Source organism: Amycolatopsis circi (assembly GCF_003385235.1).
In the GTDB taxonomy this organism is placed as follows: domain Bacteria; phylum Actinomycetota; class Actinomycetes; order Mycobacteriales; family Pseudonocardiaceae; genus Amycolatopsis; species Amycolatopsis circi.
Map to the genome: position 1 here is coordinate 1 of NZ_PQIA01000005.1, position 57,671 is coordinate 57,671.

Here is a 57,671-nt window from a genome sequence, read left to right on the forward strand (position 1 = left end):
GGTGCATTCTCAACTTATTCAACAAGTGATGAAAACAGGGGAGATGGGAAAGATGACCGAGCACACGGGGTGCGTCATCGTCGGCGGCCGACCGGCAGGCATGGTGGCGGGTTTGCTCCTGGCCCGAGCGGGCGTAGAAGTCACGGTGCTGGAGAAGCACGCAGATTTCCTGCGCGATTTCCGCGGCGACACCGTCCACCCGTCCACCCTCACGCTCCTGGACGAGCTGGGCCTTGGCGAGAAGTTCGAGGCGCTGCCGCAGAGCAAGATGACCACAGTCGGCCTCCCGACGCCCGACGGCGACCAGTTGACCATCGCCGACATGTCGCTGCTGAAGGTCCCCCGCCCCTACGTCGCGATGGTCCCCCAATGGGATTTCCTAGACCTTCTCGCCGAAACAGCGCAGAAAGAACCGACTTTCACCCTGCGCCTGGAAACCGAAATGACCGGCCTCCTCCGCTCCGGCCGCCAGGTCACCGGCGTCCGCTACCGCACCGCCGACGGCACCGAAGGCGAGCTAACGGCCAACCTCGTAATAGCCGCCGACGGCCGCTGGTCCCTGGCTCGCCGCTCCGCCGGCCTCACCCCGCGCGAGTACTACACCCCGTTCGACGCCTGGTGGTTCCGGCTTTCCCGCAAGCCCGAAGAGCGGGAAGCCAGCTTGACGGCGCGGATGAGCAAGGGACACCTCGCAGTGCCGTTGCCGCGCAAGGGCTACTACCAGATCGCCTACCTGGCGCCGAAGGGCAAAGACCTGAACGAGGCAGGCATCGAAAGCTTCCGCCGAGACATCGCCGAGGTCTGCCCGGAATTCGCCGACCGGGTGCACGAGCTGACCTCCATGGACGACGTCAAGTTCCTCGACGTCCGCCTCAACCGCCTGAACCGCTGGCACGTCGACGGCCTGCTCTGCATCGGCGACGCCGCCCACGCGATGTCACCGGTAGGCGGCGTCGGAATCAACCTGGCAGTACAAGACGCCGTCGCCGCCGCGAGGCTACTGGCCGACCCACTCCTCCGAGGCAGGCCGACCGAGCAGAACCTCACCGCTGTCCGCCGCCGTCGCCTCCTGCCGACCGTCGCCGTCCAGGGACTGCAACGCGTTCTCCACCGCCGCGTGATAGGCCCCGTAATGACCGGCCGCGCCGACGGACCCCCGTCCCAGTTGATCGCACTGTTCAGGCGCTTCCCGCAACTCTCCCGCGTCCCGGCACTCCTCATCGGCGTAGGCATCCGCCGGGAATCCGCACCAGCCTTCGCCCGCCGCCCAGCAGAACCGGCCAGCCGCTAACCCCGCGACCAGCGAGTCGCCGCCAAACGGCAACGGCTCTTACCCGCGGCAAGTACCGCCCGCCACCCACCGGCAAGTCCGCCGGTGGGCCATGGCCGGACAACGGCAACTCGTTTCACCATCACCCGGCGACAACGTCGCCACCCACCCGGCAACAGATGCCTCGCCATCAAACGGCAACCCCGCACGCCACTCGCCAGCGGCAGACCTACCTCGCCACTGAACGGCTAACACTCCCCACCGCTCAGCAGCCGAGCACCCCAGACGCTCTCGCCGCTCACCGGCAACAGCACCGGCCACTCGCCGATAGCCTTCGAAGAACCGAGCCACCGATCCTCGAAGCATCGACTCGCAACTGAACGCCAGCCACCCTTTCGCCGCTCACCGGCAACGGCCCCCGCTGGTCAACACCGCGACCGCCAACTGCCTCTCGCCACCCAGTGGCGACAAGATCGCCCACTCGCCAACCGAGTACCACTCGTCTTTCGCCACTCAGCGGCAAAAGCGCCGACCACTCCCCGACCGGGGCACCAGGCACCATTCGCCATTCAGCGGCAACGGCCCCGCATGCCCGCCAACCCGGCACCAGCAACCCGCTCGCCGCTCAACGGCGACAGCCCAAGCCACCGCCGCGACCCCACCCCGTCGACCGGAAAACCAGCCCCGACCAGGGATTCGCCACTAAACGGCAACACCCGAAACCACCCACCGAACCCCTGTCGCCAAAAAACGGCGACAGGCAGCTCAGAGGTCCTGCACCGGGTTCGTCAGAGTGCCGATGCCGTCGATCGTGATGGAGACTGACTGCCCGTCGACGATCGGACCGACGCCTTCCGGCGTGCCGGTGAGGATCACGTCGCCGGGAAGAAGCGTCATCACCCGCGACACGAACTCGACCAGCTCGGGCACCTTGTGCACGAGATCGGAAGTCCGGCCGTCCTGCTTCAGTTCGCCGTCGACCTCGCTGCGGAGCGCCAGGTCGGACGGGTCGATCGACGTGTCGATCCACGGGCCGAGCGGGCAGAAGGTGTCGAACCCCTTCGCCCGGCCCCACTGGCCGTCGGACTTCTGCAGGTCGCGCGCGCTCACGTCGTTCGCGACCGTGTAGCCGAGGATCGCACTGGCCGCGCGGGCCGCGGGCACGTTCTTGACCGGCTGCCCGATGACGACCGCGAGTTCACCCTCGAAGTCGACGCGACCGACATCCGCCGGCCGACGGATCGGAGCGTTCGGCCCGATCACCGTCGTCGACGGCTTGATGAACAGCATCGGCGCGGACGGCACCTCGTTGCCGAACTCCGCCGCGTGCTTCGCGTAGTTCCGGCCGACAGCGATCACCTTCGACGGCAGGATCGGCGCGAGCAGCCGGACGTCAGCCAGCGGCCAGCGCTTGCCGGTGAAGTTCGGCTGGCCGAACGGATGTTCCGCGATCTCCAGGACCTGGGCATCGTCACCGTCCCCCTCGATCGAAGCGAACGCGACACCACTGGGATGAGCAATACGAGCTAGACGCACAACACCAGTCTACGTATACGCACCGACTGTCGCGCACCCCGAGCACGTGCGACAGTCCCCCTCGCTCCGTTAGCCGCGAAAAGACCTCTGACACCAGCCGACCAGCCGTCACCTCACTGGCGCGAATGGACCCTTCACGCCATCAGGAAGCGACCAATCTCAGCACAGCACCAACGCGAACAGCTGCCAACGGACCCGCTCACGAGCCGCAATACCCGCGACACGAAGGCCACGGCGCACAAACGTCCCAACGCGACTCACCCGCACGGCCCGACTCACCCGCCCACAGCCGCCACCCCCAGCTCAGGCACCGACTGCTCCAGCTCCGACGCGACCGTCAGGCTCTTGTGGACCAGCGCATCACACAACGCCAGCCAACTCGCCTCGACGATGCTGCCGTGCACTCCCACAGTCGTCCATTCGTGTTCGCCGTCACTAGTTTCAAGAAGCACCCGCGTGACGGCATCCGTCCCCGGGTTCGACGGCAGGATCCGCACCTTGTAATCAGCCAGCTCCATGCTGTCCAACCAGGACAGATACGGCAGCAACGCCTGGCGCAGCGCCGCGTCGAGGGCGTGCACCGGGCCGTTCCCCTCCGCGGTGGCGATGACCCTCTCGCCCGCGACATGCACCTTCACCGTCGCTTCAGACACAACCTCGCCATCCGGACGGTGGTCCAGCACCACCCGATACGACTCGAGTTCGAACGGCGGCGGATCCGACTTCTCGCCGGAAACCTCCTCGACCTCGCGGCGCAGCAACAGGCCCAGCGAGGCGTCGGCCGCCTCGAACGACCAGCCTTCCGATTCGAGTTCCTTCACCTTCCGCACCGCGTTCGTGAGTGCGTCAGGCCGGCCGGCAAGGTCGACCCCGAGCTCACGTCCCTTGAGCTCGAGACTGGCCCTGCCGGCCATCTCCGTGACCAGTACCCGCATGCCGTTGCCGACAGAAGACGGATCGATGTGGTTGTACAACAACGGATCCACCTTGATCGCGCTCGCGTGCAGCCCCGCCTTGTGGGCGAAAGCGGACGACCCGACGTAAGCCTGGTGGGTGTCGGGTGCGAGGTTGGCGATTTCGGCCAAAGCATGGGAGACGCGAGTGAGCTCGGCGGTGCCTCCGGTCGGGAGGACCTCCATTCCGAGCTTGGTCACGAGGTTTCCCGCCACGGCGAACAGGTCGGCGTTGCCTGCCCGCTCCCCGTAGCCGTTCGCGGTGCACTGCACGTGCGTCGCGCCGGCCTGTACCGCGGCGACAGAATTCGCCACAGCACAGGAAGTATCATCCTGGCAATGGATTCCGAGCCGGAATCCGGTCTTTTCCTTGATCTCGCCTACGGTTTCAGCAAGCCCAAGCGGCAGTTGTCCCCCATTGGTGTCGCACAGCACGAGCACGTCCGCACCGGCGTGCGCCGCCGCGTCGAGCACTCGCAGCGAGGTCTCGGGCGAGAAAGCGTAGCCGTCGAAAAAGTGTTCTGCGTCAAGGAAAACGCGGCGTCCTTCGCCGACAAGGAACTCGACCGTGTCACGCACCATCGCGCACGCCTCGTCGACGTCGACCCGCAGTGCCCGTTCGATGTGCCGAAGGTCCGATTTGGCCACCAATGTGATGATCGGTGCCTCCGAATCCAAGAGTGCACGGACCTGCGGATCTTTCTCGGCCGCGGCCCCCGCCTTGCGCGTGGATCCGAACGCGACGAGCGCAGCGTGCTTGAGCGGTAATTCTCCTTTTGCCGCACGGGAAAAGAACTCCGTGTCCTTCGGCAACGCACCCGGCCAGCCGCCCTCGATGAACCCGACACCCAGCTCGTCCAACAGCCGCGCGACGGCCAGTTTGTCCGTGACGGAGTAGGTGATTCCTTCGCGCTGAGCACCGTCGCGCAAAGTGGTGTCATAGAGGTGGAAGGCATCGCCGAGCGGCGTGCCAGCGGGTTCCGTGCGGGTCACGGTGTTCTCCTTGTGGCGGGGAAGAACCTGGTCCAGGCAACAAAAAAACCTCCCGCATGGGTGCGAGAGGTTGCGCGCCGGTAGCTCTTGTGGAGCGTCTATCCGGCGCGCAAGGCAATAATGATGGAGATGGCGGTCATGCCGGACATCATGCCACAGCCTCGCCCGGCTTCCAAACGCCGGGCGAAGCTTCCCACCTTCTGAGAGCCGTCAGCCGGGCAGATTGGCCAGGTAGCGACCGAATTCCTCGACCGCGGCAGCATTTCGCGGCCCCTCCACCAAAGCCGCGTACGGCAGCGCGAAGAAGCGTCCTTCCTTCACTGCCGGGATGTCGCGCAGGCCGGGACGCGAGCGGAGGAAGTTCTCCTTGTCGGCCACGCTGCCGACCTCGCCGCCGTAGTCGTTGATGAGAATGACGTCCGGTGCCCGCTGGATCACGGCTTCCCAGCTGACACTGGTCCAGCTGTCGTTGAGGTCCGCGAAGATGTTGGCACCACCCGATTTGGTGATGATTTCGTCCGGGCCCGCGTTGCGTCCGGAGGTGAATGGCTGGTCACGGCCGTCGTCGTAGAGGAAGACCTTGGGCTTCGGCCGTCCGGCCGGCACCGCGTTCGTGACAGCGGCGACCCGTGCGCGGTACTCTTCGATCAAACGTTCTGCACGATCACTGATTCCGAACATTTTCCCCAAATTGCGCACATCTGTGTACAGCGCGTCGAGCGGTCGCATGATGCCTCGCTGCTTGCCATTGCCGTTGCGGCACGCCTCGGTCAACAAGTAGCTGGAGATGCCCAGCTTCCCGAGGGAATCCGGGGTGAACCCGGTCGCCTCCGAGAAGCCGTAGTTCCAGCCCGCGAACACGAGGTCTGCTCCCGCGCCCTGCACCACCTCGCGGTTGATCTTCTCGGCGAGCTTGGGCACCTTGGCGAAATCGGCTTTCCAGGGCGACGATGCCACCCCGCTGGACTGTCCTTTGTCGACCACGTAACCGGCCATCCGGTCGCCCAAGCCGAGCGCGAACATCAGCTCGGTGATGCCGATGTCATTCGTCACGACCCGGGAAGGAGGGCGAGACACGGTCAACGACGAACCGCAGTTGGCCACCGTCACGGGAAACCCGGCCGGGGCCGCTCCGCTGTCCCCTTCGGACATTTGAGCGCCGCATCCGGTGGCAACGAGGGCGACCGTCACGATCAACGCGACTGTCCTACGCATGACTGTCCTCCTGGGACTCGAGCCGGTCGAACAACAACTGCGGACGCCCCGTAGCGGGATGCGGCACCACGTGCCCGCGCACCCCGAACACATCGGCGAGCAAGGCAGGCGTGAGCACCTCGGCCGGGGTTCCGCTCGCGACGAGGCGACCGTGATCGAGCACGTGCACCATGTCGCACACGGCTGCGGCCAGGTTCAAATCGTGGAGCGCGGCCAGCACCGTCGGCCCGCTGGCACGAGCGAGCGCGAGGACTTCGAGCTGGTGCCGGATGTCGAGATGGTTGGTCGGCTCGTCGAGCACCAGGAGCCGTGGCTGCTGAGCGAGTGCACGCGCGATCAGCACGCGTTGCCGTTCGCCGCCGGACAAGGTGAGCACGCCTCGGTCCGTCAGGTGCGCCAAGCCGACTTGGTCCAGCGCGGCGGCACACAGCTGATGGTCGGCTGCGCTCATGCGGTCGAGCAGGCCGTGGTGCGGCATTCGCCCCATCGCCACCACTTCGGCGACGGTGAAGTCGAACTCCGCATGCGATTCCTGCGCGACCGCGGCGATCGCGCGCGCCCGCTTCCGTGGTGCCATGCCGTCCACCGGCTGGCCGTCGACCAGCACAGCTCCGGCGGACGGTTTGAGCACCTGGTAGACGGCACGCAGCGTCGTCGACTTTCCGCTGCCGTTCGGACCGAGCAGTCCGACGAATTGGCCTTGCCGGGCTTCGAGGGTCACGTCGTCAACCAGCTTGCGACCGGCCGCGGTCACGCTGACGCCGTTGAGCGAGAGGTCCATTCACGCCCCTCCGAACACATACGAGCGACGGCGCATCAACAGAAGGAAGGCTGGTACCCCGACTGCCGCGGTAAGCACCCCGATCGGCAACTCCTCGGGTGCGGCGAGCACCCGCGCCGCGACGTCCACCCATACCAAGAAAACCGCGCCGGCAAGCGGCGCGACCGCAAGCACCCGGCGATGATCAGCGCCGACGACCAACCGCACCAGATGCGGAAGGATCAGGCCGACGAATCCGATCGCTCCGCTCACCGCGACCAAAACGCCAGTCATAGCAGCGCAAACGATGAACAGGAGAATCCTCAGCTTCCCGACGTCAACGCCGAGAGTCGTCGCCGCTTCGTCGCCCATGGCGAGCGCGTTGAGCCGGCCGGCCAGCGCCAGCAACAACAGAACCCCGCCGACCACCACGATCGCGGCGATCGGCAATGTGCCCCAGTTCGCGCCGGCGAGACTTCCAAGAAGCCAAAACAGCGCCGACCGCGCGGCCTCGCCGTTCGGTGCTTGGAAGACGATCACCGTGGTGATCGCGAAAAACCCGTAAGACAACGTCGTCCCAGTGAGCACTAGCCGCAGCTGCGTAAGGCCTTGCCGCGTACGGGCGACGAGATAAACGATCAAAGTCGCGGCGAGCGCAGCCACGAACGCTCCGACCGACAAGGCATAGATTCCGAGCGACGCGAAGACGCCGAACAATGTCACCGCCGTCGCCCCGACGGATGCGCCGGAGGAAATCCCCAGCACGTACGGCTCGGCGAGCGCGTTGCGCACCATCGCTTGAATCGCGACACCGACAGTCGACAACCCAGCACCGACGACCACCGCGAGCAGAACGCGAGGAAGCCGAAGGTCCCAGATGATCCGGTACTGCCCGACCTCGTCCGGGCCGATCGTCCCGCCGAACAACCCAGCGCGGAGAAAGGCCCACGTGTGAGTGACCGGCACAGCCACTGTCCCGATCCCGACGGCGATGACAATCGACCCGAGCAACGCCACCCCCAGCCCGAGAAGCAGCGGCGTCAACGGCCGTCGCCGCTGAACGGCAACCGCCCCGACCTGGGATTCGCCACTCAACGGCGACGCACCCGGCTGGCTCCGGGATTTGCCGCTCAACGGCGACGCACCCCGCCGGCTTCGGGATTTGCCGCTCAGCGGCGAAACGTTCCCCTCCCCGGGAGATTGGCCATCCAACGGCGAGACGACGCGAGCGCTGAAGCCGGTCGGGTCACGGCTGACCGAGTCGTCGGCCAGCGGCTCGTCGATCGGTGGCTCGCCACGGCGCAGCTCGTTGCCGTGGAATGGCGAATCCTCCGCCGCCGTGCCCGGTCGACTCAGGTCGGGCGCATCGCGATTGCCGATGGACTGTGAAGCGACTGAACCGTCTTCGCCACCCAGCGGCGAAACGGTTGATGGACTGCCATCGCACGAACCCGGACCGTCCGAGGCGCAGTCGCCGCCCAGTGGCGAAACATCCGAAGCGTCGCGGTCAGCGGGACGGGAACCAGCCGACACACCCTCGCCGTCAGACGGCGAACCATCGGAGTCGCCACCGGTTGAACTCGAACCATCCGCGTCACCGGCGCGTGTACCCAGACCGTCCGAGGCGCTGTCGCCCGGCGGCGAAACGCCCAAGCCACCACCAGCGCGCGAACTCGAACGAGCCGACCAGCCGTCGCCGCCAGATAGCAAATGATCCGCGGCACCGCCACCACGCGGACTCGAACGAGCCGATACGCCGTCGCCGCTCAGCGGCGAAAGAGCCGGATCAGAGTCGCCGCTAGATGGCGAACGGTCAGAAGCGTCCTCGCCATCAAGGGGCGATGGGCCTGAACCACCAGACCCATCCGCCAGCGAACCACCACCGGACGGCCCCGAAGCACTGTCGCCGCCCAACGGCGAAAACGAGCGGCCCCCGCGAACTGCCGAAGAACCCCCAGCACGAGCAGGTGGCGAAACCCCACCAGAACCACCGTCGCCAAAACCCGGCGAATCCCCAGCCCCGCCGACCACAGGCCCAAGACAAGCAGAACGTTCTTCAGACGAAGGCGAAGACGAAAACGAAGACACCACCGGCGACGACCCAATCGAGACATTGGGCCCGCAAAAGACGGCAGCCGCCAACGGCGGGAGTGTCGTCTCCCGCAGACCACGACGGGAGGGGACGAGGTTCGAGGAACCTCCGCCGGTATCGGGCTCGCCTTCGGCTCCAGAGAAAAGGAGCCGAAGGCCTACCGTTGCGGGTCAGCGCCGGATTTCGACCGGCTTCCGCGGCGGGGGTCCGAAAAACTCAGGACGGGGTCAGCCGGCCTGACGGGCGTTCGACGAGACCAGCGCGGCGAGGCGGTCGCCGATGGCCTGGGTAGCGCCCGGCGACGACTGGTCGCGCGTGGCGAGATCGAAGGCCACCGAGGCCTCGATCCGCCGCGCCGCTTCCTTCTGGCCCAGGTGGTCCAGCAGGAGCGACACCGACAGCACCGCGGCGGTCGGGTCGGCGAGACCCTGGCCGGCGATGTCCGGCGCGCTGCCGTGCACCGGCTCGAACATGCTCGGGTTCCGGCGCGTGATGTCGAGGTTGCCGCTGGCCGCGAGGCCGATGCCGCCGGTCACCGCGGCCGCGAGGTCGGTGATGATGTCCCCGAACAGGTTGTCGGTGACCATCACGTCGAACCGCGACGGGTCGGTGACCAGGTGGATCGTGGCGGCGTCCACGTGCGAGTACGCGACGGTGACGTCCGGGTGCTCCAGCGAAACCTCTTCGACGATCCGCGACCACAACGAACCGGCGTGCTCGAGCACGTTGGTCTTGTGGACGAGCGTCAGGTGCTTGCGCGGACGCTCTTCGGCACGGTTGAACGCGTCCACGACCACGCGCCGCACGCCGAAGGCCGTGTTGACGCTGACCTCGGTGGCGATCTCGTGCTCGGTGTCCTTGCGCAGCAGACCGCCGTTGCCCGCGTACGGGCCTTCGGTGCCTTCGCGCACCACGACCATGTCGACGTCCCCGGCGTCGGCCAGCGGGCCGCGCACCCCGGGATACAGCCGCGCCGGGCGCAGGTTCACGTGGTGGTCCAGTTCGAACCGCAGCCGCAGCAGCAGGCCGCGCTCGAGGATCCCGCTGGGCACTGTCGGGTCGCCGACCGCGCCGAGCAGGATCGCGTCGTGCTGGCGCAGTTCGCCGAGCACCGACTCCGGGAGCAGCTCCCCGGTGGCGTGCCACCGCGAGGCGCCGAGGTCGTAGTTCGTGATCTCCGCCGCCGGTGCTACCTCACCGAGCACCTTGAGCGCTTCGGAGACCACCTCGGGCCCGATCCCGTCCCCTGGGATCACCGCGAGCCGCATCCACACACCTCCGTAGCCCAGGCCACCGGGCGCACCGATGGCCCATTCGCACAAAAACGCCAGCAGCGGAAGGTTACCGGCCGTAGACAAGGTGCCGTAGCCGCACCACCCTTATGCCGCATCCTCCCACAGGGTGAGACACCCGTTCGGGCGAACGGAAACGGGGGCTTGCCCAGGCCGGACAGCCTTGGCAAGCCCCCGCGTCCCGCGATGCGGCCGCTTCCGCAGCTCACCTCAAGTTCCCCTCAAAGGGTGAACCAGGTCAGCCGCGCGGTACCTCCGATTCGATCCGCACGACCGAGGCGCGCTGCCCGGTCGCGTTGTGGTGCTCGATCGCCAGCAGGCCCTTCGCCTTGTCCCCGGCGACGGCGGCCTTGTTGCGGTTGACCACCAAAGCCGTGCCCGGCTTGGCGACGTAACCCAGCGCCGCGTCGCCGCCGCCCTGGACCGAGTACGCCGGCGCGAGCGCGTCGAACGACAGCGGAGTGCTGACCTGGTCGATCAACCCGTTCGAAGTACCCGGCGCGACGTAGTACCCGGCGGTGCCCACCGTGTAGCTGATCCGGTGCGACGCCTCCTTCGGGTCGATGCCGAGCGCGGCGATGCTGACCGGCAGCACCATCACGTTCGAGTCGAACACGTTGGTGTCGACGTCGCCGAGCTGTCCGTTGATCGCCTGCAGGTCCACCGACGGGTTGCCCGGCTTGGTCAGCGACACCGTGTTGACGAGCAGCACGTCCGATCCCGTCGCCTTCGTCACGAAGGTTTCGAAGTCCGGCTTGCCGTCGCCGTTGGTGTCGATGTCCACGAACGGCACGGTGTTGCTGCCGAGGTTCGCGAAATCGCTCCAGGTCGTGATCCCGAACGCCAGCGTCGCGTTCTCCGGCTCACCCTGCGCCTTGGCGAGCGGGGCCGTCGACGCCGCGCCGATGTAGCGCAGGTCGCCGCCCTTCGCGGTGCGGTTGAGGGTGCAGTCGGACGAGACGTGCGAGTCGCATTCCGGCAGCTGCGGCGATTCGGCCTGCAGTTCGAGCACGCTGATCAGCGAGCGGTACCGCTGGGAACCGCTGCCCTGGTCGATGCCCTTGCCCGCGAGGTTCAGCACGGCCTGGTCGGCGTTCGCGCCGAAGCGCACGCCGCCCGGGGTGGTGATCGCCGAAACCGGCTTCGGCGACGAGTACACGGCCACCCGCAGCGGAACGGTCCCGCCGTTCTTCGGGGTGAACGCGACCCGGCCCGAAGCGTCGGCCACGAACTGCCGGGCGAGCCCGGCCTGCGAAGCCGCCATGGTCGGGTCGAGAACCTTGCGCAGCGCCTTCGGGTCGGTGATCTTCAGCGTCACCTTGACCGTCGCGACCCCGCGCGGGTTCAGCTTCACCGAACTCTTGTCCACTGTGTACTCGACACCAGGCAGGTTGTTGACCGCCTCGTAGCCCACCGAGTACTCAGCCGCCTTGACGCCCTTGTTGACCACCTTGATCGTCTTGCTCAAGGTGACCGGACCAGCCGCCTCGACAGTGCCGAACGTGACGCTCACCGCGCCCGGGTCGTCCTGCACGTACGCGAGAACCTGGTTGTCCAGCGCGGCTTTCGCGTCGATCCGGCCGGCACCGACGCGCTGCGGGCCGTAGGTGTGGCCAGCGCCGTCGGTGATGTCGTGCACCGCGGTGCCCACGACGTCGGCCTTGACCTCCTCGACGCTCCAGTCCGGATGCGCCTGGCGGACCAGCGCCGTGATGCCCGACGTGTGCGGCGCGGCCATCGACGTGCCCGAGATGACCAGCCGCTCGTTGCCGCTGCCGCGGAACGCCGACGTGATCGTGTCGCCAGGAGCGGCGACGTCCGGCTTCACCGACGGACCGCGTCCGCCGCGCGAGGTGAACGAGCTGGGAGTGTCCACGATGGACTGGTCGTAGGTCTGCAGCGTCGTCCGGCCGGCTCCGTACAGCCGCACGGTCAGCGTGCCCGCGGTCAAGCCCGCCCGCACGGCCTGGGTGGCCTTGCCGGTGAGCTGGAACATCGGAACCGCCGCGTTGCCCGCGATACCCGCGCCGAAATGCTCCACAGTGGACGAAAGCAGCACGCCCTTCGCGCCCGCGGCCTGCGCGTTGTTGGCCCGGGCGGCGGAACCGCACGGCCGGGTGGCGTCGTTGTCGTCCCACTCCAGCCACGCGATCTTGCCCGCGACCTTTGCCTTGTCCTCAGCCGAATAGGCGGCGCAACCGGCGTTGTTGCCGGCCGAAATCGGCACCACCGGTGCGGTGAGGTCGAGGGTGTCGTAGCCGGTGTACTCCTGGCTGTACTGGCCCGGCTGCTGCCCCGCGGTCGGCGTCTTGATCTCGACCGCGTCCCGCAGTTCGCCCGCGTCGCGGCTGCTGGCCACGGTGAGCGCTTCCGGCGTGTTGCCCGGCGAACCGGCGATGTCGTTGAGGTCGCCGCCGTTGCCCGCCGAGATCACCGGCAGCACGTTGTTCTGCGCGAGCTTGCGCACGAACAGCGAGTCCGGGTCGTCCGGCGCGCCGAAGTCGCTGCCCAGCGAGAGGTTCACGACGTCGAGGTGGTCGGTGAAGTCGCCGTCGCCGTCCGGGTCGAGCGCCCAGTCAAGAGCCTGCGACGTGACGTTCGTGGAACCCTTGCAGCCGAACACCTTGATCGCGTACAGCAGCGACTTCGGCGCGGTGCCCGGCCCGATCCGCATGGCGTCGAGCTTCTTCTTGTTCAGCTTCTTGTAATCGCCGTTAAACGTGCTGCCGTCGGCGTTGACGCCGTAGCCGCCGATCGTGCCCGCGACGTGCGTGCCGTGCTCGCCGCACGCGATCGGGTTGGGGTCCGGTTTCGGCGTCGGCGATCCGGTCTTGCCCGCCGAGTCGTAGTCGTCGCCGACGAGGTCGGTGCCGCCGACCACCTTGGCGCTCGGGAACAACGGCGACGGCTTCGTCCGGTCGACCGCCTTGTACGCCTCGGGCGTGCCGGGACCGCCGAAGTCGGCGTGGGTGTAGTCGATGCCGTCGTCGATCACGCCGACGCGGATGTTGTCGCCGAACTTGCCGGTTTTCTGCCAGCTGGCAAGCGTGTTGGTGAGCTGTTCGGCACTCGCGTTGGTGCGGTTCTTCGGCACGACAGTACGCACCGAGACGACGTCCGGCCGTTCCGCGAGCTGCCGGATCTTGGCCGCGTCTGCGGTGACGACAGCGCCGGGCACCGCGTTGGCCGTCTGCGTCACCAGCTTCGTGCCCGCATCCGCGGAACGCAGCTGTCCGACGACGGAGTCGACCGCCGCGGCGACGTCGGCCTTGGCCGCCTTCGCCGCCTGCTTGGCCTTCTCCTTGCCCTTGCCCTGCTCCTCCTTGAACGCGTCCACCGCAGGTTTCTTGGCCAGCTCGACGAACGCGGTGATCTGCCCCTGCGCCGCGCTCAGCCGGGGCGAAAGCTTGCCCTGCACCTTGCTCGCGTCGACTTTCGCCGGAGCGACCGGCTCGGCCAGCGGCGCGCTCTGCGCGGACGCCGCGGGAATGGCGACGGCAGCCGCCAGCACCACCGCGGAACCCACGACCACCGAGCGGGCAGCCCACCCGGGCAACCGGGTTCTGCTCATGAGTAACCCCTTCTCGAGGCCCGGATCACGAACCTGCCCGCGCTCCCCACTCGCACCCCCGACGGTGAGCACCGGCGCCGCACCGTGCTCTCACGGCGCGTGGTTCAGCCTCGAGGCAAGAACCTAACTGTCCGAAACCCCTACTTTCGTGCGGAAAAAGCTCCGTTACCCGAATGTTGCCGGTACGGGCGAACGACAGAACGGCCCCTCTCCCGGAGTCCGGGAAAGGGGCCGTTGAGCGGAATCGGGACTAGCTGAAGTCGACGGCGCGGATGGTGTGCGCCCCGATGGTGGCACCGATCGGCTCGAGCACGTTGGCGTCCACGTGCCGGTCGACGCGCAGCAGCATGATCGAATCGGAACCGTCGGTGCTCTGGCTGATCTGCGCGGCCTCGATGTTGATGCCCGCCTCGCCGAGCAGCGTGCCGACGCGGCCCATCACGCCCGGGCGGTCCGGGTACTCGATGACCAGCACGTCGCCCTCGGCGCGGAGGTCGAAGTGCCTGCCCTTGACCTCGACGATCTTCTCGACCTCGTCCTTGCCGGTGACCGAACCGGAGACGGTGAGCGTCGCGCCGTCGCCGTGCACCGCGCGAAGGGTGACCAGGCTGCGGAACTTCGGGCTCTCCGACTCGGAAACCAGTTCGGCCTGCACGCCGAGTTCCTCGGCCAGGCGCGGCGCGTTCACGAAGGTGACCTGGTCCTCGACCACGCCCGCGAACAGCCCGCGCAGCGCCGCCAGCTTCAGCACCGCGGTGTCTTCGCTGGAGATCTCGCCCTTGACCTCGACGGTCAGCGACGTCGGGGCCTTCGGGTTCAGCGCGGTCAGCACCTGGCCGAGCTTCTGGGTGAGCGACAGGTACGGCCGGACGTGCTCGCCGACCGCGCCGCCACCGGACACGTTCACCGCGTCCGGCACGAAGTCGCCGCGCAGCGCCAGCAGCACCGAACGCGCCACGTCCGTGCCCGCGCGGTCCTGCGCCTCGGCGGTGGACGCGCCGAGGTGCGGCGTGACGACGACGTTCGGCAGGTTGAACAGCGGGCTCTCGGTGGTCGGCTCGGTGACGAACACGTCGATGCCCGCGCCGCCGACGTGGCCGCTGCGCACCGAATCGGCCAGCGCCTCCTCGACGATGAGACCGCCGCGGGCGGCATTGACGATGATCACGCCGGGCTTGGTCTTCTTGAGCGCCTCGGCGTCGATGAGGCCCTTGGTCTCCGGCGTCTTCGGCAGGTGGATGGAGATCGCGTCGGCGCGTTCCAGCAGCTCGTCGAGGGTGACCAGCTCGATGCCCAGCTGGGCGGCGCGCGCGGCCGAGACGTAGGGGTCGTACGCGATGAGCTTGGCCCCGAAGGCAGCGAGCCGCTGGGCGAACAGCTGGCCGATCTTGCCGAGGCCGACGACGCCGACCGTCTTGCCGTTGATCTCGACGCCGGAGAACGAGCTGCGCTTCCACTCGCCGCCGCGCAGGCTCTGGTCGGCGGCAGGAACGCGGCGGGCGACCGCGAGCAGCAGCGCGACCGCGTGCTCGGCTGCGGAGACGATGTTCGACGTCGGCGCGTTCACCACGAGCACGCCGCGCTCGGTGGCGGCCGGGACCTCGACGTTGTCCAGCCCGACGCCCGCGCGGGCGACGACCTTCAGCTGAGTGGTCGCCCCGAGCACCTCGGCGTCGACCTTGGTGGCGGATCGGACCAAGAGCGCGTCGGCGCTCTTCACCGCCTCGAGCAGAGCGGGACGGTCGGTGCCGTCCACGTGCCGGACCTCTACCTCTTCACCGAACACACTCAGCACGGAGGGCGCGAGCTTCTCCGCGATGAGGACTACGGGTTTGCTGGGCTTGGTCACGATGCGGCTCCCACTATCTGGTCACGAAATCGAGGACGCTCTCTCGCGGCGCACGTCGTTGTGCCCGGACTCGCGGGAGTTTAACGCGGTGCGCTGACAGCCCGCTGCCCCCGCTGTTCACTTGTTCGTAATCCGGTGAAGACAAGCGCCATCAGGCGCTCTGTGCCACCTTCGCCCGGCAGGTGGGATCCGGCCCAGGAAGCGCCGTGCAGCAGCAAAAGCAGCTCCTGGACGGTCACGTCAGCACGGAAAACGCCGGCCGCCTGCGCCCTGTCCACTAGGTGGGACGCGGCGACCCGCATCGCTTCACAGGAAGCGTGCAGCCGCGACTCCGGATCGTCGAAGGCGTCGGCCAGCATTTCGGTAAGCCCACGGTAAACGGCGGAGGTCTCGCCGAAGCCGATGAGCCAGGTGTAGAGCCCGTCGAGCGGATCATCCGCGAGGAGCAGCTCGCGCGCCTTTTCCGCCTGGGTGTCGAACCGGTCCCGCAGCAGCTTCTCGATCAGGTCTTCCCTGGTCGGGAAGTGCCGGTAGAGGGTGCCGATCCCGACGCCGGCGCTGCGGGCGACTTCCTCGAGCGAGGCGTCGACGCCGCGCTCGGCGAAGGCGCGCCTCGCTTCGGTCAGCAGGCGTTCGTAGTTGCGGCGGGCGTCCGCGCGCATCGGCTTGGCGTCGGTCATCTCGGGATCGAGCTTATCCCTTGGCAAATCGGAGGATACCTCCGTATATTAACCGGAGGCAGCCTCTGGTTATGCGGTGCGTCCTCAGTGGACCTACCAGCCGGCTGCGCCGGGATCGACGCCGCGCTTCCGCGGCCTGGGAATTTCTTGGAGTCTGTTGTGGATGTGTTCGCAATGCTGACCGTCAGCGCGGGAGAGGTGGCGCCATGACGGTCGGAATTTGGACGTTTGCCTTTGACGGCAAGGAAATCGGCGAAGTACGGGCGGCTGCCCGCGAGGTCGAGTCGCTGGGTTTCGCTGCGCTGTGGTTCGGCGAATACCGAGGTCGGGAGGCGTTCACTCAGGCCGCGTTGCTGCTCGAAGCGACCACGAAGTTGACTGTGGCGACTGGGATCGCCCGCTTTTCCGAACGAACGGCAGCGTCCGCCGAAGCTGCCGGACGCACGTTGACCGAGGCGTATCCAGGCCGGTTCACGCTCGGGCTAGGCGGGCACCGGCCTGGCGGCGGAGGCAGTGCGATGCAGGACTATCTAGACGCCATGGATGCGGCAGACCTGGACTCCCCCGCTGGTGGCGCTTCTAGTGCTCGGCCACGTCGGCTGCTAGCCGCCCTCGGACCGAAGATGCTGAAACTAGCGGCGACCCGAACCGGCGGCGCCCACACGTATTTCGTCCCGCCGGAACACACAGCGTTCGCCCGGGAAACGATGGGACCCGACGCTTACCTCGCCGCCGAACAAGCCGTCGTCCTCGACGCGGATCCCTTGCGGGCACGACAAATCGCCCGCGAACACGTCGCCGGATACGTCCGCATGGCCGCACACCAACGGGCGAATCTGCGCCGCCTCGGCTACTCCGAGGAAGATCTGGCCGACGGCGGCAGCGACCGTCTCGTCGACGCGATCGTGGCCCATCGCGGCGAGAAGGAAGTCGCCGACCGAGTCCGCGCACACCTAGACGCCGGCGCGGACCACGTCTGCGTCCAGGTCCTCGGCGCCGGCCCGGAGATTCCGGTGGACGGCTGGCGTCGCCTCGCGTCGCTGGTGCTCTGATCCCGGTGGGGCTTTCGGCGCTTCTCACCGAAAGCCCCACGCCGACTCGTTCCCGGCGTCTCGCCAAAATCCGGTTACTGGCCGATCTCCGGTTGCCGACGCCGCCCCGCCGACTGTGGGAAACCCCAGCTCACCACCGATTCGCCAGTGAGCGGCGAAACCGCCCCCTGCCGCGTACCGCCACCTCCACCTTTACCGGAGACATCCCCCGCGAACACGGAACTTCCCCTGAACAGGCGACCCCGCCCGAACTGTTTCGCCGCCCAGCGGCGACAACCCCGCTGTTATCTTCGCGAGACGCCTCGCCCGCGTTCGCCCCCGGAGCCGCCGGTGTTCACGAAACTCGCCATCGCCGCGTCCCGGATGGTCGAACTCGTCCTGCTGGCGCTGGGGATCGTCACCCTCGTCAAGGACGACACCGTCCTCGTCCTTCTCTGCTGGGATCTGCTCGCGCTGGTCTATCTAGGCATCCGGGTCGCCCGCGTGTCCCGTAGCCGAAAAATCGACCACACCGACGCCCGCTGGCTGAAAGGCGTTCTCGGCCGTCGGCTCGGACTGCTCTTCACCCTGTTGACCAGCCTCGTCGGCATCACCGGCGGACTGGCGATCGTGCTGCCGGAAACGACCGGCATCGACCCGACCGAGGCGAAAGTCGTCGGCGTACCCGCAGTCCTGCTGGCCTGGGCGATCCTGCACTTCGGCTACGCGGAACGCTACGCCCAGATGTACTACGACAGCCTCCCGACGCAACACTTCCGCTTCCCCGAAACCGAACGCCCCACGCTGGCCGATTTCACCTATTTCGCGTTCACCATCGGAACGAGCTTCGCGGTCTCGGACGTCGAAACGCGGACGACGTCGATCCGTTCCCTGGTACTCGCGCACAGCGTCCTGTCGTTCATGTACAACACAGCCACGCTCGGCATCGCTGTCGGCGTCATCACCGGCGGACATTGACCCTTTTGAGTTACAGTGTTTCTCGCGCGGCAGGGGCCGCGTCCTGTCCGCGGAAAGGGCTGAGCCCACCCCCGTTACCACGAGTTGCCGAGCTTTCCTTCTTCCCTGCCCGGTGCCGGCGGACCACGGGGCGCGCAAGGGAAGGAAGGACTCCCTGATGACGGCCTTGCCCGCCAACCCCGACCTCGGTCAGCTCCGCAAACAGGCGAAGGAACTCGCCCGCGCCGACTCGGTACCGCTGACGGAAGCGCAGTTCCGACTCGCTCGCCGCTACGGATTCCCTAGCTGGCCACAGCTTCAGGCGTACGTCCGCCGAATCGCCGAGCACGGCCCGGACGTCCAGCACGCCTACCACCAGGACGTCGAGTACTACCGCGGCCGCGCCATCGGCCTCCTCGCTTCAGCCGAAGACGACACCCCAGCCGCGCGCACCGCCTTCGACCGCCACGAACAACCGCTCACCCGCACCGGCGCATTAACCGTCGTCGCCCGGGAGCATGGCTTCCCGACTTGGCGAGCATTGAAGGCCCATGTCGAGGATTTGCCGAAAAACGGCGAACCGTTCGCCCGGGCGTATCAGCTGGTAGAAGCCCGAGATGTGGACGGCCTGTCAACATTGCTTGCCGAAGCCCCGCACCTGGCCCACGCCCGGGGCACCAACGGGAACGATCTGCTCGGCATGGCCTCCGCGACCCATGACGAACACCTCGTCCGCATCCTGCTCGCCCACGGTGCCGATCCCGCGCGAGCCAACGCACACGGTTGGACTGCCTTACATCAAGCCGCCTACAGCAACTTACCACTGATCGCCGACATCTTGATCAACGCTGGCGCGCCCTTAACGGTCTCAGGCCGCGGCGACGGCGGAACCCCGCTCGTTGTGGCCTTATTTTGGGGAAATCGCGCTGTTGCCGAAAAACTGGCAACGCACGAACGGTCCCCTCACAACCTCCGCGTCGCAGCCGGTCTCGGCGACGAAGCACTGCTGGATGAACTCGTCAGTCCAAAGGGGACTCTTTCGCCCGCGGCCGGCGCACACCGTGAGTTCTACCGTCCACACAGCGGTTTCCCCTTCTGGCAACCAACAAATGACGCCACAGAAATCCTCGACGAAGCGCTGTCCTGGGCCGCGCGCAACAACCACGCCGCCGCACTCCGCACCCTGACCTCACGCGGCGCAAACCCAGACGCCGACGTCTACCGCGGCACCGCCCTCACCTGGGCAGCGACGTGTGGCCACTTAGCGGCAACAGAGACCCTGCTGGCACTGGGCGCGAACGTCAACCAGGTCGGCACCTTCGGCGGCCCGCGCCACGGCGTCGGCGTCACGGCTCTGCACCTGGCCGCCCAATGCAACCGATTGGACGTCATCGAAATCCTCGTAGCCGCCGGCGCAGACCTCACCGCGCGCGATGCCCTCTGGGACAGCACCCCCGAAGGCTGGGCCGAAGCGTGCGACAGCCCAGCCGCTCAAGAACTACTGCACCGCCTCAGTCGCCACTAATCGGCAACTCTCCGCCCACTGGACAACCGGAGTCTGTAGTCCGTATCGTAACGGACTACAGACTCCGGTTACTCCAACCTCCTGCGGAGACCCTCATGCCCACCCCACGCGACCTGTTCGACCAACTCTCCACCGGAATCACCGACGGCCGCTTCGCCGACCTGGCACAGCTCTACGCCGAAGACACCGTCGTGGAACACCCCACCGCAGTACCGAGGCCCGGCCGTTTGGAAGGCCGCGCCGCGCTGCACGACCGTTTCGTCAGCGGTCTGGGCCAAACCCTTCGCCTCAAACGCCACGACGTGACCGTCCACGAAACCGCCGACCCCGAGGTCATCGTCGCCGAATACCAGTACACAGCGGAGTCGCGGAAAACCGGCCGGACGACCGAAACGGCCAACATCCAAGTCCTTCGCGCACGCGACGGACTCCTCGCTCACACCCGCGACTATCACGACTACCTGCGCCTGGCCGCCATCCAAAACGCAACCGCCGGCCTAGTCGAGGCATACGCACAAGCCCCCGCATACGAACCTCGCCCCACTGCACCACGCCCAGCTGAGCTTTTCTCCGCGGACAGCCGTGAAGGCGTATTCCAACGAGTCGTCTTCGGCGTCGCCGACGGACGCTGGTCCGAACTCCCGGACCTCTATGCGGCAAAAACCGATGTCCGACACCCGTTCCTGCCCGGCGCCCCGATCCTCCGCACCCGAGACGACCTGCGCGCCCACTTCACCGCAGGTGCCGCCGCAGGCTTCCGCATCGAGGTGACCGACCTGGTACTCCACCTGAGCAAAGACCCAGAAGTCATCATCGGCGAGTCGACCTACGTCGGCGAAACCAGCGTCGGGACGGCGTTCGAGCTGAACAACATCTTCGCAATGCGCATCCGCAACGGAGAGATCGTCGAATCCCGCGACTACGGCGACCACCTCGCTCTGGCCGCAGCCACCGGCCGCCTACCGGAACTGATCACCCGCGTCGCCGAATAGTGGCAACTCCTCCACGGTGTCGCCACTAAACGGCAACACCTCGGCCGACGCTCAACCGCCCTCGCCGCCGAACGGCAAATCTCACCGCTGCCGGACGTCCTGACCGCTCAACAGCAGCCCAACACCTCGTCGCCACTCAATGGCAACATCCCCATCAACGCTGGACCACGTCACCACACAGCGGCGGTCCAGCACAGCGTCGCCGCTTAACGGCGACCCGGCATCACGTCGCCGAGCGCCAACCGACCGGCCGTCGAAACCACTGTCGCCATTCAACGGCAACATCCACCACCACGTCCCGGCTACAGCGCAGCAAGTACTCAGCCAAACCGTCGCCACTCAGCGGCAAACCTCACGGCCAAGCTCGTCGCCGCTAGGCGGCAACGACTGCCACCGCGACCCTCGCCACTCAACGACAAAACGTCCGCAGCCGCAGCCGCAGCCGTCGCCGTCCGACGGCAAAACTCGCCGTCACGCTCGTCGTCGCGCCGCGGCAACGACTCCCCTTGCGGCCCCGCCATTCAGTGGCAAACGTCCCGCAGTCTCAGCTCTCGCCGCTCAGTGGCAACACCCTCCCGTCTCCGTCCCTGTCCGTCTCGCCACCCAACGGCGACCCCCCTCGCCTGGCCGCCAGCCGTTCCGACGGCTTTCGCCAACCAACGGCAATTCCTCCCGGAAGCCGCTCCCCAACCAGGCTCGGCTGTCGCCGCTGAACGGCAACGCGCCCCACCGCAACTTTTCGCCATTAATTGGCAAATGCCTCTGACCAGCACTGATCCCCCAGAATCTCCGCCAGCCAACCGCGCACGGCCTAGGTGCTTTCAGAGACCTCATCAGCGCCACCACGCTCTTCAACAACCTTCGCGAGAGCCGAAGCCACCAACGCCACAGCCCGGTCCTCATCCCCGGCCAACCGACGCAACGCCTCCCGAGCAAGCGTCCCTGGCATCTCCGCAAGCGCCTGCGTCAATCGGATCCGCACCGCGGAATCCGAAGGATGCGCCGCCGACGCATCGACCAAGGCGTCGACAATTCCCTCCACACCCCCATCCGCCAACGCGCCCAGAACCTCAGCCGCCTCGACGTCGTTTCGCCCCTCGACGACCATTCCGACAAGCGTCGGCACCGCCTCCTCAGCACCGCGCGCGCCCAAAGCAAGCGCCGCATGCCGACGGACCGCAGCATCTGAACCAGTTAGCGCATCCATCAACGCGGCAGTCGCCTCGTCGCCGGGCAACTCGATAAGCGCCAGGACCGCGCGACGACGGATGTCGGCGTTCTCCGAACGGAGACCGGACGCCACATTCGCCACCCCGTCGCCATCGGTCCGGGCTAGTGCCCATCGCAAGGCCCCGGCGACGTTCGGATCGGATTCAGCGAGAACTGCTTTGGCCAGTACTTCAGCAGGGACAGGCACATCGTCGACGGGAGCCAGGACGGTCTGCTGCCGACGGGCGGCACCAGGTGAACTGAGTCCGCGCAGCAGCTCGACGATGCGCAAGGCACCCTCCCATCCGGAGGGTGCCGAGGCATCGACCGCACGGAGCCGGTCTAGCAGCTCCTGCTCCCGCTTCAACCGGTCTTCAGTCCGCCGGATGAGGTCGCCTACCAGCTCGGACGGCACGAAGGCCGGATCTTCCAGCGCCCGGCCGATCTGCCGCAGAGACATCCCGAGCGACCGGAGGCTCTCCACGTGGAAGATCCGGCGGATGTCGTCGGCGGAGTACTCGCGATAGCCGCCCACGGTGCGACCGGTCGGCCGCACCAGCCCGAGGGCGTCGTAGTGCCGGAGCATCCGGGTACTCACCCCCGAGCGGCGGGCGACCTCGCCGATCAGCACGCGGTTTCCTGAGCCCGTTCCGGACCGAGCGCGACTATCCGTTTCGCCTCGTCCACAGCCTGGTCGAAACCGGCGTCCGGGTCGCGAAGCAGCCGCTCAGTGGCGACGGCGTGTGCCCGAACGGCCGGGTCGGCGCTCGTCAGCGAGGCCTCCAACGTCGGCTCGATCACGGGACCGAGGGCGACCAACGCACGGCTGAGGCTGAGCTGGACGGTCCGGTCACCGCGACCGAGTTGCGTCGCCAGTTCCGCGGCCAGTTCGGCCTTGTCCTCGTCTGGCACGAGGACGACAGCCGCCCGCCATGCGCTTCTCGCGACGTCGTCGTCGGCGTCGCGCAGCAGCGATCGGGTGATCGCTGGCCACACGTTCCGGTCGCCGATTTTGGACAACGTGTGCAGCGACTGGCTCCTGGCCTGCGCCACCGGGGACCGCAGCTCCGCGAGAAGCCGCGGCACCGTGTCCTCCGCCGGGAAGCGGGTCAACGCCCAAGTGAGCATGTCGCGCACGAAAAAGTCCGGCTCGATCGCGCACCTCGCGACGAGCGCTTCGACGAGACCAGGGCCGTCCGGGTGCGTTCCGATCGTCAGCGCGACCTGCAGCCGCGTCGACGAGTCCCCGGAGCCCAACGCCTCGATCAGCCGCGTGAGCTGGGAATTCATCTGTGTCGAGTTCATCGGGATCACCTCCGCCGACCAGTGAAGACCTTGTCACAATGTCAATGTCAAACCCGGCGGGCAAAAGATCAGCGAAGGAGCCGTCGCCGCTCAGTGGCGAAAGCCTGGTCTAAGCCCGATCCGCGCCGACAGCGACGCCGACGATCGTGCACGGTTCGATGCCGTGGTTTCGCCAGGCGTGCCGCGTGCCGTTCTGGATGACGACATCGCCTGCTCGCAAAACCGTCCGCTCGCCGTCGTCCAACTCCAAGGTGACCTCACCCGAGACGACCAGGACGTAATCGAGGCTGTCCGTGGTGTGCATGCCTGGCGCGTCGGGCTCCATCGCGGCGGCCGCGCCCGGTGCCTGCCGCTCCAGTTCTTCCCAGGCTGCCGTCAGATCGAGATCCGACGACGGCGTCAGCTCACCGGGTGCGATCGTGTTGATCATGAACCGCGAGCCGTCCCGCGGCGGGTAGTACGACTCGGCGCGACGCGGCGAGCCGTCGTCCGGGAACACCGCTCGCTCGTCCCGGCCCCACAGCCGGTAGATCGCGGAACCAGGCATCAGACCGGAAGTGATCGGCTCGACGGTGCCGTCGGCGACCACGCGGGCCTTGCCGTCGGAGTCATGTCCGGTGACTACTCGGCGAACCTTCGTGGGTGCCATTTTCCTCGCCCCTCAGTACGGCAGAGTATGGATACGGAAGCGTATTGATACGCCACCGTATCCATCGTGAACTGGGCCGTCAATACGGTGGCGTATCCTCCGCGCATGGTGAACCATTCGCCCCGGCTGTCGGCCCAGGACTGGACGCGAGCCGCGCTGAAGGCGATCGCGGACGGCGGGCTGGCCGCGGTCGGAGTCGAACCGCTCGCGCGGACGCTCGGCGTGACCAAAGGCAGTTTCTACGCGCACTTCCGCAACCGGGACGAGCTGATCACCGCGGCTCTCGCCGATTGGTGGCGAAACCACGGCGAGGCGGGGCTCGCCGAATACGCCGCGATCGCCGATCCGGGGCAACGGCTGCGCGAACTGCTCACCGCTGTGGTGCGCGCCGTCCAGCCGCTGGCGCCGTCGGTACACCTCAGCTTGCTCGGCGACCGCAACGACCCGCGGGTCAAGGAGGCGGTCAGCCGCGTCAACCAAGCCCGGCTGAACCTTCTGACCAGCACCTATCGCGAACTCGGCCTCCCGCCGGACCAGGCGGCGCACCGGGCGCGAGTCGTTTACGCAGCCATTCTGGGGCTGCAGCACCTGGCCCAAACCGAGCCGGATTCGCCGAATCCCGACGCACTCGCCGACGCGGCGGCCGCGATCTTCCTGCCGTCCTGACGGAGCAGCCCGCGCACACCGACCGCAGGCTCAGTTGCCTCCTGGCGGCGAATCCGACGGGACACCGTGTGGACCGGCAAAGGCAGATTCGCCGTAAATCGGCAAAACCCTGGTCGACGAAGCTTCAACCGACCTGAGGACCCACGCGCGCGAAACAAGCCGGTCGCCACTGGATCGCTCGATAAGGTGGTATTTCTGGCCGGGTGTCGCCGAGGAAGGTGTGATGGAGATGCGGGTGCTCGTCTCGGTCGACATGGAGGGAATCGCCGGGGTGGTCCACGGCGACGAGGTCATTCCCGGACGCAGCGAATACGAGCGCAACCGCAAGCTCCTCACCGCGGAAGCTAACGCCGCGGTCCGCGGGATATACACCTACGACGCGGCCGCACAGGTACAGGTCACCGAGGCCCACGCGAGCTTCCGGAACCTTCTGCCCGAACAGTTGGACCGACGTGCCGAGTTGCTCCGCGGCACCCCCAAGCCCGACGGGATGATGGCGGGATTGGCCGAAGATACGGACGCGGTGCTGTTCATCGGCTATCACGGCAAGGCGGGCACACCCCGCTCGGTCATGGCGCATACCATCTCCGGCGGGACTATCGCGGACGTGCGCTGCGATGGCCGTTCCTTGGGCGAACTCGGTCTGAACACCGCACTCGCCGCGCACTACGGCGCGCCGCCGGTGCTGGTAAGCGGCGATGACACTGTGGCAACAGAGGCGGCCGAGGTAGCGCCGGGCATCCGCTCGGTAGTGGTGAAACGTGCGCTGGGTGCTCTCGCGGCGGCGATGCTGCATCCCGACGAGGCCTGCGACCGAATCGAGCAAGCGGTACCGGAAGCACTGGCCGGTCGAGAGGACGTCCGCCCGCTGCGCTTCGACGGCCCGGTCCAACTCGAGGTCCAGGTACACCGCCCCCGAATGACCGAACACGCTCTGCTGATTCCGGGAATGGAACTCGCCGACGGCTGCACCCTGCGCTACCCGGCACCGGACTTCCCGACGGCCTACCAGGTCATCGAACTCATCGCGACGCTCGGAGCCGTCTGACCAGCCCAGAGCCCCACCCAGCCACCAGGCCCGCCTAGCCCACGAGGAACGCCACCCGTGGGCTGCCCTCGACACCGGACCTCAGGCTTGTCGTGAAGAAGGCTCACATTCGCCACTGAGCGGCAACTGCCGTCCAGAGGCCAAGCATCCCGGCCCGCGCCACACTCTCAGGCACGAAGCGAGCCATGAAAACGAAGACCTACGACTCCCCCGGCAACTCGAACTCGCCGTCCCGCACCCCGCGAGTGAACGCGTCCCACTCCGACGGCGTGAACACCAGCACCGCCCCGTCCGGATCCGTCGGCTGCCGGATGGCCACGTAGGTGACCCCGTCCGAGTGCGGGACGAACGCGTACTCCGCGCAATGCTCCAGCGTCACGCCCGCCGGTTCGGCGCGGGTCCAGGTCGCGCCGGTCAGGTCGAGTTCGTGCCGGATGTGCGCCTTGTCGTCGATCGGGCGGCTCATCGGCACAGCGTATCCGCCGTTCGGCGGTGCCGCCTTGGAACGAAAAGGAGGCCTTGCCGTCCGGCGAACGGACGACAGGGCCTCCTCCGAAAGGAAACCGGTCAGGCGGTCTCGGTGATCGGCCGGTCCACCCACGACATCAGGTCGCGCAGCTTCTTGCCGGTCTTCTCGATCGGGTGCTGGTTGCCCTCTTCCTCGAGCTTCGTGAACTTCGGCCGTCCGGCCTCGTCCTCGGCGACCCACTCGCGGGCAAAGGTGCCGTCCTGGATCTCGCCCAGGATCTTCTTCATCTCCTCCTTGACGGCCGGCGAGATGACGCGCGGGCCGCGGGTGAGGTCGCCGTACTCGGCGGTGTCGGAGATGGAGTAGCGCTGGCGCGCGATGCCGCCCTCGTACATGAGGTCGACGATCAGCTTCAGCTCGTGCAGCACCTCGAAGTAGGCGATCTCCGGGGCGTAACCGGCCTCGGTGAGCACCTCGAAACCGGTCTGCACCAGCGCGGACGCGCCGCCGCACAGCACGGCCTGCTCGCCGAAGAGGTCGGTCTCGGTCTCCTCGGTGAAGGTCGTCTTGATGACGCCGGCCCGCGCGCCGCCGATCGCCGCGGCGTAGGACAGCGCGAGCGCCTGGGCGTTGCCCGAGGCGTCCTGCTCGACCGCGATCAGGCAGGGCACGCCCTTGCCGTCCACGAACTGGCGGCGGACCAGGTGGCCCGGGCCCTTCGGGGCGACCATCGCGACGTCGACTCCTGCCGGCGGCTTGATCAGGTCGTACCGGATGTTGAAGCCGTGGCCGAAGAAGAGCGCGTCGCCGTCCTTGAGGTTCGGCGCGATGTGCTCGTCGTAGATGAAGCGCTGCTTCGTGTCCGGCGCGAGGATCATGATCACGTCGGCCTCGGCGGCCGCCTCGGCGACCGACAGCACGCGCAGGCCCTGTTCCTCGGCCTTCGCCCGGGACTTGGACCCCTCCTGCAGGCCGATGCGGACGTCGACGCCCGAGTCGCGCAGGCTCAGCGAGTGCGCGTGGCCCTGGCTGCCGTAGCCGATCACGGCGACCTTGCGACCCTGGATGATCGACAGGTCGGCGTCGTCGTCGTAGAAGATTTCCACTGCCATGGGGGGTACTACTTCCTTCCGTACTTACACGAAATCTTTGGTTCAGCGGGGAGAAGCGGCGGTGATCGAGCGGGCCCCGCGGCCCACCGCGACCATGCCGGACTGGACGAGTTCGCGGATGCCGTACGGCTCCAGCATCCGCAGCAGCGCGCCGATCTTGTCCGACGTCCCGGTCGCCTCGACGGTGAGCGCCTCGGGCGAGACGTCCACCACCTTGGCGCGGAAGAGCTGGACGGTCTCGAGGACCTGGCTGCGCACGGTGGCGTCGGCCCTGACCTTGACGAGGAGCAGTTCGCGCTGCACCGCGCTGCCTGCTTCCAGCTCGACGATCTTGATCACGTTCACCAGCTTGTTGAGCTGTTTGGTCACCTGTTCGAGCGGTAGCTCTTCAACGGCGACCACGATCGTCATCCGGGACACCTCGGGGTTCTCCGTGGGCCCGACAGCAAGGGACTCGATGTTGAAGCCGCGGCGGGAGAACAGTCCGGAGACCCGGGCGAGCACACCGGGCTTGTTCTCGACCAGCACGCTCAGCGTGTGGACAGTCATGCTTGCTCTCCCTCCGCGGCAGCGGCCTCGGCGGCTTCCTGCGAAACCTCGTCGTCGTCGAACAGCGGCCGGATGCCGCGCACGGCCATGATCTCGTCGTTCCCGGTGCCCGCGGCGACCATCGGCCACACCTGGGCATCCTTCCCCACGACGAAATCGATCACGACGGGGCGGTCGTTGATCTCCATCGCGCGCCGGATCGTCGCGTCGACGTCCTCCTTGGCCTCGCAGCGCAGGCCGGCGCAGCCGAGGGCTTCGGCCAGCAGCGTGAAGTCCGGGATGCGGTGCTTGTGCGTGCCGAGGTCGGTGTTGGAGTACCGCTCGGAGTAGAACAGGTTCTGCCACTGGCGGACCATGCCGAGGTTGCCGTTGTTGATCACGGCGACCTTGATCGGCGCGCCCTCGATGGCGCAGGTGGCGAGTTCCTGGTTGGTCATCTGGAAGCAGCCGTCGCCGTCGATCGCCCACACCTGCGTGTCCGGCAGGCCGAACTGCGCGCCCATCGCGGCCGGGACGGCGAAGCCCATGGTGCCGAGGCCGCCGGAGTTGATCCAGGTGCGCGGCTTCTCGTACTTCACGAACTGCGCGGCCCACATCTGGTGCTGCCCGACGCCCGCGGCGTACACCGCGTCCGGCCCGACCAGCTCGCCGATCCGTTCGATGACGTACTGCGGCGACAGCGAACCGTCGTCCGGCCATTCGTAGCCCGACGGGTAGTCGTCGCGCCACGAGTCGACCTGGGTCCACCAGTCCGTCAGGTCGGGACGGGAGCGCTCGAACTCGGTCTTCACCGCGTCGATCAGCTCGCCGATGATCTCCTTGCAGTCCCCGACGATCGGCACGTCCGCCTTGCGGTTCTTGGAGATCTCGGCCGGGTCGATGTCCGCGTGGACGATCTTCGCGTCCGGCGCGAACGACGACAGCTGGCCGGTGACCCGGTCGTCGAACCGGGCGCCGAGCGCGACCAGCAGGTCGGCGCGCTGCATCGAGGCGACGGCGGCGACGGATCCGTGCATGCCGGGCATCCCGACGTGCTGACGGTGCGAGTCGGGGAACGCGCCGCGCGCCATCAGCGTGGTCGCGACCGGGATGCCGGTCAGCTCGGCCAGTTCGAGCAGCTGCGCGGACGCCTCGGCCTTGATCACGCCGCCGCCGACGTACAGCACCGGCCGCTGGGCCTGCGCGATCAGCTTCGCGGCCTCGCGGACCTGCTTGCCGTGCGGCCGCAGGGTCGGGCGGTAGCCGGGCAGACGGAGTTCGGGCGGCCAGGAGAACGAGGTCATCTCCTGCAGCACGTCCTTGGGGATGTCCACCAGGACCGGGCCGGGTCGTCCGGTCGCGGCCAGGTGGAACGCCTCGGCGATCGCCCGCGGGATCTCCGCCGGGTCGGTGACGAGGAAGTTGTGCTTGGTGACCGGCATGGTGATGCCGCAGATGTCGGCTTCCTGGAACGCGTCGGTGCCGATCAGAGCGCGCGACTGCTGCCCGGTGATGGCGACGACCGGCACCGAGTCCATGTTGGCGTCGGCCAGCGGGGTGACGAGGTTCGTGGCGCCCGGACCCGACGTCGCCATGCACACGCCGACCTTGCCGGTCGCCTGCGCGTAGCCGGTGGCGGCGTGCCCGGCGCCCTGCTCGTGGCGGACGAGGATGTGCCGGACCTTCGTGGAGTCGAGCAACGGGTCGTAGGCGGGAAGGATGGTGCCACCCGGAATGCCGAACACGACCTCCGCGCCGACCGCCTCGAGGGAGCGGACGAGCGACTGCGCGCCGGTGACGCGCACCGGCGTACCCGCTGGCGGGGCGGGCTTCGGACGTGCTCCTGGGACACCGGGCGCGGTCGGCCCGGGCTTCGCGTCGCTGCGCGACGTGGCACTGGTCATCGGTTCTGCCTCGTGGGTTCTCGGTGTCACTCGTTCGGGTTGTCTGGGGCCGTACTTCCGGTCGGGGAACCGGTTTCACGCAACAAAAAACCCCCGCCGACCGTAAGGTCGCACGAGGGTCGCGCGTCGACGCAGAGGACTCTTCCTAAGCGTCGGCGCGCTGAGGAAGTACGAGACCGGTCTGCGTAATCACGGCCCCGACGTTAGTCGCGCGCCCGGGCGAGTGTCAACTCTGCGGGACGGCGATTCCGCATCGTGGACGGCCAGTACTGCTCCCCCCGCGACCCGGACGCAGGTCGCTCCCGGCGTCGGTGCACCATTCCTGCGTGGCCAAGAAACAGCAGGACCAGCGTGCGGACGAGGGCCGGAAGGCCGTGTTCCGGATCCCGACCACGGCGTATCTGGCGATCGGTCTGCTGACCGTCTGTGTGACGCCAATCGCACTGGGCGAGATCGGCGGATTCCAGTGGCTGTACGTCTTCCCGCTCGCGCTGCTCGTGTTCGTCGCGCGCACGCGCACCGTCGCGAACCGCGAAGGCCTGCAGGTCCGGACGGTTTTCGGGCAGCGCGACCTACCGTGGTCGTCGCTCAAGGGCCTGGCGATCACGAACAAGGCCCGCGTGCGCGCGGTCCTCGGCGACGACACCCAGGTCAGCCTTCCCACGGTGCGGACGCGGCATCTTCCGGTACTGGCGCTGGTGAGCGAGGGCAAGATCAAGGATCCGTCGGGCGTGCTGAGCGACGAGGAACTCACCGGGCGGAAACCGGCCGCTGAGACGTCGCCGGAGACCGCTCCCGAACCCGCTCCCGAACCCGCCCCGGAACCGGCTCCGGAGCCCGTCGAAGAGGAGCCTTCCGCCGACGCGGAACGGACCGGCGGCGCGAACGGCAAACCAGCCGAGTAGAATTGGTAGGACCAGTTTGCGGAGCCGCAGTTCCCCTCCGCCTGGTTCAGCCTTCTGACCTGGGAGAATGCCGTGCCGCACCTCCGTTCCCGGACCACCACCCACGGCCGCAACGCGGCGGGCGCACGCTCGCTCTGGCGTGCGACCGGAATGACCGACAGCGATTTCGGCAAGCCGATCGTCGCGATCGCCAACTCCTACACCCAGTTCGTGCCCGGCCACGTGCACCTCAAGGACCTCGGCGAGATCGTCGCCGAGGCGGTCGCCGAAGCCGGCGGCATCGCCCGCGAGTTCCACACGATCGCGGTCGACGACGGCATCGCGATGGGCCACTCGGGCATGCTCTACTCGCTGCCCTCGCGCGAGATCATCGCCGATTCGGTGGAGTACATGGTCAACGCGCACCAGGCCGACGCGCTGGTGTGCATCTCCAACTGCGACAAGATCACGCCGGGCATGCTCAACGCCGCGATGCGGCTCAACATCCCGACCGTGTTCGTCTCCGGCGGTCCGATGGAGGCCGGCAAGGCGGTGGTCGTCGAAGGCGTCGCGCAGGCCCCGACCGACCTGATCACCACCATCGCGGCGTCCGCGAACTCGGCGATCGACGAGGCCGGCCTGTCCGAGGTCGAGCGCTCCGCCTGCCCGACCTGCGGTTCGTGCTCCGGCATGTTCACCGCGAACTCGATGAACTGCCTCACCGAAGCGCTCGGTTTGTCGTTGCCGGGCAACGGTTCGACTCTCGCGACGCACGCCGCCCGGCGCGAACTGTTCTCCAACGCCGGACGCACGGTGGTCGAGCTGTGCAAGCGCTGGTACGGCGACGACGACGAGTCGGCGCTGCCGCGGTCGATCGCCACGAAGGAGGCGTTCGAGAACGCGATGGCGCTCGACATGGCCATGGGCGGGTCGACGAACACCGTGCTGCACATCCTCGCCGCCGCGCAGGAGGGCGAGGTCGACTTCACGATCAGCGACATCGACGCCATCGGGCGGCGCGTGCCCTGTCTGTCGAAGGTCGCGCCGAACTCCGACTACCACATGGAAGACGTCCACCGGGCCGGCGGAATCCCGGCCATCCTGGGCGAGCTGTACCGCGGCGGGATGCTGAACACCGACGTGCACTCGGTCCACGCGCCGGACATCGCGACATGGCTGAACGAGTGGGACATCCGCGCCGAGTCGCCGTCGGAGAAGGCGCTGGAGCTGTTCCACGCCGCACCGGGCGGGGTCCGGACCACGAAGGCGTTCTCGACGGAAAACCGCTGGTCGTCGCTGGACACCGACGCCGCCGGCGGCTGCATCCGCGACGTCGAACACGCCTACACGAAGGACGGCGGCCTCGCGATCCTGCGCGGCAACCTGGCCGAGAACGGTGCGGTGATCAAGTCCGCGGGCATCGACGAGGACCTGTGGCACTTCCAGGGCCCGGCGCGCGTGCTGGAGAGCCAGGAGGAAGCCGTCTCGGCGATCCTCAAAAAGGAGATCCAGCCGGGCGAGGTGCTGGTCATCCGCTACGAGGGCCCGGCAGGCGGCCCCGGCATGCAGGAAATGCTGCACCCGACGGCGTTCCTCAAGGGTTCCGGCCTCGGCAAGAAGTGCGCCCTGATCACCGACGGCCGGTTCTCCGGCGGCTCCTCGGGCATCTCGGTCGGCCACATCTCGCCGGAAGCCGCCGCGGGTGGCCTGATCGGCCTGGTGGAGAACGGCGACCAGATCGTCCTGGACGTCCACGAGCGTCGGCTTGAGCTGCTGGTCGAACCGGAGGTCCTGGCCGAACGGCGGGCGAAGATGGATGCTTCGGAGCGTCCGTGGCAGCCGAAGGACCGGCAACGCCCGATCACCGCGGCGCTGCGGGCCTACGCCCGGATGGCCACGTCGGCCGACACCGGCGCGGTCCGGGATCCGAACCGCTGATCCCTGCTGTTTGCTTCTGTTGGAAGGGGCCCGCGCGTGGTGCGCGGGCCCCTTCCCGCGTCTCGGCTAGCCGGGTGCAACCGCCCGAATCTCGGCTGCGGCACCATCGGATCCTGGTCGACGCGATTCGCCACTAAACGGCCAATAGTCACTTCGACTGCGCCACACCCCAGCCCCAGCCGCTGCGACACAGTCTCCCGCCTGGACTACCGCATGCCTGGACAACTCGCGCCTCTTGTCGGCCAGTCAGTCGAGCACGACCAGCCCCGCGCACCGTTGCCCGTGGACCGTGCACCAAGTCCCACGCCACTCGAGCCTCTGCTGCTGTTCCCTTGCCGGAGCTTTCTCCAGGACCCAGCCGAAGCTCTCCCCAAGCCGCCGTGTTTGCGGCTCAGCTTCCAGCGGCGGTCCCTCATTCACCGTCGCCGCTCAGAAGCCAATCCAGTCAGCGCCGGACGACCTGCAAGCGCCCAATTCCGACTCTGACCAGGCATTCGCCACTAAACGGCAACACCTCAACGACCCGGTGACCAGCGGAGCAATCCACCGACCCGACGTCGCCTCCAGCCGACTCCGGCGGGTCAGCGACGCAGGCTCCGCGCGGGCCAGTGACGTCGACTCTGGCTGCGTCAGCGAGTAAGAACGATGACCACCACAGACGCCGCCGCGGCCAACAGCAGCGAAATAAGCCCAAGAGGCAACGGCCGCTTCCGCCATGGCGTGTTCCGCTCCAGCGAGATGGTGCCCGCGCCGGTGAAGATCAGGGCCAACGCGCACAGGCCCAGCAGCAGCTCGTACTCCCAGCCCTGACCGCTGCCTTCGAAGAAGCCGCCGTGGAACTTCGCGTAGACGATGTTCGCGGCCACGCCCAGCAGCCCCGCCGCGGCGAGCGGCGTGAACAGGCCGACGATCAGCAGCGCACTGCCCGCGACCTCGGTGATGCCGGTGATCCAGGACAGCAGCGTCGTCTGCTTGTGGTACCCGAACATCTCGAGCACGTGCGCGAACCCGCCGACGCCCGGTCCGCCGAAAGCGCCGAACAGATGCTGCAGGCCGTGCGCACCCATGATCACGCCGAGCCCCAGGCGCAAGACGAGCAGGCCGAAGCCGAGACCGCCCTGCCGCGGTTCGTCGTAGTCGTTGCCGGCAGAGTCCTCGACACCGGACAGCACGCTGGTCTGGTAGTCGTCCCCATGAGTGGTCACGCGGCGAAGATTAGGGGATTCCGCCGTGACCCGCGAGCGAGCACGCCGAGGTCAGGGGCTCTTTCAGGGTTCACCCTGAGACCCGGGCCGACAGCCGGGAAATGATCAGTATTCGCCGCGCACGAGATTGCCAGGTAGCTCTCCGCCAGCGTAGCGGGCGATTTCCGCCGCGGCCACCAAATAAGCGCGCCGCCGGACGCCCCGGACCGCGCCCGCCACGTGCGGCGTCAGCACGAAACCGGGCGCGGTCCACAACGGATGGCCCGTCGGCAACGGCTCCGGATCAGTCACGTCGAGCGCGGCACGAAGCCTCCCCGCCGCAAGTTCCGCAGCGAGCGCGTCGGTAACCACAACAGGCCCTTGAGCAGCGTTGACCAGCACCGCATCGTCACGCATCGCCGCGAGGAAGTCCGCGTCGACCATGCCCCTCGTTCGCGACGTGAGGGGGACCATCATGACCACCACATCATGGTGCGGCAGCAGGTTCGGTAACTCGTCGACACCGTGCACGCCTTCGCGCGCCGACATCCCGACCATCGTGCAGCGCACGTCAAACGGCTCCAACCGCCGCCGCAACTGCCGTCCGACGTCCCCAGCCCCGACGATCAATACGCGCTGGCCCTGCAGAGTGTCCGACGGCAACTGCTCCCAGCGCCCGGCCCGCTGCGCCGCCGCGTAAACGTCCAGAGTCCGGTACATCGACAGCAGGACGCCGACGACCCACTCCGCCATGCTCCCGCCGTGCGCACCGCGGCAGGTGGACAACAGGACGCCGTCCGGGACGCGACCGACCCAGTCCTCCGCTCCGGCGGTCAGGAGCTGCACCAGCTTGAGGTTCGGCAGATCGCTCCAGATGTCGTCACCCGCTGAGTCCATGGCCGGAACGAGCACCTCGGCTTTCGCAGCCTCCGGCGGCAGCGGACGACCCCATTCGTAGCGCACCGCGTGAACGAGGGGGATTTCGGACAGCACGGCGACGCCCTCGTCGTCCGGGACCAGCACGGTGACTGTCATGATCACCACGGTAGCCACTTACCAGTGGCTCACGCCGCGCCACCTAGGCTGGGGCATCATGCGTACCCGGTACCGGTGGTCGGCGCCGCTGGCCCTCCTCGCCTGCGGCGGCCTCATGCTCTCGGGCTGCGCGCGGTTCGACGACACCGCCGCCGGCCAGACGTTCACCCCCGCGCCGGTGCCGAGCCCGGAATCTCCGCCGCAGGTCCAGGAGCACGGCGACGGCTCGGGCAACGGCCCCCGCACCGGCCCCGCGCAGGCGCCGCCCTCGCCGGTTCCGCCTCCGCAGGGCTGCAAGGACTTCGACAAAGCCGTCATCGCCACCTGTCTGGACACCGTCGCCGCCGTCGCCGGACTTCCCGGCGAGGGCTCCGCGCCCTCCGCACTCGCCGGTGAACGGAAAACCGGCCGGGTCATGCTGGCCAGCTCCGGACACGACGCGACGTCGTTCGCACAACTGGACGTCCAGGCCGACGGCGACGGCGGGCTCACCAGCCTGGCGCTGTCGCCGAGCTACGTCGAGGACCAGTTGGTCTTCGCGTACGTCACCACAGCGTCGGACAACCGAGTCGTGCGCTTCGCCAAGGGCCAAGCCCCGAAGCCGGTGCTGACCGGGATCCCCAAGGGCTCGACCGGCAACCGCGGCGCGCTGGCCAGCGACGGAAGCGGCGCACTGCTCGTCGCGACGGGCGACGCCGGCAACCCTGCCGCAGCCGCGGATCCGAATTCCCTGGCAGGCAAGGTTCTGCGGATCGACGTGGCCGGAAAACCGGCGACGGGGAATCCCGCGTCCGGATCCGCCGTCTACGCCTCGGGCCTGCACTCCCCCGGCGGCATCTGCCGTTCGTCCGACGGGAAGCGCATGTGGGTGACCGATCATCCGGCCAACGGCCCCGACGCGGTGTACCGCCTCCAGGCCGGACAGCCGCTCAGCACGCCCGCGTGGACCTGGCAGGACAAGCCCTCCCTCGGCGGCTGCGTGGATTTCGTCGACGCGAACGGCATCCTCGGCATCGCGTCGTCCACCGGACTGCAGAACGTGCCGGTCAACAAGGACGGGGCCGTCACTGGCAAGCCGACGGTCACCCTCGACGGCAAAAGCAAGGCCGCCACGACGTACGGCCGGCTTTCTTCCATGAGCATGATCAACTCCCAGCTGGCCGTCGCCGGGACCGTCAACAAGGACGGTGGCAAACCAGTCTCCAGCGATGACCGCGTGGTCCTGATCGTGGTGAGCGACACGGGCGGCGGTCCGGGCAAGGACTGAGGTCGAGCGCGGCCTGGTTGAGCCCTGTCCGAGGCCGGGGAGGCCGGTTGACCTGCGATTAGCCGTTTACTGGCGACAGCCGATCCGGCCATCGCGACCGACGACGCTCAGCCTCACGCGAGTTGCCCGTCCGCCCTGCCAGCCGCTCCCGGCCAACACCGGACCTGGCCGGATTCGCCACTTAATGGCGACGATCACCGACCCGCCATCGCCGCTAACCCGGCACCGGCCCGGATCGACGTCGCCCTGACATCACCGCCACTACCGACTGCGGCATCGGCCGGCCCCATCTCCGTCGCCGGTCAACAGTAGCTCCGTGAGATCCGCCTCTGTCCCATTCGTCGCCCAGCGGCTAACTCGATGACGATGGCAACCCGTCTCGAGGCATCTCGTCGCCACCCGACGGCAAATCCGTTAGGTCCTGCTCCTCGGCCAGGACCACCCCGACCCCGTCGCCACTCAACGGCGAATCCCCCAAACTCGCCTATCGGCTGAGAGCACCTGGTCGCCACTCAACGGCTATCCGCCTAGAGCCGCCTCTCAACCGAGAGCACGTCGCCACACAGCGGCGAATCCGCCAAAGGCCACGTCAACCGAGGGGACGATCCCTGTCGCCATTTAACGGCGAAACCTTCCAAGAACTCCCACAACCAGGGAACACCCACGTCGCCATTCAGCGGCGACGACGAGAAGCCCGGCTCTCCGCCCGAGCCGCCCGGACGTCCACGATCGCCACCACAACCGATCCGACCGCGAACGCCATCGCCAGATACCGCCCGACTCCGCCCGAGATCGACACGCCCGCAGCATCCAGGAACGCCCGCTGATCGCTGTCGAACACCCAGGCCAGCGTCGTCCAGCCGATCACCATCAGCAAAACCGTCGCCAGCCCGCCCACCAGCCACAGTTGCGGCAGACCGCTCACGCGCGCTTTGGTGACCTGCCCGCACAACACCACCGCAAGCCCCACCACGGCGAGCAGCAGCGGCGGACCCCACGAGAAGAGATCCGAATGCCACGCCGTACGAACGACGTCGCTGTGCGGCAACGTCCCGAACGCGTCGCGGACGTCGGACGTCGCGGTGTCCGCTGACAACACAGTCCAGGGCAGGAGCGTCGACCCGACCGCGAGCAGCCCGGCCGCCAGGCCGAGCCACTCGCGCCAGGTGACGCGTCGGAGCGAGAAGGCCACTCAGGAACCGACGCGCTCGATGATCAGCTCGCGGACGCGCTTGGCGTCGGCCTGGCCCTTGGTCGCCTTCATGACCGCGCCGACGATCGCGCCAGCCGCCGCGACCTTGCCGCCGCGGATCTTGTCGGCGATGTCCGGCTGTGCGGCCAGGGCTTCGTCGACAGCGGTGAGCAGCGCCGAATCGTCGGAGACAACCTTCAGACCGCGCTTCTCGACGACCTCACGCGGCGAACCCTCGCCGGCCAGGACGCCCTGCACGACCTCCTTGGCGAGCTTGTTCGTCAGCTCCCCGGAGGAAACAAGGCCGATCACCTCGGCGACCTGCGCCGGCGTGATCGCCAGTTCGGTCAGCTCTACCTCGCGCGTGTTGGCTTCCTGCGCCAGCGTGTTGACCCACCAGCCGCGTGCCTCGTCCGGTTTCGCGCCAGCCTCGACCGTCGCCGCTACGAGGTCGACGGCACCGACGTTCAGCAGGTCGCGCAGCGCTTCGTCGGAGAGCTTCCACTCGTCCTGGATCCGCTTGCGCCGCTCCCACGGCATCTCCGGCAGCGTCGCGCGCAGTTCCTCGACCCACTCGCGCGACGGCGCGATCGGCACGAGGTCGGGCTCCGGGAAGTACCGGTAGTCCTCCGCGGTTTCCTTGGCGCGCCCGGACGACGTGGTGCCGTCGGCCTCCTGGAAGTGCCGCGTCTCCTGCCGGATCGATCCGCCTTCGGCGAGAATCGCCGCCTGCCGGGTCATCTCGTACCGCACCGCGCGCTCGACGCTGCGCAGCGAGTTGACGTTCTTCGTCTCCGTGCGCGTGCCGAATTCCGTCGCGTCCTTGGCCATCAGCGACACGTTCGCGTCGCAGCGCAGGGAGCCCTGGTCCATGCGGACGTCGGACACGTCGAGCGCCCGCAGCAGGTCGCGCAGCGCGGTGACGTACGCGCGCGCCACCTCGGGAGCCCGCTCGCCGGTGCCGGTGATCGGCTTGGTGACGATCTCGATCAGCGGCACCCCGGCGCGGTTGTAGTCGAGCAGCGAGTGCTCGGCACCGTGGATCCGGCCGGTCGCGCCGCCGATGTGCAGCGACTTGCCGGTGTCCTCCTCCATGTGCGCGCGCTCGATCTCGACGCGCACGACCTCGCCGTCGTCCAGCGTCACGTCGAGGTAGCCGTCGAACGCGATCGGCTCGTCGTACTGCGACGTCTGGAAGTTCTTCGGCATGTCCGGGTAGAAGTAGTTCTTCCGGGCGAACCGGCACCACTCCGCGATCTCGCAGTTGAGCGCGAGACCGATCCGGATCGCGCCCTCCACCGCCTTGCCGTTCACGGCGGGCAGCGAACCGGGCAGGCCGAGGCAGGTCGGGCACGTCTTGGTGTTCGGCTCGCCGCCGAACTCGTTGACGCAGCCGCAGAACATCTTCGTGTTCGTGCTGAGCTCCACGTGGACCTCGAGCCCGAGCACGGGGTCGAACCGCTCGAGGACCTCGGCGTAGTCCATCAACTCGGCCACGGCAGTCACTTGGTTCCTCCCAGCTCCGGAGCCTGGTGCACGAGCGAGCCGCCGGCAGCGGCGTCGCGCGCGGCCTCGTACGCCGCGCCGACGCGGTACAGCCGGTCGTCGGCGAGCGCGGGGGCCATGATCTGCAGGCCGACCGGCATCCCGTCCTCGTCGGACAGTCCGCTCGGGACGCTCATGGCGGCGTTGCCCGCGAGGTTCGACGGGATGGTGCACAGGTCGGCGAGGTACATCGCCATCGGGTCGTCCACACGCTCGCCGAGCTTGAACGCCGTGGTCGGCGTCGTCGGCGACACGAGCACGTCGACCTTCTCGAAGGCCTGCGTGAAGTCGCGCGTGATGAGCGTGCGCACCTTCTGCGCGGAGCCGTAGTACGCGTCGTAGTAGCCCGACGAAAGCGCGTACGTGCCGAGCATGATGCGACGCTTCACTTCAGCGCCGAAGCCCTTCTCGCGCGTGAGCGACATGACTTCTTCGGCACTGTGCTCACCGTCGTCCGAGACGCGCAGGCCGTACCGCATCGCGTCGAAGCGCGCGAGGTTCGACGACGCTTCACTCGGCGCGATCAGGTAGTACGCAGGCAGCGCGTACGTGAAGTGCGGGCACGAAACCTCGACCACTTCGGCACCGAGAGCGCGAAGCTGCTCCACGGCCGCCTCGAACGACCGCAGCACGCCTGGCTGGTAGCCGTCGCCGCCGAACTCCTTCACGACGCCGACGCGTACGCCGGTCAGGTCGCCCTTCGCGCCTTCGCGCGCCGCGGCGACAACCGGCGGCACCGGCGCGTCGATGGACGTCGAGTCCATCGGGTCGTAGCCGGCGATCGCTTCGTGCAGCAGCGCGGCGTCAAGCACCGTACGCGCGCACGGCCCGGCCTGGTCGAGCGAAGACGAGAACGCCACGAGCCCGTAGCGCGACACTCCGCCGTACGTCGGCTTCACGCCCACAGTGCCCGTGACAGAGCCGGGCTGGCGGATCGAGCCGCCAGTGTCCGTACCGATCGCGAGAGCCGCCTCGAACGCCGAAATTGCCGCTGAGGAGCCGCCGCCCGAACCGCCCGGGATGCGCGCGTGGTCCCACGGGTTGTGCGTCGGGCCGTACGCCGAGTTCTCCGTGGAGGAGCCCATCGCGAACTCGTCCATGTTCGTCTTGCCGAGGATCACGACGCCCGCTTCGCGCAGCCTGCGCGTGACGGTCGCGTCGTACGGCGGCAGCCAACCCTCGAGCGTGCGGGACCCGCAGGTCGTCGGCACGCCCTTCGTGGTCAGCACGTCCTTCAGCGCCAGCGGGACGCCAGCCAGCGGCGACGCCGGCTGCTCGCCCGCGGCCAGCTGCTCGTCGACAGCCTTGGCCGCGCCGAGCGCACCTTCGGTGTCGACGTGCAGGAACGCGTGCACGTGGTCGTCCACCGCGGCGATGCGGTCCAGGTGCGCCTGCGCGACCTCGACCGCGGACACCTCGCGCGTGTGGATCTTCGCCGCCAGTTCGGCGGCGGTCAGCTTGACGAGTTCGCTCACTGTTCTTCTCCCAGGATCCGCGGCACCCGGAACCGGCCGTCCTCGGCGGCCGGCGCGGCGGCCAGCGCGTCCTGCTGTTCGAGGCTGGGCCGGACGGTGTCCTCGCGGAAGACGTTCGTCAGCGGCACGGCGTGCGAGGTCGGCGGGACGTCCTCCTCGGCGACTTCGCTGACCTTCGCCACCGAGTCCAGGATCTGGTCGAGCTGGCCGGCGAAAACGTCCAGCTCGTCGTCGGTCACGGCCAGCCTGGCCAGCCTGGCGAGGTGTGCGACCTCGTCTCGGGAAATGTTGGGCACGCGGGTGACTCCCGGGGTGTGCTGTGCGGGTGCTCTCGGAAGCTGCAAGTCTATGGTGACGGCGTCGGACGGTTCGACCGGGTTATCGGGCCGCGGGCGCCGGGCAGGGCGTCCCGCTTGCCGGACAGCGGGCCCTTGCGGGTACCCGGTCTGTCACAATCGGCGCCCGGCAAGCGCGTCCCACGACAGGGCTGGGACGCCTGAGGCGAGAGGGGCGCGTGGTGTCGTTCCTGATCCGGGTCCAGCTGCCGGACTCCCCCGGCACCCTCGGCGCGGTCGCGACCGCGCTCGGCACGGTCGGGGCCGACATCCTGAGCGTGGACGTGGTGGAACGCGGCGGCGGGCTCGCGATCGACGACCTGGTGGTCGAACTCCCGTCGGGCCGTCTCCCGGACGCGCTGATCACCGCGGCCGAGAGCGTGGAAGGCGTCGAGGTCGACGCGGTGCGTCCGTACGCGGGCATCCTCGACACGCATCGCGAGCTGGAGCTGGTCGAGGAGATCGCCGCGCAGCCCAAGGCCGGATTGGATTTGCTCGCCGAGGGTGTGCCGAAGATCATCCGCGCCGGGTGGGCGGTGATCGTCGAGCATTCGGAATCGGGACCTCGCCGCTTGGCTTCGTCGAGCGCGGCGCCGGAGAACCCGTTCACGGACTTGCCTTGGCTGCCGCTGGAGCGTGCGACCGTCCTGGACGGCGAGGATTCCTGGGTCCCGGAGACGTGGAAGGAACTCGGCACCGAGCTGGCTGCCACTCCGCTGGGCAAGCCGGGGAAGGCGATGCTCGTCGCCCGGCCGGGCGGGCCCAACTTCCGCGCCGCCGAGGTCGCTCGGCTGGCTCATTTCGCTGGGATCGTCGCGGTGGTTTTGGACGGGTGACCCAAGCCTTGGGTCGACTGTCCCAATAGGCTCGGGGCAGCCGAGTTGGGCGCGTTTGGCGTTTCGGACGCCAACACTCGACTTTTCAGAGCGTTCGAAGACAGCAACTCGAGGCTGGTGCCACTATTCGTTGCATGCGGACGCAATCGCTATCCGCTGTCCTCAAGTGCAGACAATCTCCCCCTAAAAGGGGAACTTGCCCGGCAATGACTGCCGGTTCCTTTGGCGTGCCAGACGGCGGCAATTCAACACTTGTCGGCATAGAGCGTGACGACTGTGCCAGCAGAAACCACAGTGCCGGGCTTGGGATCCTGCCCGGTCTGACACCAGTTCCGGTCGATGATCATCGGCCGCTTCTTCCCGGACGAGTCGACCTCTCGCAGGTTGTACAGCCCAGCAGCCTGCATGGCGTCCTGTGCGTCCTGATGATTCATGCCGGAAACGTCAGGGACTTTGATCGCCGCCGGCTGTGCGGCACTGACCGGAGCGCTCACGGTCGCCGTCGCGGACTCGGTTGCTGTCGCGGTCACAGTCCCCATCGTGACCGTCGTTGAGGTGCCGCCGGGCTGTGGTGCCGCGTTGCACGCGACGGCAAGAAACGCGGCAACGCCAACGACCGTAACTGCGGCTTGAACGAACTTCGCCATGATCACGCTTCCTCGATACGAGTCGGTACTTCACGCGTGACAGCTTGAGTCGAAGCCAGACATCTACACCTTACAACCCATAGCCGATTGAAGCTCGCCAAACAGGCGAGCCAGGAACAACCGTCCGCCAACGGCAGCCGTGAACGTCTACGCCCGACGACGCTCACCGCCAGGCACCTCAAGCACCCGAAGGCACCCGACGACACTCGACGAGAGCCGGGACGAGGTCCACCAAGCCGTCGCCACTCAACGGCGAATACCGGCGATGAACCCCGCCCAAGACTTTCGCCAAAAAACGGCAAATGCCGCTGACCTGCGAAAACCAGCCTCAGAAGCCGTACTCGTAGGCGATCAGGTTGACCCCGGGATGCGGATGCCAGTCCCGCCCCGGCAACCGCCGGAAGCCGATCCGCTCGTAGAGCCGGTGCGCTTTCCGCATCACGTCGAGGCTGCTCAGCACCACCCGGTCAACACCGAGTTCCCGCCCGCGGGCCAGCACCGCCTGGGTAAGCGCCTCCCCGACCCCTCGCCCGCGCGCCGCCGACGCGACCGCCAGCATGCGGAACTCCAACTCCCCCGGCTGGGAAATCTCGGACAGCTCGCTCCCCGGCTGAACGATCGCGACCGACCCCACCACCTGGCCCTCCGGATCGACGGCGACCAACAACTCGGCGTGCTGTGCCCGCCCCGAGACGTCCCGAAGTTTCGCCTCGTACGCGGCATCAGTATCGAAGAATCCCTCGATCCGGTAAGCCTCGACGGTCACCTCGCCGAGCGCATCGAACTCCTCCCGCCGCGCCGGACGGATCTCCACGTCACTCATCGCCGCCCTCAGCTTCCTCGTCCGCACCGGTGTCGAGCGCCAGTTCCGCAGCCGCTTCCGGGCCGCGCTCCAGCAACGCGCGGAACCCGTTCTCGTCCAGCACCGGCACCTTCAACTGCACAGCCTTGTCGTATTTCGACCCCGGCGCGTCGCCTACCACGACGAACGCCGTCTTCTTCGACACTGAACCCGCGGCCTTGCCACCGCGCGCCATGATGACTTCTTTCGCCTCATCACGGGAAAACCCGTCGAGCGAACCGGTCACCACGATCGACAGGCCCTCGAGATTCCGCGGGATGGACTCGTCGCGCTCCTCCTCCATCCGGACCCCGGACCGTCGCCATTTTTCGACGATTTCCCGGTGCCAGCCGACCTCGAACCATTCCTGCACCGCATGCGCGATGGTCGGGCCGACGCCGTCGACGTCCGCGAGTTCCTCCTCGCTTGCGTCCTCGATCCGTTGCAACGACCCGAATTCTCGCGCGAGAGCCTGCGCCGCAGTCGGCCCGACATGCCGGATCGACAGGGCGACAATCACTTTCCACAGCGGACGGTCCTTCGCCGAATCGAGATTCGCCAGGAGCTTCCGTGCGTTTGCCGACAGGTCGCCTGCCTTGGTACGAAATAACTCCACCTCGGCGAGCGACTCCTCGTTGAGATCGAACACGTCGCCCTCATCGGCGACCACCCTGGCGTCGAGCAGCGCGACCGCCGCCTCGTACCCGAGCACCTCGATGTCGAACGCGCCGCGCCCGGCGAGGTGGAACAGCCTTTCCCGCAGCTGAGCAGGACAGAACCGGGAGTTCGGGCACCGGATGTCCTTGTCGCCTTCCTTTTGGTAGGCGAGTTCCGTGCCGCATTCCGGACACTCGGTGGGCATCACGAATTCGCGCTCGTCGCCGGTCCGCGCGTCGACCACGGGACCAAGCACCTCGGGAATCACGTCGCCGGCCTTGCGGATCACGATCCGATCGCCGATCAGCACGCCCTTGCGCTTGACCTCTTCCTGGTTGTGGAGCGTCGCGCGGGCGACAGTAGAGCCCGCGACCTTGACCGGCTCGGTGACGGCGAACGGCGTGACCCGTCCGGTACGACCAACGCCGACCTGGATGTCGAGCAGCGTCGTAATCGCTTCTTCCGGCGGATATTTGTAGGCGATCGCCCACCGCGGCGCGCGCGAAGTGGTGCCAAGACGGCGCTGCAACGCGACCTGGTCGACCTTGATCACTACGCCGTCGATCTCGTGCTCGGCGTCGTGCCGATGTTCACCCCAATAGGCGATGTGATCGGTGAGTTCCTTGCCAGTCCGCAACACGCGCGTGTGCGGCGATACCGGCAGCCCCCATGCCGCCAGCGCGTCGTAGGCATGCGACTGCGTGACCGGCTCGAAGCCATTCCGCTTGCCGAGACCGTGACAGATCAGCCTCAGCCGGCGTTCCCTGGTGATCTTCGGGTCCTTCTGCCGCAGCGACCCAGCAGCTGTGTTGCGCGGGTTCGCGTACGGCAGTTTGCCCGCCTCGACCATCTTCGCGTTGAGTTCGAGGAAGTCCTCGACGCGGAAGTAGACCTCGCCGCGCACCTCAACGAGCTTCGGCACTGGGAACTCGTCGGTGCCGGTGAGCTCGTCCGGCACCTGGTCGAGGGTGCGGATGTTGAGCGTGACGTCCTCGCCGGTACGCCCGTCACCGCGCGTAAGCCCCCTGGTGAGCTTGCCGTTTTCGTAGAGCAGGTTGATGGCCAGGCCGTCGATCTTCAACTCGGCCAGGTACTCCGTAGACCCGATCTCCTTCTCGACGCGCTCGACCCAGGCGAGGAACTCGTCGGTGTTGAACACGTTGTCCAGGCTCAGCATGCGCTCGAGGTGGTCGTGCGCGGTGAACTCGGTGGAGAACGTGCCGCCGACGTTCTGGGTCGGCGAATCCGGCGTGACCAGTGCCGGGTACTCGTCCTCGATCTCCTGCAGGTCGCCGAGGAGCGCGTCGAACTGGCCGTCGGAGACGATCGGCGAGTCCAGCACGTAGTACCGGAACTGATAGCCTCGGATCTCCTCGGCGAGCGCGCCGTGGCGCTCGCGCACGTCGGCCGGCACGTCGGTCACGTCCTGGGCGGCCTCCACGGCCACCTGGTCTTGGGGAAGGTCGGTGCTGCTCACAGGTGGTGAGCCTAGCCGGAGGCGCCGACACTTTCGTCCGGTTGCTCCGTCAGCCCCCGGACCAGCTCCCGGAACTCCAGCAGATCGATTGTGCCTTCCGGCGCGGCCTCGGCAGTCTCGACCCGGCGCAGCCGCTCAGCGGCCAGACGCTCGCCCAGCGTCGCGTCGAGCGGCAGGAACGTCATCGTGGTGCGCGAAGCCACGTCCAGGTCCGCGAACGCCGGATGATGGACCGCGACGTCAACCACCCCGTCGTCCACCTGCGCGACAACCCGGACGTCGGCCAGCGAGATGCGCTGCTCGCCCAGGTTGACCGTCACCTCGGTCGGGTCTGGGACCGGAGGTACCGAATCGTGGTACTCCCAGATCGCGTCGTCCGGCGGTCCAGCCGCTTTCCACGCGTCGGTGTACGGGCGCAGCTCCGGGTCTTCCTGTCCGCTGACGACCAACGCGTAGATCGCCATCCGGCCGCGTTCAAGCGAAAAGTGCAGCCGCGGGTGCAGGGTCTCGACCAGCACGCACAGATCGTGCTCGACGCGATGCGGCTCGCCTTCGCCCAGCGCAGCACTGACCTCGGGCAGAAGGTCGTACCAGCCTTCCCAGAACGCAGCCGCCGCGGCAGCAGCGTCGGAGGGCACCTGCTGCTCGGGCCATGGCGTACGGGGATCTGGCGGCGCGGGCTCGGTGTCGGCTTCCGAGCGGCGACGACGGAACAAACGCATGATTCGGAATTTCCCCCGGTTGTTTCTCTTCACCAGCCACGGTACGCGTCACGGCTGTTTCTCTTCACCAGCCACGGTACGCGTCACGGCCGCAGCACGTCCTCGAAATCACCAGTTCTCGGGTGGCTCCACGAACCCTTTGCCCAGATCGCGGCTAAGAGCGAGCGCCCGGCGCATCCACTCGTTCGTGGCACCGGCCAGACCGCACGCAGGCGTCGGGACAGCTCGCTCGGCAAGGATTGAACGGTTGAATCCAAGCCGGTCCACGAGCCTGAGCGCCGGCGCTGCGAGGTCCTTCAGCTCCGGAGCCTTCACCGGGTCCGTGGCCGGCACGAGGCCCAGGAAGAACGAAGTACCGCTGTCCCAGGCCTCGCCGATCTCGTCCAGAAGCTGGGCAGACGCGCCGGCGAGCATGCTGATGTCGAACGCGACGGCCCCAGCACCCGCGGCGCGGAAGAGTGCGATCGGCGGCCGCGGAGCGCAGCAGTGGACGATGACGGGCTGCCCGGTCATCGCGCCGATCCGTTCGATCGTCGTCGCAAGCAGCTCCCGAACCTCCGGCTCAGGCACCGCGGGGACGTTGCCGTATCCCGACGGAGTGGACAGTTTTCCGGCGAGAACGGCAGGCAGCGACGGCTCGTCGAGCTGCACGACCACCGGCGCGTCAGTCCTCGCAGTCAGCTCGGCGACGTGCTGAACAAGCCCGTCGAGCAGCGAGGAGGTGAAGTCCCGCAGCGCTCCGCGGTCGGTGAGCACCCGATGTCCCCTGGGAAGCTCGATCCCCGCGCCGAGCGTCCAAGGCCCGGCGATCTGGGTCTTGAGGACCGCTGGCGCACCAGCGTTCTCGCGAGCGGCCTGGACGGCGTCGAGGTCCCATTGGAGCAGGTCATGGCCACGACGGTGGTCGTGACCAGGCCGCCCGGCAACGCGGTAACCGCTGGGCACCACCTCGACTGCGAGGTCCACAAGCAACGCCGCAGTCCGGCCGAGCAGGTCCGCACCGACGCCGCGAGCCGGCAATTCAGGCACATACGGGAAGCCAGAAAGCTCTCCGAACACCACAGCAGCGGCCTCGACGGGATCGGTCCCCGGCATAGACCCGATTCCTGTCGCCGCGCCCGCAGGCCAAGGTCGTTCGCTCACAGGCCGGATTGTCGCGGAACGGGCGACTGGCGTGCGCACCGCCCCTTCGGACAAGCTTCACCCGACCGCGCGGCAATAGCCGGACATTCGCCGCATATCCCTTTGCCTGCACCGAATTCGCGGTCACCGCGTTAGTCTGGATCGTCATGACCAGCTCCGCCCCGCCACCGCCCGGCAAAACACCCGGTGACGCATCCGCCCGGGAGCCGCGGCGGGGAATCATGCCCGGAGCACCGTACCGCCGGGCTTCAAGCCGCTCCTATGAGCGGACGCTCTTCACCGAGCCGGTCCTGTACGTCAGCCGGGAGGCAAAGCCGACCGCCGTCGGCCAGGAGTACGGCGTGTTCGACCGCCAGGGCCTCCACATTGGCGGGGTTGCCGTCACCACCCCGAGCTTCCTGCGCAAAGTCGTTCAGCTTCTGTGGAAATCCGACCAGTACGTCAGCCGCAGGTTCGAGGTCCGCGACGCGAACCAGAGCACCGTCCTCAAGGTCGAGAAACCATCGAAGGACCCGCTGGCCCGCTTCGTGGTCACCCGCGCGGACGGGACGCCGATTGGCGAAATCGTCCCCACCAATGCAGGCGGCGTCCGTTTCACCCTGCGCGCCGAAGGCAAGACAATTGCCACCGTAGTTGCCAGTGGGCGGCAACGTTGGGAAGTCACCGTCGAGGACCCGGCCGGCACCGAGGTCGCCCACGTCGGGCACCCATCGGCTGAGCTTTCGCCGGTCAGAGGCAACACCTGTCTCGTCGAGATCCCGCTGCAGGTCCCCGAGCCGCTAGCCAGCATGCTCGTCGCGACAACGTTGACCATCGACATCGCACTGACCGCACAGCGCGGTTGATCACGTGACCGGTGTCTCAGCCCCGCCAGGTGGACAGCGACCGGAATACGGCCCAATGTAAGGAAAGTCCGGGACGCCGTGGTCCCGCCTGGACGGAGGTCGCTGTGGAGCCGTTGCCCGAAGGCAGTAACTCGAACTGGGCCGATCCCGGGGTCTACGAAGTGGCCGCGGGCGTCTACCGGATTCCATTGCCGCTGCCGAACGACAGCCTGCGCGCGGTCAACGTCTACGCAGTCACCGACGGCACGAACCTGGTACTCGTCGACTCGGGGTGGGCCCTCACCGAATCTCGCCAGCTGCTGGCCAAAGCGCTCAAGGCGATCGACGCCGAGCTCGGCGATGTCCGAGAGTTCCTCATCACCCACGTCCACCGCGACCACTACACGCAGGCAGTCGCGCTTCGGCGCGAGTTCGGCAACCGGATCGCCCTCGGCAAGCTCGAGCAGCCTTCGCTCGACGCGAGCGCCAACCCGAACCAGTTCCCCATGCAAGCCCAACTCGACCTCCTTCGCCTCAGCGACGGACAAGAGGTCATCACCGCGCTCAGCAAGCTGTTCGGTTCGGAACCTCGCCACACCGAGGCGAATCTTTGGGAAGAGCCGGATGAATGGCTGACGCCCGGCCGGCGAGCGGTACTGCCCGACCGAGAGTTCGACGTTGTCCACACTCCGGGGCACACCAACGGACATGTGGTTTTCGTAGACGGTGCAGCCAACCTCTTGTTCTCCGGCGACCACGTCCTCCCGCACATCACTCCGTCGATCGGATTTCAGCCGGTTCCGGCCGAGTTGCCGCTGAACGACTATCTCGACTCCCTCCGCCTGGTTCGCGGGATGCCGGACCGGCGCATGCTGCCGGCTCACGGCCCAGTCACCGACAGCGTGCATGCCCGGATCGATGAACTTCTCGAACATCACCGGCAACGCCTCGAAACGATGGCGGCTCAAATCGAAGCCGGAGCGAGCACCGCTTTTGAAGCGGCCAACCGCCTCGGCTGGACTCGTCGCGGCCGCAAACTGTCCGAAATGGACGCCTTCAATCAGATGCTCGCCGTCCTGGAAACCGGCGCGCACCTGGATCTTCTGGTCTCGCAGAACAAACTCGCTGCCGAAGACGTCGACGGCATTCGCCGCTACAAGACCACGTAGCGGCCAACATTCGTCACTCGCCTAATGGGATACTGATCCGCCGTGCCTCCTATCATTGTGAGACGAGCCCGCGCCGACGATGTCGAAGCGATCGTCCAGATGCTTGCGGACGACCAACTGGGAGCAACCCGCGACTCCACGGCCGACCTCGAGCCCTACCTGCAAGCGTTCAAAGCCATTGCTGAAGACCCAAATCAGCTGCTGGTCGTCGCAACGTCAAACGACCGACCGATAGCCACACTGCAGCTGACAATCATCCCCGGCCTCGCACGGCGTGGGGCCCTTCGCGGGCAAATTGAAGCTGTGCGCGTACACCGCGATCACCGCGGCTCAGGCTTGGGCGCGCAACTCGTGCAGTGGGCCATCGACGAATCCCGGCGACGCGGCTGCAACCTAGTTCAGCTCGCCTCGGACACAACGAGGACGGCAGCACACCGCTTCTACGAACGATTGGGCTTCGTCGCGAGTCACACTGGTTTCAAGCTGCATCTCTGATCACTCCCTCCCCGCAGCTTCAGCCGTACGCTCGATCACCCGACTTTCACCATGCCAGGGTTGTCACCCAAAAGCCAAGCCATTGCACGATGGGTCCCTTCGCGCAAATTAGCTGCCTGTGCTCGAATCAATGCGTATCGTGACGATCATGAGCAAGTCGACCACACCGGCGGACCACGCCGATCAGACCACCAAGACCACCGAAACCGCAGACCTCGCCTTCCTGCTTCGCGCCATGCATGCGAACCTCGACCTCTTCAATCGCCTGCAGACAGACCAGCTGATGACGGCACTGAAGGACGCGAACCGCCAGATCGCGCGCTTGCAGGCGTTGCAGCTGCATTGCATGGCGGGCATCCGAAGACGAAGATCTGACCCGCACGAACTGGCGTGCGAGTTCGCCCTTGCCTTGCACATCACCGATACTCGAGCCGGAGCGATGATCACCGCCGCCGAAGCTCTGGCTCAACGTCTGCCTCGAATCTTTCGGTTGATGGATCAGGGCAAATTCGACCTCTATCGCGCCATGAAAGTCACTGACGGCACCAGCCAGCTGTCCGACCGCCACGCGCGCATGGTCGATTACCTGCTCGAACACCGACTGGAGGACAAGAACCCGACCCAAGTCCGCAAGGCAACCGCATATGCCGCAACGAAAATCGACCCAGACGGCGCGATGAATCGGCTGGCTCAGCGGAAAGCCGAGCGCCGCGTCATCTTGCAGCACCAGAGCGAAGGCATCTCACGGCTCTCCGTCGACAACACCTCGACCGACAAAGCAACAGCGGCTTACCTGCGCGTTGACAAGATCGCTCGATCGCTCAAGACGGGCGATGAGAAGCGGACCCTCGACCAACTGCGCGCTGACGTCGCGATCGATCTTCTGCTCAGCGGCAAAGGCGGTGTTCCAGAGCAGACCGAGGTGTACCTCTATGTCGATCTGCAGACATACCTGGGGCTCAACGACAATCCCGCCGAGCTCGCCGGTCACGGTCATATCCCGGCCGAGCTCGCACGCCACATCGCCACTGGTCCCGACACGATCGTCCGCCGGGTCATCACTGACCCGCTGACCGGACAGGTGATCGAGGTCGGCAAGTTCCGCTATCGGCCGAACATCGACGTGGACGAGTTCGTGCGGATCCGCGACCGTGAGTGCCGACAGCCCGGCTGCCCGCGGCCGGCACAAAGCTGCCTGACGGAACCGACCGGCCCTGATTCCACGGACGCAGACTCGACGTTGAGCTACTGCCTACGCCACCGCCGTCTTAAGAATCGAGCCGACTGGAGCTACGAGGTCCTGCAGGACGGAAAGCTCATCGTCACGACACCTACTGGCGAGAAAGCTGAAAGCGCACCTCCGCCACTGCACGATCCTCAGCCCGCGGCGGAAGAACCTGGAGAGGAACGCCTAGGCGCATAAGGAGATCAGCGAGTGCCAGAGATCTTGGCGCTCCCGAGCACGAGGTCGCCCGCCTGGTCGTCTTGCCGATAAAGGACAACTACTTGGCCAGGTGCTACACCGCGCAACGGCTCGCGCAACTGGATGGAGACTTGCCCGCCTTCGCCTACTTCGGCAATCGCATCGGCAATGCCTCCGTGCGCGCGAACCTGGACGGTGCATTCGGTCGGTCCGTCCAAGGCTCGTCCGCTCGGCCAGATCGCCCGGTCCGCGTCGATGGCCTGGACACCGAGGTCTGCCGACGACCCGACCTTCACCGTGCCCGAAACAGGTTCGAGCGAAAGGACATAACGAGGTCGCCCGTCAGCGGCCGGCGCGTCGATGCCGAGGCCCTTCCGCTGGCCGACGGTGAATCCGTGCACGCCGGTGTGACGCCCGAGCACAGCGCCTGTCTCTGCGTCGACCAGTTCGCCGGGACGCTCGCCGAGCCGCTTCTCCAAGAACTTCTTGGTGTCACCGTCCGGGATGAAGCAAATGTCGTGGCTGTCTGGCTTCCGGGCGACGGAAAGCCCGCGCTGCTCCGCCTCGGCCCGCACCTCCGACTTCCAAGAGTCGCCCAGCGGAAACATCGCATGGCTAAGCTGCTCTGGCCGCAGTGAAGCCAGCACGTACGACTGGTCCTTGCCTTCGTCCGCGCTCCGTCGGAGTTCCAACTCGCCGTCGACGGTCGCCAGGCGCGCATAGTGTCCGGTCGCAACAGCGTCGAAGCCAAGAGCGAGCGCCTTCTCAAGCAGCGCCTCGAACTTGATTTTCTCGTTGCAAGTCACGCAAGGGTTCGGCGTGCGGCCGGCTGCGTACTCGCCGACGAACGTCTCAACGACCTCTTCGGTGAAGCGCTCGGCGAAATCCCAGATGTAGAACGGGATGCCGAGGATGTCCGCAGCCCGGCGGGCGTCGTGCGAATCCTCGATGGTGCAGCAGCCGCGGGAACCCGTCCGCAGCGTGCCAGGTTGAGCCGAAAGCGCCAGGTGCACTCCGACGACGTCGTGGCCGGCGTCCACTGCACGCGCAGCGGCGACGGCCGAGTCGACTCCTCCGCTCATTGCGGCCAATACCCGCATTGCTTTACACCTCTTGCTTCTGCGTCTGCTTGCGCATGCCGGCGAGACCGGCCTGTCGGGCGCGGGTGACGACGCCACCGATCTCACGGGCCAGGGTATGCACGTCGTCCAGCGTCGACGTGTGGCCAAGCGAGAATCGGAGCGAACCGCGGGCTGCGGCGGCGTCGGCCCCCATTGCCAGGAGAACGTGACTTGGCTGTGCGACACCCGCGGTACACGCTGAACCGGTGGAGCACTCGATGCCCTTGGCGTCCAAGAGCATCAGCAGGCTGTCGCCCGCGCAGCCTGGGAAAGTGAAGTGAGCATGGCTCGGCAAGCGGTCACCGTCGCGGCCGTTAAGAATCGCGTCCGGGACCTCGCGCAGGACCGCGGCGACGAGTTCGTCGCGCAGCTTCTCGACCCGAGCCTCGTACTCCGCACGACCGCCGATCGCCGCTTGCACCGCAGCGGCGAAGCCCGCAATCGCCGGGACGTCGAGAGTGCCCGAGCGAACACTGCGTTCCTGGCCACCGCCGTGGAGCACAGGGACGCACGAAGTGTCGCGGTCCAGGAGAAGCGCGCCGACACCGTACGGGCCGCCGAGCTTGTGTCCGGTCAGCGTGAGTGCGGCTGCGCCGGATGCGGTGAAGTCGACCGGAACCGCACCGACCGCCTGGACGGCATCGGTGTGCAGGGGGATCGAGTATTCGTTGCAGACCTCGGCGAGAGCGGCGACTGGATTGACCGTGCCGACCTCGTTGTTCGCCCACATCACCGTTGCCAGGGCGACGGTCTCCGGTGCCGAATCGATCGCGGCGCGGAGCGTTTCCGGCGACACCCGGCCCTGGTCGTCTACTTCGAGCCAGGTGATCTCGGCGCCGGAGTGCTGCTCCAGCCACTCGACCGTGTCGAGGACCGCGTGATGCTCGACCGTGCTGCAAAGAATGCGATGCCGAGCCGAGTCCTCGCCGTTTCGAGCCCAGAAGATGCCCTTGACCGCGAGGTTGTCACTCTCCGTGCCGCCGCCGGTGAAGATGACTTCCGACGGTCGCGCGCCCAAAGCTGCGGCGATGACTTCCCGTGCTTCCTCAACAGCCCGCCGAGCTCGCCGTCCCGAAGAATGCAGCGCGGAGGCGTTGCCCACGGTGGACAAAGCCTCAGTCATCGCCGCAATGGCTTCGGGCAGCATCGGAGTGGTTGCCGCGTGGTCGAGATAGGTCATCGCTCTATCAGGGTAGACCGATGCGGCCTGTGACGAAGCTCGCCCCAGGCCGCGGAGTGGCACGTCACACCTCTTTCGGCCACCTGCTCGTGAGCCGGACGCCGAGCAGCGCGAGCAGGACGAGGCCGACACTGAGCAGTCCCATCGCGGGAGAAGGCTGGGCGGCCGAGGCGACGACGGCCAGGAGCACCCCGCCGAGACCAATGAGCAGCGCTGATCCGACCCAGTCGGCCAACTGCATCGCGGACGTGTTGAACCCGCGCTCCCCCTCCGGCGAGTAGCGCAGCAGGAGGACCGAGATGGCCGGCATCGCGATTCCCATCCCCGCACCGCCGACTGCGCAAACGGCGAAGGCCACCCATGCGGGGAACCACGGTTGGGCGACAAAACCGAAGCCGACTAGACCCACCGCGACGAGCGCGAAGCCGGTGCGCAGCGATGCCTCCCGCGACCAGTCGAGGAAGCGGCCTTGGAGACCCGACGCGGCGGACCAGCCAAGCGCGGTAATGGTGAGCGGCAGGCCAGCGAGAGCAGGGCTGTAGCCGTGGACGGCGGTCATGGTCAGGGGGAGATATGCCTCCATGCCTGCATATGCGCCGGCGATCAGAGCTCGAGAGGCGACCACCGTGGGCAATCCGGGGCGAGAGGTCATGGTTCCGCCAGGCAAGAGCTTGCGTAATGCGACGGCTAGTGCGACAAGACCCACCGCGCCGTACGCGAGTGCGGCGGGCGATGGGTGCTGTGCAGCCCAGCTCAGGGCGGCGATCCCGAGCGCAGCAACGACAGCGGTGATGACGCCTCCGCGACGTCCGGCTGGGAGCGGCACGTGGGCGGGCAATCGGCGAGTGATTTTCCAGAGAAGACCGATTCCGATCCCGACCAGAGGAAGCAGTCCGAGGAAGACCCATCGCCAGCCCACGGTCACAGTCACCAAACCGGCGACGGACGGGCCGATTACCGCCGGGAGGACCCAAGCAGCAGCATTGGCCGCATAGATGACGGGTCGTTCGCGGTCGGTGAACGTCAGGGCGATCAGCAGCGAGACGGACACCAGCAGAAACCCGGAGCCGAAGCCCTGAAGCGCACGGCCGACTAGGAGCACTGGCATTGTCGTGGCGATGCCTGCGACGGCTAGTCCTGCGGCGAACAACACCGGTCCCACCAGGAGGGCTGGTGCTGGGCCGCGGCGGTCGCCTAGTCGTCCGGACAAGACAGTGGCGACGACACTGGCCACCAGGAACGTTGTGAACGGCCAGGAATAGAGCGCGAACCCGTGAAGCTCGGCGACGAGCGTCGGCATCGCGGTGGCGACGCCCATGTTTTCAAAGGCCACCAGCGTGACCACAAGCAACAGGCCAACGGTGACAAGGCGGTGTTCGCGACTCCAGAGGACGCTTTTCCTAGGCTGCGCTTCGACGGTCTGGCTCATGATCGCGAGCTTGCAACCTCCAGCGCTCTGGAGGTCAAGCCGTCCATCGAGCTTTCGGGGTGGGCAGTGGGGCACCTCGCATCGGGCTGGTTTCCGATGCGCAGGATGACGTTCGCGACTCAATCCGGAGAAGCCGGATCTGCGGGATTCGGCGACTACGTGAACATCCAGGAAATCGAGGGCGCCCGGCGCAGGAAGTCGATGACGCCGGGTAGCTGCCGACGTCGTTGTGGACGCCTAGACCGATGAATCGGAGTCCTTGCGGGTAGCCGTCAGCACTGTCTGTGTCACGACGCCGGGTCGGGTCGGGTGATTGAGCGAGACAGGAGCGCGGGTGTTGCCGTTGACTGGCGAATCGAGCGTGCGGTTCGGAATGCGCCGGATGCTGGTTGGCTTTAAGTAGGACGTACGGCGACCGAAGGAGAGTGCGAACCGAGATGCGAGCTATCACTTTCGCCGAGTACGGCGGGCCCGAAGTGCTGCAGCTGAAGGATGTTCCGGTGCCGGAGCCCGGCCCGGGGCAGGTGCGGGTCGCGGTCCGGCGCGCGGGGATCAACCCGATCGACTGGAAGATTCGTTCAGGGGCGATGGCGGGTGGCGCGGCGCTCGAAGGTCCGCAGATTCCGGGGCTGGAGATCGCGGGAGTGGTCGACGCGGCGGGCGTCGGCGCTGAATTCGGCGTCGGAGACGAGGTGTTCGGCTGGTCTGCGACCGGCGGGTACGCGGAGTTCGCGCTCGGCGGAGCGATCGTGCGCAAGCCGGCCGACCTCTCCTGGGATGACGCGGCGGCGTTGCCGGTTGCTGGCGAAACCGCACTGCGCGTGTTGCGTCTGCTCGACGTCAAAGCTGGTGAGCTGTTGGTTGTCCACGGAGCGAGTGGCGCCGTCGGCCGTTTCGCTACACAGATCGCGGTCGCGTTGGGCGCGACGGTGATCGGAACGGCTGGACAGCACAATCTCGATGAGGTGAAAGCGCTGGGCGCGATTCCGGTGCGCTACGGCGACGGGTGGCTCGAGCGGGTCCGTGAGGTGGCCGATCGGCCGGTCGACGCGGTGTTCGACGCGTCTGGCCATGGCGTTTTGCCGGAATCGGTCGAGCTGCGCGGGTCGAAGGACCGCATCGTGACCATTGCCGACGGCGCGGCATTCCAGCTCGGGTTGCCTTTCTCGTCGGGAGGCAAGGACGGGCAGACGCAGCAGGTGCTGAACGAGATCCTCGGGTATGTACACAATGGACTGCGGATTGCGCAGGGGAAGACCTTTCCGTTAGAGGAAGCGGCAGCTGCGCAGGAGGAGAGCCGCAACGGGCACCCTGGTGGGAAGCTGACTATTGCCGTTTCCTGACCACGATCAGCGGCTAAGCACGACGGCAGGGTCGCTCGGTGACCATGCAGATCGGGTGTCGCCGGTTTGCGGCGGCCGTGGCGAGCGGGCCGTTGCCGCTCAGTGGCGAAAGCCTGGGCACTGCGGGCAGGCGCGCCGAGGCAAGCGGGTGTTGCCGCTGTGTGGCGACACCCGAGGGGCAGCGACCCGGTGCGCCGAAGCAAACGATTCGTCGCCATTCGGCGGCGACTGATGGCGGAGCGGCGGTTACCGGCAACGGGCCGGGTAGCCGTAGCCATCCGGTGGCGAGGCGAGCCGGGTTGCTGTTGCCGTTGAGTGGCGAATGGGCTGGCTACGGTCAGTCGAAGGCCAACCCGGCGGGGATCGGAAAGCGGTGGAGAGGTGTCGCCAAAAAATGGCAACACCTCTCCGCGAACCTGTGACCAGGGTATTCGTCAGTGCGCGACCGGCTGGGAGGGCGCGCGACGGCCGGCCAGCACCCGGCGGCGTTGCGGCGGGATGCGGACTGTCCCGAGGGCTGAGTGGACAGCCGCCTCGGCAAGAGCCGCCAGCGAACGACGGTCTTCCGCGCGGCCCGGGGCGATCTCCGGGCACACGTGCACTTCCAGGACCAGACCGCGCAGCGCGGCAACCCGGCGCAACGACGCGATGAGCGACTCCGGCCCGATGAACGCCGGCTGGCTGGTTTCGCGGCCGTCGGCGAGGCGGTAGCGAAGGGCGATCGGTCGGACCGGGACGCCGCCGTCGATCGCCGCTTGGAAGGTGGCCGTTGTGAAGCGGCCGGAGGCCAGGCCGCACCAGGTGGTGCCCTCGGGGGTGACGTTGACGAGCGCGCCGGCGCGGAGGCTGTCGGCCAGTTCGGACATTGTGCCTGGCAAGGTGCGCAAGCGGTTGCGGTCCAGGAAAATACTGCCGCCGCGACGCACGAGCGTGCCCAGGATCGGCCAGGAGCCGATCTCGATCTTCGCGAGCGCGCGCATCGGACGCAGGGCGTTGATGGCGATGATGTCCAGCCACGAGATGTGGTTGTTCACCACGAGCGCACCGCGACCGGCCGGAGCGGCGAGGAAGTCCGCACCGCCCACGACAGACATCCGCACGCCGAACGCCCTCAGCACCGCCCGGAAAATCCGGCGCATCATGCGTTCCCGGCTCCGGCCGCGAATCGCCAGCAACGCCGGCACGACCAGCAGCGCCGCCAAGACCACGGAAATCGCTGCGGTGAAACGCAAGACTCGCCGCGACAAGCCAACCGTCGGTGCGCCTTCGGTCAGACAACCGTCACCGCAGGGCGAAGTCGGCATCCAAGCGTGACTCATCCTTGCGCTCCGAGGAAGAACTTCAAGTACCGCTCGTCGACCTGCTGCAGATCAAGAAGAACAAAGAAGTCCGCGACACCGAAGTCGGCATCGAGGGCCGGCGGGCCGCACACTTTGGCGCCGAGCCGCACGTAACCCTTGATCAGCGGCGGAAGCATGGCCCGGTCGGGACGCGCGATCGTGCCCGGCTCCCACGGGTTCAACGGCGCGACGCGCAACGACTCGTCGGCATGATGCTTGGTGCGCAAGACATCCCAGACACCCGCGGCGTAGCTGCCGCCATCGTTCAGCTGGACCGAGGCGCAGCCGGCGAGATAACGGTGTCCGGAAAGGAGCATGTAGCGCGCGATCCCGGCCCACACCAGGCTCACGACGGCGCCGCTGCGATGGTCGGGGTGGACGCAGGACCGTCCGGTCTCGACCAAGGACGGCCGCAACGCGGCGAGGGTCGTCAGGTCGAATTCGCTGTCGGAGTAGAGCTTTCCGGCCTGCGCGGCGCGGTCCGGCGGGAGCATGCGATAGCAGCCGACGATGTCGCCGGTGTTGTCGTCGCGGACCACGAGGTGGTCGCAGAATTCGTCGAA

General features: G+C 67.5%; 48 protein-coding genes and 1 riboswitch (1 of these 49 running past the window's edge). Of the genes, 16 read left to right on the plus strand and 32 right to left on the minus strand.

All coding sequences use genetic code 11. From position 1 onward, the window contains the following. Positions 1–52: 52 nt before the first annotated feature. Positions 53–1,291: an FAD-dependent oxidoreductase gene (locus D0D37_RS02005; protein ID WP_162834044.1), complete on the plus strand. Its 1,239-nt coding sequence runs from the start codon at positions 53–55 to the stop codon at positions 1,289–1,291. 744 nt (positions 1,292–2,035) lie between these two features. On the opposite strand, the gene D0D37_RS02010 is transcribed toward D0D37_RS02005, so the two are convergent. From D0D37_RS02010 to D0D37_RS02055, 9 genes are all read right to left on the minus strand, one after another. Then, complete coding sequence (locus D0D37_RS02010; RefSeq protein WP_116198764.1) at positions 2,036–2,806, minus strand: fumarylacetoacetate hydrolase family protein; 771 nt, start codon at positions 2,804–2,806, stop codon at positions 2,036–2,038. 275 nt (positions 2,807–3,081) lie between these two features. Continuing rightward, the gene (cimA, locus tag D0D37_RS02015) at positions 3,082–4,752 is read right to left on the minus strand and encodes a citramalate synthase (protein WP_116198765.1); all 1,671 of its coding nucleotides are present in this window, start codon (positions 4,750–4,752) and stop codon (positions 3,082–3,084) included. Between the two features lie 210 nt (positions 4,753–4,962). Continuing rightward, positions 4,963–5,967 (minus strand): ABC transporter substrate-binding protein, encoded by a 1,005-nt coding sequence (locus tag D0D37_RS02020; RefSeq protein WP_116198766.1) that lies wholly within the window; start codon positions 5,965–5,967, stop codon positions 4,963–4,965. Beyond that, positions 5,960–6,748, minus strand: coding sequence for an ABC transporter ATP-binding protein (locus D0D37_RS02025; protein WP_116198767.1), 789 nt, complete (start codon positions 6,746–6,748; stop codon positions 5,960–5,962). Before D0D37_RS02025 ends, D0D37_RS02020 begins: the two co-directional genes overlap by 8 nt. Further along, on the minus strand, positions 6,749–7,822 hold the full coding sequence (locus D0D37_RS02030) for a FecCD family ABC transporter permease (protein ID WP_208719755.1): 1,074 nt from the start codon (positions 7,820–7,822) through the stop codon (positions 6,749–6,751). A 1,089-nt stretch (positions 7,823–8,911) separates the two neighbouring features. Then, positions 8,912–9,039: riboswitch (cobalamin riboswitch) on the minus strand. A 7-nt stretch (positions 9,040–9,046) separates the two neighbouring features. Further along, the gene (locus tag D0D37_RS02040; RefSeq protein ID WP_116198770.1) at positions 9,047–10,087 is read right to left on the minus strand and encodes a 3-isopropylmalate dehydrogenase; all 1,041 of its coding nucleotides are present in this window, start codon (positions 10,085–10,087) and stop codon (positions 9,047–9,049) included. Positions 10,088–10,349: 262 nt separating this feature from the next. Beyond that, positions 10,350–13,682 carry a S8 family peptidase gene (locus tag D0D37_RS02045; RefSeq protein ID WP_162834045.1) on the minus strand — a complete coding sequence of 1,111 codons (3,333 nt, stop codon included), beginning with the start codon at positions 13,680–13,682 and terminating at the stop codon, positions 10,350–10,352. A gap of 250 nt (positions 13,683–13,932) precedes the next feature. Then, positions 13,933–15,531, minus strand: a complete 1,599-nt coding sequence (serA, locus tag D0D37_RS02050; RefSeq protein WP_116198771.1) for a phosphoglycerate dehydrogenase — start codon at positions 15,529–15,531, stop codon at positions 13,933–13,935. Between the two features lie 80 nt (positions 15,532–15,611). Beyond that, positions 15,612–16,211 (minus strand): TetR/AcrR family transcriptional regulator, encoded by a 600-nt coding sequence (locus tag D0D37_RS02055; RefSeq protein WP_116198772.1) that lies wholly within the window; start codon positions 16,209–16,211, stop codon positions 15,612–15,614. Positions 16,212–16,417: 206 nt separating this feature from the next. Here D0D37_RS02055 and D0D37_RS02060 point away from each other — a divergent pair, with 206 nt between their 5' ends. From D0D37_RS02060 to D0D37_RS02075, 4 genes are all read left to right on the plus strand, one after another. Continuing rightward, complete coding sequence (locus D0D37_RS02060) at positions 16,418–17,263, plus strand: TIGR03620 family F420-dependent LLM class oxidoreductase (RefSeq protein WP_116198773.1); 846 nt, start codon at positions 16,418–16,420, stop codon at positions 17,261–17,263. A 330-nt stretch (positions 17,264–17,593) separates the two neighbouring features. Next, positions 17,594–18,220 (plus strand): DUF1345 domain-containing protein, encoded by a 627-nt coding sequence (locus tag D0D37_RS02065; RefSeq protein WP_116198774.1) that lies wholly within the window; start codon positions 17,594–17,596, stop codon positions 18,218–18,220. Positions 18,221–18,377: 157 nt separating this feature from the next. After that, entirely contained in the window at positions 18,378–19,724 is a 1,347-nt protein-coding gene (locus D0D37_RS02070) for an ankyrin repeat domain-containing protein (RefSeq protein ID WP_116198775.1), read from the plus strand. 95 nt (positions 19,725–19,819) lie between these two features. Beyond that, complete coding sequence (locus D0D37_RS02075) at positions 19,820–20,716, plus strand: nuclear transport factor 2 family protein (protein ID WP_116198776.1); 897 nt, start codon at positions 19,820–19,822, stop codon at positions 20,714–20,716. 811 nt (positions 20,717–21,527) lie between these two features. Here D0D37_RS02075 and D0D37_RS02080 read toward each other — a convergent pair. The 3 genes from D0D37_RS02080 to D0D37_RS02090 form a co-directional block, all read right to left on the minus strand. Then, positions 21,528–22,556, minus strand: a complete 1,029-nt coding sequence (locus D0D37_RS02080) for a MerR family transcriptional regulator (protein WP_116198777.1) — start codon at positions 22,554–22,556, stop codon at positions 21,528–21,530. Next, entirely contained in the window at positions 22,550–23,230 is a 681-nt protein-coding gene (locus tag D0D37_RS02085) for a HEAT repeat domain-containing protein (RefSeq protein WP_116198778.1), read from the minus strand. Before D0D37_RS02085 ends, D0D37_RS02080 begins: the two co-directional genes overlap by 7 nt. 109 nt (positions 23,231–23,339) lie before the next feature. Then, positions 23,340–23,879, minus strand: a complete 540-nt coding sequence (locus tag D0D37_RS02090) for a cupin domain-containing protein (protein WP_116198779.1) — start codon at positions 23,877–23,879, stop codon at positions 23,340–23,342. A gap of 105 nt (positions 23,880–23,984) precedes the next feature. On the opposite strand from D0D37_RS02090, the gene D0D37_RS02095 reads away from it, so the two are divergent. Next, positions 23,985–24,545, plus strand: coding sequence for a TetR/AcrR family transcriptional regulator (locus tag D0D37_RS02095; protein WP_116198846.1), 561 nt, complete (start codon positions 23,985–23,987; stop codon positions 24,543–24,545). Between the two features lie 223 nt (positions 24,546–24,768). Then, entirely contained in the window at positions 24,769–25,593 is an 825-nt protein-coding gene (locus D0D37_RS02100; RefSeq protein WP_208719756.1) for a M55 family metallopeptidase, read from the plus strand. A 199-nt stretch (positions 25,594–25,792) separates the two neighbouring features. Here the strand turns inward: D0D37_RS02100 and D0D37_RS02105 are convergent, their stop codons facing one another. The 4 genes from D0D37_RS02105 to D0D37_RS02120 all read right to left on the minus strand — a co-directional run bounded on the left by D0D37_RS02105 (position 25,793) and on the right by D0D37_RS02120 (position 29,606). After that, entirely contained in the window at positions 25,793–26,059 is a 267-nt protein-coding gene (locus D0D37_RS02105) for a DUF397 domain-containing protein (protein ID WP_116198780.1), read from the minus strand. 101 nt (positions 26,060–26,160) lie between these two features. Next, positions 26,161–27,174, minus strand: coding sequence for a ketol-acid reductoisomerase (ilvC, locus tag D0D37_RS02110; RefSeq protein ID WP_116198781.1), 1,014 nt, complete (start codon positions 27,172–27,174; stop codon positions 26,161–26,163). 42 nt (positions 27,175–27,216) lie between these two features. Continuing rightward, a complete protein-coding gene (gene ilvN, locus D0D37_RS02115) occupies positions 27,217–27,723 on the minus strand; it encodes an acetolactate synthase small subunit (RefSeq protein ID WP_009074017.1) in 507 nt (168 codons plus the stop codon). Continuing rightward, complete coding sequence (locus D0D37_RS02120; protein WP_162834046.1) at positions 27,720–29,606, minus strand: acetolactate synthase large subunit; 1,887 nt, start codon at positions 29,604–29,606, stop codon at positions 27,720–27,722. Before D0D37_RS02120 ends, ilvN begins: the two co-directional genes overlap by 4 nt. A gap of 326 nt (positions 29,607–29,932) precedes the next feature. On the opposite strand from D0D37_RS02120, the gene D0D37_RS02125 reads away from it, so the two are divergent. Together D0D37_RS02125 and ilvD are read left to right on the plus strand one after the other, a co-directional pair. Continuing rightward, a complete protein-coding gene (locus tag D0D37_RS02125; protein WP_244223347.1) occupies positions 29,933–30,511 on the plus strand; it encodes a PH domain-containing protein in 579 nt (192 codons plus the stop codon). Positions 30,512–30,583: 72 nt separating this feature from the next. Then, on the plus strand, positions 30,584–32,428 hold the full coding sequence (gene ilvD / locus D0D37_RS02130; protein ID WP_116198784.1) for a dihydroxy-acid dehydratase: 1,845 nt from the start codon (positions 30,584–30,586) through the stop codon (positions 32,426–32,428). A 629-nt stretch (positions 32,429–33,057) separates the two neighbouring features. On the opposite strand, the gene D0D37_RS02135 is transcribed toward ilvD, so the two are convergent. After that, positions 33,058–33,633, minus strand: coding sequence for a DoxX family protein (locus D0D37_RS02135; protein WP_116198785.1), 576 nt, complete (start codon positions 33,631–33,633; stop codon positions 33,058–33,060). 105 nt (positions 33,634–33,738) lie between these two features. After that, positions 33,739–34,647 (minus strand): 2-hydroxyacid dehydrogenase, encoded by a 909-nt coding sequence (locus D0D37_RS02140; protein ID WP_116198786.1) that lies wholly within the window; start codon positions 34,645–34,647, stop codon positions 33,739–33,741. Positions 34,648–34,705: 58 nt separating this feature from the next. Between D0D37_RS02140 and D0D37_RS02145 the strand changes: the two genes are divergently transcribed. Continuing rightward, the gene (locus tag D0D37_RS02145) at positions 34,706–35,914 is read left to right on the plus strand and encodes a PQQ-dependent sugar dehydrogenase (protein WP_116198848.1); all 1,209 of its coding nucleotides are present in this window, start codon (positions 34,706–34,708) and stop codon (positions 35,912–35,914) included. Between the two features lie 673 nt (positions 35,915–36,587). Here D0D37_RS02145 and D0D37_RS02150 read toward each other — a convergent pair. Genes D0D37_RS02150 through gatC form a run of 4 tightly spaced genes read right to left on the minus strand, consistent with a single transcriptional unit; the run spans position 36,588 to position 40,422 of the window. Further along, the gene (locus D0D37_RS02150; protein ID WP_116198787.1) at positions 36,588–37,106 is read right to left on the minus strand and encodes a hypothetical protein; all 519 of its coding nucleotides are present in this window, start codon (positions 37,104–37,106) and stop codon (positions 36,588–36,590) included. Beyond that, positions 37,107–38,612: an Asp-tRNA(Asn)/Glu-tRNA(Gln) amidotransferase subunit GatB gene (gene gatB / locus D0D37_RS02155; protein ID WP_116198788.1), complete on the minus strand. Its 1,506-nt coding sequence runs from the start codon at positions 38,610–38,612 to the stop codon at positions 37,107–37,109. Then, positions 38,609–40,126, minus strand: a complete 1,518-nt coding sequence (gene gatA, locus D0D37_RS02160; protein ID WP_116198789.1) for an Asp-tRNA(Asn)/Glu-tRNA(Gln) amidotransferase subunit GatA — start codon at positions 40,124–40,126, stop codon at positions 38,609–38,611. The genes gatB and gatA overlap by 4 nt, the downstream gene beginning before the upstream one ends. Beyond that, entirely contained in the window at positions 40,123–40,422 is a 300-nt protein-coding gene (gene gatC / locus D0D37_RS02165) for an Asp-tRNA(Asn)/Glu-tRNA(Gln) amidotransferase subunit GatC (RefSeq protein WP_037811790.1), read from the minus strand. Before gatC ends, gatA begins: the two co-directional genes overlap by 4 nt. Before the next feature lie 221 nt (positions 40,423–40,643). Between gatC and D0D37_RS02170 the strand changes: the two genes are divergently transcribed. After that, positions 40,644–41,297 carry an ACT domain-containing protein gene (locus tag D0D37_RS02170; protein ID WP_037367388.1) on the plus strand — a complete coding sequence of 218 codons (654 nt, stop codon included), beginning with the start codon at positions 40,644–40,646 and terminating at the stop codon, positions 41,295–41,297. Between the two features lie 245 nt (positions 41,298–41,542). Here the strand turns inward: D0D37_RS02170 and D0D37_RS02175 are convergent, their stop codons facing one another. From D0D37_RS02175 to D0D37_RS02195, 5 genes are all read right to left on the minus strand, one after another. Beyond that, complete coding sequence (locus tag D0D37_RS02175) at positions 41,543–41,944, minus strand: PASTA domain-containing protein (protein WP_116198790.1); 402 nt, start codon at positions 41,942–41,944, stop codon at positions 41,543–41,545. Positions 41,945–42,272: 328 nt separating this feature from the next. Next, positions 42,273–42,767, minus strand: coding sequence for a GNAT family N-acetyltransferase (locus D0D37_RS02180; protein ID WP_116198791.1), 495 nt, complete (start codon positions 42,765–42,767; stop codon positions 42,273–42,275). Continuing rightward, entirely contained in the window at positions 42,760–44,919 is a 2,160-nt protein-coding gene (gene ligA, locus D0D37_RS02185; RefSeq protein ID WP_116198792.1) for an NAD-dependent DNA ligase LigA, read from the minus strand. Before ligA ends, D0D37_RS02180 begins: the two co-directional genes overlap by 8 nt. Before the next feature lie 11 nt (positions 44,920–44,930). Beyond that, positions 44,931–45,641, minus strand: coding sequence for a hypothetical protein (locus D0D37_RS02190; RefSeq protein WP_116198793.1), 711 nt, complete (start codon positions 45,639–45,641; stop codon positions 44,931–44,933). Between the two features lie 108 nt (positions 45,642–45,749). Continuing rightward, the gene (locus tag D0D37_RS02195; RefSeq protein ID WP_116198794.1) at positions 45,750–46,784 is read right to left on the minus strand and encodes a uroporphyrinogen decarboxylase/cobalamine-independent methonine synthase family protein; all 1,035 of its coding nucleotides are present in this window, start codon (positions 46,782–46,784) and stop codon (positions 45,750–45,752) included. A gap of 146 nt (positions 46,785–46,930) precedes the next feature. Here D0D37_RS02195 and D0D37_RS02200 point away from each other — a divergent pair, with 146 nt between their 5' ends. The 4 genes from D0D37_RS02200 (at position 46,931) to D0D37_RS02215 (ending at position 50,695) form a co-directional block, all read left to right on the plus strand. Continuing rightward, positions 46,931–47,629 (plus strand): hypothetical protein, encoded by a 699-nt coding sequence (locus D0D37_RS02200; RefSeq protein WP_244223348.1) that lies wholly within the window; start codon positions 46,931–46,933, stop codon positions 47,627–47,629. A gap of 104 nt (positions 47,630–47,733) precedes the next feature. After that, entirely contained in the window at positions 47,734–48,777 is a 1,044-nt protein-coding gene (locus D0D37_RS02205) for an MBL fold metallo-hydrolase (RefSeq protein ID WP_116198796.1), read from the plus strand. A 51-nt stretch (positions 48,778–48,828) separates the two neighbouring features. Next, positions 48,829–49,272, plus strand: a complete 444-nt coding sequence (locus tag D0D37_RS02210; RefSeq protein ID WP_162834047.1) for a GNAT family N-acetyltransferase — start codon at positions 48,829–48,831, stop codon at positions 49,270–49,272. Positions 49,273–49,420: 148 nt separating this feature from the next. Next, entirely contained in the window at positions 49,421–50,695 is a 1,275-nt protein-coding gene (locus D0D37_RS02215) for a DUF222 domain-containing protein (protein WP_244223349.1), read from the plus strand. Between the two features lie 5 nt (positions 50,696–50,700). On the opposite strand, the gene mnmA is transcribed toward D0D37_RS02215, so the two are convergent. The 3 genes from mnmA to D0D37_RS02230 all read right to left on the minus strand — a co-directional run bounded on the left by mnmA (position 50,701) and on the right by D0D37_RS02230 (position 54,425). Next, positions 50,701–51,795: a tRNA 2-thiouridine(34) synthase MnmA gene (mnmA, locus tag D0D37_RS02220; protein ID WP_116198798.1), complete on the minus strand. Its 1,095-nt coding sequence runs from the start codon at positions 51,793–51,795 to the stop codon at positions 50,701–50,703. Positions 51,796–51,799: 4 nt separating this feature from the next. Further along, complete coding sequence (locus tag D0D37_RS02225) at positions 51,800–52,996, minus strand: cysteine desulfurase family protein (RefSeq protein WP_116198799.1); 1,197 nt, start codon at positions 52,994–52,996, stop codon at positions 51,800–51,802. A 64-nt stretch (positions 52,997–53,060) separates the two neighbouring features. After that, positions 53,061–54,425: an MFS transporter gene (locus D0D37_RS02230; RefSeq protein WP_116198800.1), complete on the minus strand. Its 1,365-nt coding sequence runs from the start codon at positions 54,423–54,425 to the stop codon at positions 53,061–53,063. Positions 54,426–54,862: 437 nt separating this feature from the next. Between D0D37_RS02230 and D0D37_RS02235 the strand changes: the two genes are divergently transcribed. After that, on the plus strand, positions 54,863–55,768 hold the full coding sequence (locus D0D37_RS02235; RefSeq protein WP_116198801.1) for an NADP-dependent oxidoreductase: 906 nt from the start codon (positions 54,863–54,865) through the stop codon (positions 55,766–55,768). A 434-nt stretch (positions 55,769–56,202) separates the two neighbouring features. On the opposite strand, the gene D0D37_RS02240 is transcribed toward D0D37_RS02235, so the two are convergent. Next, positions 56,203–57,087 carry a lysophospholipid acyltransferase family protein gene (locus D0D37_RS02240; RefSeq protein WP_116198802.1) on the minus strand — a complete coding sequence of 295 codons (885 nt, stop codon included), beginning with the start codon at positions 57,085–57,087 and terminating at the stop codon, positions 56,203–56,205. Next, positions 57,084–57,671, minus strand: the 3' portion of a protein-coding gene (locus D0D37_RS02245) for a GNAT family N-acetyltransferase (protein WP_116198803.1). The gene runs 195 nt beyond the window's last position; only the last 588 of its 783 coding nucleotides appear in the window; its start codon lies beyond the right edge, outside the window; its stop codon occupies positions 57,084–57,086. Before D0D37_RS02245 ends, D0D37_RS02240 begins: the two co-directional genes overlap by 4 nt.

What these genes read in the sequence shown, in the direction of transcription:
- D0D37_RS02025 (WP_116198767.1), bottom strand. Translation starts at nt 6,748, where the DNA reads ATGGACCTCTCGCTCAACGGCGTCAGCGTGACCGCGGCCGGTCGCAAG.
- D0D37_RS02060 (WP_116198773.1), top strand. Translation starts at nt 16,418, where the DNA reads ATGACGGTCGGAATTTGGACGTTTGCCTTTGACGGCAAGGAAATCGGC.
- D0D37_RS02005 (WP_162834044.1), top strand. Translation starts at nt 53, where the DNA reads ATGACCGAGCACACGGGGTGCGTCATCGTCGGCGGCCGACCGGCAGGC.
- D0D37_RS02230 (WP_116198800.1), bottom strand. Translation starts at nt 54,425, where the DNA reads ATGAGCCAGACCGTCGAAGCGCAGCCTAGGAAAAGCGTCCTCTGGAGT.
- D0D37_RS02100 (WP_208719756.1), top strand. Translation starts at nt 24,769, where the DNA reads ATGGAGATGCGGGTGCTCGTCTCGGTCGACATGGAGGGAATCGCCGGG.
- D0D37_RS02075 (WP_116198776.1), top strand. Translation starts at nt 19,820, where the DNA reads ATGCCCACCCCACGCGACCTGTTCGACCAACTCTCCACCGGAATCACC.
- D0D37_RS02095 (WP_116198846.1), top strand. Translation starts at nt 23,985, where the DNA reads ATGGTGAACCATTCGCCCCGGCTGTCGGCCCAGGACTGGACGCGAGCC.
- D0D37_RS02020 (WP_116198766.1), bottom strand. Translation starts at nt 5,967, where the DNA reads ATGCGTAGGACAGTCGCGTTGATCGTGACGGTCGCCCTCGTTGCCACC.
- D0D37_RS02145 (WP_116198848.1), top strand. Translation starts at nt 34,706, where the DNA reads ATGCGTACCCGGTACCGGTGGTCGGCGCCGCTGGCCCTCCTCGCCTGC.
- mnmA (WP_116198798.1), bottom strand. Translation starts at nt 51,795, where the DNA reads ATGCGGGTATTGGCCGCAATGAGCGGAGGAGTCGACTCGGCCGTCGCC.
- ilvN (WP_009074017.1), bottom strand. Translation starts at nt 27,723, where the DNA reads ATGACTGTCCACACGCTGAGCGTGCTGGTCGAGAACAAGCCCGGTGTG.
- D0D37_RS02175 (WP_116198790.1), bottom strand. Translation starts at nt 41,944, where the DNA reads ATGGCGAAGTTCGTTCAAGCCGCAGTTACGGTCGTTGGCGTTGCCGCG.
- D0D37_RS02235 (WP_116198801.1), top strand. Translation starts at nt 54,863, where the DNA reads ATGCGAGCTATCACTTTCGCCGAGTACGGCGGGCCCGAAGTGCTGCAG.
- D0D37_RS02200 (WP_244223348.1), top strand. Translation starts at nt 46,931, where the DNA reads ATGACCAGCTCCGCCCCGCCACCGCCCGGCAAAACACCCGGTGACGCA.
- D0D37_RS02105 (WP_116198780.1), bottom strand. Translation starts at nt 26,059, where the DNA reads ATGAGCCGCCCGATCGACGACAAGGCGCACATCCGGCACGAACTCGAC.
- D0D37_RS02045 (WP_162834045.1), bottom strand. Translation starts at nt 13,682, where the DNA reads ATGAGCAGAACCCGGTTGCCCGGGTGGGCTGCCCGCTCGGTGGTCGTG.
- D0D37_RS02240 (WP_116198802.1), bottom strand. Translation starts at nt 57,087, where the DNA reads ATGAGTCACGCTTGGATGCCGACTTCGCCCTGCGGTGACGGTTGTCTG.
- D0D37_RS02055 (WP_116198772.1), bottom strand. Translation starts at nt 16,211, where the DNA reads ATGACCGACGCCAAGCCGATGCGCGCGGACGCCCGCCGCAACTACGAA.
- D0D37_RS02070 (WP_116198775.1), top strand. Translation starts at nt 18,378, where the DNA reads ATGACGGCCTTGCCCGCCAACCCCGACCTCGGTCAGCTCCGCAAACAG.
- D0D37_RS02180 (WP_116198791.1), bottom strand. Translation starts at nt 42,767, where the DNA reads ATGAGTGACGTGGAGATCCGTCCGGCGCGGCGGGAGGAGTTCGATGCG.
- D0D37_RS02190 (WP_116198793.1), bottom strand. Translation starts at nt 45,641, where the DNA reads ATGCGTTTGTTCCGTCGTCGCCGCTCGGAAGCCGACACCGAGCCCGCG.
- D0D37_RS02120 (WP_162834046.1), bottom strand. Translation starts at nt 29,606, where the DNA reads ATGACCAGTGCCACGTCGCGCAGCGACGCGAAGCCCGGGCCGACCGCG.
- D0D37_RS02040 (WP_116198770.1), bottom strand. Translation starts at nt 10,087, where the DNA reads ATGCGGCTCGCGGTGATCCCAGGGGACGGGATCGGGCCCGAGGTGGTC.
- D0D37_RS02085 (WP_116198778.1), bottom strand. Translation starts at nt 23,230, where the DNA reads ATGAACTCGACACAGATGAATTCCCAGCTCACGCGGCTGATCGAGGCG.
- D0D37_RS02090 (WP_116198779.1), bottom strand. Translation starts at nt 23,879, where the DNA reads ATGGCACCCACGAAGGTTCGCCGAGTAGTCACCGGACATGACTCCGAC.
- D0D37_RS02140 (WP_116198786.1), bottom strand. Translation starts at nt 34,647, where the DNA reads ATGACAGTCACCGTGCTGGTCCCGGACGACGAGGGCGTCGCCGTGCTG.
- ilvC (WP_116198781.1), bottom strand. Translation starts at nt 27,174, where the DNA reads ATGGCAGTGGAAATCTTCTACGACGACGACGCCGACCTGTCGATCATC.
- D0D37_RS02215 (WP_244223349.1), top strand. Translation starts at nt 49,421, where the DNA reads ATGAGCAAGTCGACCACACCGGCGGACCACGCCGATCAGACCACCAAG.
- D0D37_RS02225 (WP_116198799.1), bottom strand. Translation starts at nt 52,996, where the DNA reads ATGACCTATCTCGACCACGCGGCAACCACTCCGATGCTGCCCGAAGCC.